Here is a 57,671-nt window from a genome sequence, read left to right on the forward strand (position 1 = left end):
AAAACGGCTTGCTTCTTATGCCTACAGCAAAGGTAACTAAAAACGTTTCTGCCGCCATAGGCGGCGGAAACGTTCTGTGTTCCACTCTGATTTCAATCAAGACAAAGGCTTGGCTTTACTCTTTTGGCTGCAACTGTTAAACGGGTAGAAGCTACAAAAAATCAGTTTACTTTAGTCTATTAGCTCTATATATAAGCTAAACCAAAGTAAACTATATTTATATAGGCATATTTGCTTTTCAGTATGCCTATGACTTAAGGTAAGAGGAAGTTAGGCGAAAAATAAAGGTGGCCTACGAGAAATTGAGATCCTTTTTCTTTTTTGGCTGCAAGTATGTTTACCAATAAATATTTCTCGGAACAGAGAGAAGTACAACCCACTGTAAAGTTCGACTCCTTATGCAAACAAGTGAAGGGAATGAAACCTAATGAAAATAGAAAAGGTCTGAATTTGCTTTAATTGATGATTTTGTTTCTGTATTGTTCCTTAATTCGAGAAAAAAATAATAAACGATTTATTTATAAATATTTAAATATTTGCATATCAAAATTTACCAGATTCCACTTTTAGGACGTTCTGCGAACGTTATGTCTATATATCAAGAAAGAAGGAAAAATACCCCTTCTTTTCCCAAACTCATATTTTCGTTCCAAATATAGGAATTATTCTAAAAATCACGAAATATCCGCCCGGATAATCTTCCCGTCAAGGATTGGAAAGGGTATAGTGTTTCACGACGGGCTTTCAGGAAAGCATCTGACTATTAGTGACTATACATGACTATGCATGACACGGGAAAGTTACATTCCACTTTCCTCACTATCTTGCACCCGAAATCATTAAAAGAAATAAATATGGAACTGACAATTATCGAAACAAGCGCTTATCTGGAATTAAAGCGGCAGCTCAGCACGTTGTCCGTGCAAATGGAGGACCTCGTCCGGAAAATGGCTCCACCGGCTCCGGACAAATGAATGGATGCGCAGGAGGTATGCCTGGCGTTGGGAATCTCGAAAAGGTGTCTCCAGGCTTACCGTGACAGGGGACTGGTTCCCTGCTCACATATCGGCGGAAAATATTTCTACCGTGAGACGGACATACAGCAAATCCTGGAAGAAGGACTAATCAAAAACAGAAAATAACGGATGGCGGAAATCATTACCAGGGATTCGGAGGAGTTCAAGGAACTCACCGGATGGATCAGGAGATGCGGAAAGGCACTGGAAAACGCGACGGCACGAATCCGTCCGGGCATAGCCGACGAGCATTATCTCACGGGAGAGGAAGTCTGCGAGAAATTGCATGTATCCAGAAGGACGCTTCAGGCACTCAGGGACGAGAAGGCAATCCCGTATACTTCCATTACCGCTGCAGGAGGCAAGCTGCTATACCCGGAAAGCGGACTGTACGAGGTACTGAAAAAGAACTATAAGGACTTCAGGCGATACGCCAGATAAACAAACGGTGCGTATTCACACAAAAAAACTCCTTCGGCCGGATCCGAGGCTGAAGGAGTTTCTTTATATAAGTTTCGGGGCTTAGTTGGCCAGCCGGTACGTGTCACCGATCTTCATACACAGCCTGTCCGTATCTTCCCCGACTTTCGGATTGATCAGCTCGGCATAAATCTGGGTGGAAAGAATGGACTTATGTCCCAACACCTTCTGCAAGGTTTCCAACGGCATCCCCTTTAAAATGGCCAGAACGGCAAAGGTATGGCGCCCGATGTGCGGGGTTATCTCGGTCGAGCAGCCGCATTTTCTGGTCAGAACCCTCAGACTGGATACCATGGTCTGGTATTCGCCTACGGGAAACACCTTGTCAGGAGAACTTTTCTTTTCATTGTCCCCCCTGTACCTCTCGACCAGTTCGATGGCGATAGGAAGCAGCTTCACCACATAGGCCACGCCGGTTTTTATACGGTTGCCCATCAGCCATGTACCACCCTCGGAATCCGTATGGATATTCTTGTACGTGATCTCCTTCAGATCCGCGTACGCCAGACCTGTGAAGCACATGAACAGGAACATGTCACGGATAGCCCGCTGGCGCTTGTAATTCAACTTGACATGGATGACGCTTTGCAAGTCCTCCTCGGTGAGGAAAGAACGCCGCTTGTATTCGGGCAGGCAGTCGAAACCGATGAACGGGTGAAGCCTTATCCAGCCTCTTTCCTGGGCGGTATACATCAGCCATTTCAGGGTGTTGACCCGGCCGAAAGCCGTCGAGCTCGCCAGGGCGCATGTCCCGAGCATCCAGTTGTAATAGTCCTCGATGAACTTCTTGTCAAGCTCGGCGATGGCTATATCCTCGATACGTCTCTTCTCTTTGAGGAAAAGCTGCAGATTCTTGTAGTCGGCCACCAGCCCGCGATAGGTGCTTGCCGCCTTTTCCTTGCCTATCTTTTCCTTGTAGGAGGCAAGCTGCTCCCTGAACAGTCCCATAAGGGTGTGATAATCGTCCCCGAAACCAAGATAGCGGTTGTAGACACTTTTGGCTGTCACCAGGCTGTCATGGTCGCAGACATACTGGTAATGCCTTGTGATCTGGGCCTTGATATTGTCAAGCTCCTGGTTCAGCCGTCTGGCCTCGTCGGATTTCCCTTTCGCCCTCTTGGCCTTGGCATCCCATAATGCCAGTGAAACTTCCCGCTTGCAACTGAAGCAGGCGGTGGTCTTGTTGATGGTTATACGTCCCATAATGGGCACCTTGCCATCTTTCAACGATTGGTTCTTGGTGTAAAACAACACGGAAAATGTACTTCTCATAAACTCGCTTCTTTTAGTTACAAAATTAATAAATATCGAGCTTTTTGAAGTTATGAAAAACAACGCAATACATTGAAAAATAATCGTTTATATTCCTTGAAATATCCGTATTTGCAAGGTAACGGATAAGTAACGGAAGTCGCAGCAAAACATGCCCCATAATGCTCGCTTTCTCTACCAACAACCCAAAATAGAAATTAATAACTATTTGATTGTTAATTGGTTTTCGCTACCTTTGCAAACTGTGGAAAAACACTTAGTTTCTCTAGGAGAAACACAGGGTTTGAACTCTTTCGGACATCGTATCGGGGAGACTTTTAATGTTGGTCCGATTTCTATCAAGTTAACTCCGGCTTACCATACGTGGCAAAATGAGTATCCGGGATATACGCGTGAATTTAAGGTTGAAGATTATTGTGGTTTCCTCATGAAAACACCGGATGGCTTAATTTGGGCACCGGGAGATTCCCGCTTTCTTCCTGAGTTCTTGGAATTACCTGCCCCGGACGTGATTTTCTTTGATTTTTCGGATGATTCATGGCATATAGGATTGGAGGGAGCCATAAAGATCGCAAATGCTTATCCTAAAGCGCAGCTTCTCCTGTCTCATTGGGGAACGGTGGATGCTCCCGATATGAAACCATTCAATGCCGACCCTAAAATGCTAGAAGAGGGTATCTGCAATCCGGAACGTGTTCATGTCTTAGCCCCGGGAGAAGCTTTTGACCTTGTAGCTCTCAGCTCTAACGAGGGTGAACAAAGTGCCGAGACATTGATTTTCCCTGCTGACGCAAAGGCTTCGTCGGAGTATAATACGGGGGATGTCTATGTCTCCTTGTTGAAGGAGTCTGGTAATACGATGATCGCGCATTTTATATTCAAACCTTACAGTCGTAATTTCTGGCATTACCATCCGGATGCCGAACAAACCTTGTTAGTACTTGATGGAGAAGGATATTATCAAGAGGAAGGAGGAGAGAAACGTGTGATCCGGAAGGGTGATGTGATCGTGACACCTCCTAATGTACGCCATTGGAATGGGGCGACACCGGGTAGCTCTATCGTGTGTATGACCATTACGGAACATGCGATCGAGAATCATGCCGTACAGCTCCGGGCTGTGACGGATAAGGAGTATGACCGATGAAATTGGTATATCTATCTGTGGTTTTGATACATGTTTGGATGTAGGAACGTAGTATTTTTGCCGTGAATGGAATATTAATTAGAAAGGTCATAAGTTATGAGAAAGTACAATGAGATAAGCCGTCGGGGATTTTTGAGGTCGGCGGTATTGGCAGGAACAGGGATCTGTGCTTCTTCCGTATTCAATGGAATGGTTGCCTGTGAGGGCGTGAACAGGCAAGGACCCTCGGCCTTGGATTGTAAAACTAATGCCGTGGTCGGTGTAAAGCGGACATTGGGAAGTGGTACGGCTTCCATGGTTGTATCGGCTATGGGATTTGGTTGTATGGGATTGAATCATCATCGCGGCCAGCATCCCGGCAAGAAGCAAGTAATCGCTTTGGTACATGAGGCCATCGATCGTGGTGTTACTTTGTTCGACACGGCAGAGAGCTATGGTTATCAAACGAATGAACGATTAGTTGGCGAAGCGTTGAAAGGTTATTCGGACCGGGTATTTGTAACTACTAAATTTGGGCATAAGTTTGTGGATGGCGTACAAATCAAGACAGAGGAAGATAGTTCTCCCAACAATATACGTAAGGTGTGCGAGAATTCGCTTCGCAATCTTGGAGTAGAAACTCTCGGTATGTTTTACCAGCATCGTGCGGACCCGAACACTCCGATTGAGGTCGTCGCTGAGACCGTGAACGAATTGATCAGAGAAGGCAAGGTATTGCATTTCGGACTTTGCGAGGTGAATGCCGATACCATCCGCCGTGCCCATAGGATCTGCCCTGTTACGGCTATACAGAGTGAATATCATTTGATGCATCGTGCCGTGGAGGAGAGCGTATTGCCGTTGTGTGAGGAATTGGGTATTGGTTTTGTTCCTTATAGTCCGATAAATCGAGGCTTTTTGGGAGGCTTGATTAACGAGTATACTCGATTTGATCCGGAAAACGACAATCGTCAAGATTTACCTCGTTTTCAACCGGAAGCTATCCGTGCCAATATGCGGATCGTGGAAGTGCTGAATGCTTTTGGGAGGACACGGGGGATCACGCCCGCACAAGTTGCCTTGGCATGGTTAATGAATAAGAAACCTTGGATCGTAGCTATACCGGGGACTACGAAGCTGTCTCATCTGGAAGAGAATTTACGTGCTGCGGATATCATTTTCACCGCCGGTGAGATGAGGGAATTGGAGGATGCGGTTTCCGCTATCCCTGTAGTGGGAAGCCGTTATAATGCGCTACAGGAATCAAAAGTACAGAAATAGATTAAGCTATCGGAAATATGAGACCTGTTTTTATACTTGGTATCATTCTCTTGCTTGTTGGATGTAAACAGCGAGATGAGCGTGTTCTGATGGTGGATGAGCAAGGCAGCTTCGCTGTTGGAGGTACGGTCTTGGTTGATTCATTAGGGCATACTTTTCATGGCGACCATGCGTACGTATTTTATCAAAAGCCGGTCGGAGCGAGGAAATACCCATTGGTATTCGCCCATGGTGTAGGGCAGTTTTCTAAGACATGGGAAACCACACCCGACGGGCGTGAGGGCTTCCAGAATATTTTCTTACGTCGCCGGTTTAGTGTCTATCTTGTCGATCAGCCTCGTAGAGGGAACGCCGGTAGAGGTACGGAGAGCGTGACAATTTCTCCGGCGTTTGACGAGGAGGTTTGGTTTAACCGTTTTCGTGTAGGTATCTGGCCGGATTATTTTGAAGGAGTACAGTTTAAGCGGGATAAGGAAACCTTGGACCAATACTTTCGTCAAATGACGCCGACTATTGGCACGACGGATTTTGAGGTCTATTCGGATGCCTACGCCGCTTTGTTCGACAAGATAGGCCCGGGCGTATTTATTACCCATTCGCAAGGCGGGCCCGTTGGATGGAATACATTGCTTAAGACGAGAAACATTAAGGCTATCGCGTCATACGAACCGGGTGGAGCGGTTCCTTTTCCGGAAGGGCAATTGCCGGAGGAGGCTAAGTTTATTACGCTTTCCAAGAAAATGGAAGGCATTGAAGTACCTATGTCCGTATTCATGGAATATACCAAGGTCCCTATCGTCATTTATTATGGAGATAATTTACCCGAAACCGATGAGCGTCCGGAGTTATATGAATGGACACGCCGTTTGCGCTTGATGAAGATATGGGCAAAAATGCTGAATGATCAGGGTGGGGATGTCACCGTTATTCATTTACCGGAGGTAGGATTACATGGCAATACCCATTTCCCTATGTCGGATTTAAATAATATAGAGGTTGCGGATTTGCTTTCTGAATGGTTACATACAAAAGCTTTGGACTAGGTCTTTTGGGTAATGGAAATATATATAGTATCGTTTTCATTAGGAGGTATTGATCTTTTCACAGAGGTGAAAAGATCGTATCACCCCCGTGAAAAGATCGCTTCACAAGGGTGATACGATAAGAGTCTTAGGCCACGGCTGTTACTTCTTGCTGAGAAATCAGCCATAAGGGCCTTATAATCAGAATAATTTGCTTGGATACTCGCCTGCGTCTACCAAGGCTTGGATCTTATCCACAACGCCTTGACGATCCGCTGCGTAAGTTACGCCGAACCATTTGGAGGTTGTATCCAATACTTTCACACGGGCTGTTCCTTCCGTGATCAATTTATTTACCATCAACGGGATGAAATATTCACTCTTTAAATTACCCATATTGGCTTTTAGGAACTCCTTGAAATATTCCTCGGAATACTCGAAGTAATCGGGAGTGAAGCCCCACATATTCATGGATACCGGCGTATTTTCTTCCAATACGACCTTCTTTCCGTTCTCGTCTACAAACTGGATATCTCCGTCGATACGTTCGATAGCGGTACGCTCCACGACGCCTGTCAGATAACCTTCCTCGTTCGTGGCGCAAACACCACGTGCTACGGAACCGCTCTCGCTCAACGTATTACCTACACGGTAGCCTACCATGCAATAATCATTCTTCTTGCCATCCATCTCAGACAATTGCTTGCCTAATACGGCGAAGCTGTCACGTCCGTAGAAATCATCGGCGTTGATTACGGCGAAAGGCTCATTGATAACCTTCTTGCCCATCAATACGGCATGGTTGGTTCCCCACGGTTTCTCACGTCCCTCCGGGCAAGTGAAGCCCTCCGGAAGATCGTTCAAGTCTTGGAATACGACTTCAACCGGGATATGGTTCTCATATTTGGAGATGATTTTCTCACGGAAGTCTTTCTCGAAAGATTTGCGGATAACGAATACAAGTTTACCGAACCCGCCACGAATAGCATCGAAAATAGAATAGTCCATGATGGTCTCGCCATTGGGACCTAGGCCGTCCAATTGTTTTAATCCCCCATAACGACTACCCATTCCGGCTGCCAATACAAATAATGTAGGTTTCATAATGCGTTTCTTTAATGTGTTTTTTAATTCTTCGGGCAAAGTTAATAATTATAGAAACATTGCCATGTTATTGTCCGTCTTTTTATAAAACTTCTAATACGACGATCGACATGGGAGGAAGGCTGACGCTTAACTTTCCCTTTTCCACCTTGGCTCCCTTGAAAACTTCCGGCTTGACCTTCTCCGGCGAATCGAATGTGTTATAGTCGTTTATGGAGGACGCTGTCAGGATACGCCCGTTCACGCTCTTTATCGTTACGTTTTGCAGGTCGATATGGATGTTCTCGCTTTGCCGGGGATCTACGTTTGCCAACGAGATATGGATTTTACCCTGCGAGTCCCGGGATGCGGAGGCGCTTACGACCGGCACTTCCCGGTTGTCTCTTACTTTCTCCTTGTCGCAGATTAGATCCATCGGCAAAAAGGTAGCGTCTTGATGAACCTTGTACATCTCGAACACATGGTAAGTAGGCGTAAGCACCATGTCCTTGCCTTTCGTGAGGATCATGGACTGCAATACATTGACAATCTGTGCGATGTTGGTCATTTTCACTCGGTCCGTATATTTGTGGAAGACATGTAGGGTAAGAGCGGCTACGAAAGCGTCGCGCATCGTGTTTTGCTGGAACAGATGGCCGGGGATCGTACCGGGTTCCACATCCCACCAAGTACCCCATTCGTCTACCATGAGGGCTATATTTTTCTTCGGGTCGTATTTATCCATGATAGCGATATGCTTTTTAACGACATCCTCTATCTCAAGGCATTTTCCTAAGGTCCAGTAATAATCCTCCGTGTTGAAATCGGTAGCGGAGCCTTTATTGTTCCAATCTCCTACTGTATAATAATGTAAAGAGATACCATCCATGCGTCCGCCGATTTGTTTCATCAGCGTCTCGGTCCAGTTGTAATCATAATCGCTGGCACCGCTGGCGATCTTGAACAAGACATTGCTATCATAGTTACGGCAATACGTAGAGTAACGACGGTAAAGGTCGGAATAATATTCCGGTCGCATACTGCCCCCGCATCCCCAACTCTCGTTCCCAACGCCGAAAAACTTGACTTTCCATGCCTTATCCCGGCCATTTTTCCGGCGTAGGTTGGCCATTGGGCTGTCTCCTTCCGAGGTCATGTATTCCACCCATTTAGCCATTTCCTCAACCGTACCGCTTCCCACGTTTCCGCTGATGTAAGGCTCACAACCTAATAACTCACATAGATTCAAGAACTCATGGGTTCCGAAACTATTATCCTCAATCGTCCCTCCCCAGTTATTATTCACCATTTTCGGGCGATTTTCCTTGGGGCCGATTCCATCCATCCAATGATATTCGTCGGCGAAGCAACCGCCCGGTCAACGTAAGTTCGGGATCTGTAGTTTCTTCAACGCGTTTAAGACATCCGTACGGTATCCTTGGGTATTAGGGATGTCGGACTCCGGCCCCACCCATAAGCCACCGTAGATACAACTCCCTAGATGTTCGGCGAATTGCCCGTAAATATGTTTACTGATCTGTTGGTTACCTTGCTCCGGATAAATACGGATATTCGCGTCTCGCTGAGCGAATAAGGGAAGGGCGATAAATGCCCAAACGCTGATTATTAGTTTCTTCATGATATAAATGATTTGTTGGCAAAGATACACTTATTCTTGAATACATGAATCCTTTTATCGTCCGAAAAACACGTACGTGTTTTCGTAAAAAGTCGTACATGTTTTAAAAGAAACACGTACATGTTTTTCTTTTGCGTATTTATCGTATCTTTGTAAGGTTTTAAGGCAAAAGACTAAACAAAATGAGAAAGAGAAAAATGTTTCCGTTTTTAGCGGCTGGGATAGTCGCTTTAGCGAGTTGTAACACTCCTCAGAAAGAGGTAGTGAAGATCGCTGCTATTAATCCTGCGAATATGGATACCACGGTTGCCGCAGGTACGGATTTTTATGAATACGCTTGTGGTGGATGGATTAAGAATAATCCTTTGAAACCGGAATACGCTCGTTTCGGAACTTTCGACCAATTACTAGAGAATAACCAAGAGCAGCTCCGGGTATTGATCGAGGAACTTAGCGCTACGCCCCATGAGGCGGGTAGTGTCGCCGGGAAGATCGGCGCTTTGTATGCGATGGGATTGGATAGCACGAAGTTGAATGCCGATGGAGTGGCTCCTATCAAAGAGGAACTGGCCGCTATCAATGCGCTGGCGACGAAATCGGATGTCTCTAAGATGGTGGCTACGCTTCATAAGGAAGGCATGGCTCCGTTCTTCGCTTTGTTCGTGGACGCTGACGAGAAGAATAGTGCCATGAATATCGTCCAGCTGTATCAGGCTGGTATCGGAATGGGCGATCGGGATTATTATTTGTTGGAAGATGAAGGTTCCGCTAAGATGCGTGACGCTTACAGGGCTTATATAAATAAGTTATTTACGTTGGCCGGCTCAAGCCCGGAACAGGCGGATGCGGCGGTGGATGCCGTGATGAAAATAGAGAAGGCTATCGCTGATATCTCTTATGGCCGTGAGGATTTGCGTGACTCCCAGAAAAACTATAATAAATTGGCTTACGAGGATTTCAAGCAAATAGAATCCCCGTTGGATTGGGATGTATATTTTGAATCCATGGGATTAGCTGGGCTGAAAGAGTTGGATGCGAAGCAAATCAACTTCTATAAGGATATGAATAAGGCTTTGCAGAATACGACGGTCGATGAGCAAAAATATTATTTGGCGTTTAATTTATTGAGCGCGGCGGCTCCGTACCTAAGTGATGATTTTGTAGACGCTGATTTTGAGTTCTATGGAAAGGTAATGTCCGGAAAGCAGGAACAACAACCTCGTTGGAAGCGTTCGTTGAATACGGTAAACGGTGCGTTGGGCGAGGCTGTCGGCGAGATGTATGTAGAGAAATACTTCCCGGCTTCTTCTAAGGAAAAGATGTTGACGCTAGTGGGGAATTTGCAGACTGCTTTGAGCGAGCGGATCAATGGCTTGGAATGGATGAGCGATACGACTAAGGCGAAAGCGCAAGAGAAATTGGCCGCTTTTACGGTGAAAATAGGTTATCCGGACAAATGGCGTGATTATAGTGGCTTGGAGATCAAGGACGATTCTTATTGGGCGAATGTCCGCCGTTCTAACATCTTCGATATGGCCTATCAATTGGCGGACGTGGATAAGCCGGTCGATAAGTCTCGTTGGCATATGAATCCGCAGACCGTGAACGCTTATTACAATCCGACTACGAATGAGATCTGTTTCCCGGCTGCGATCCTTCAGCCTCCATTCTTTAATCCGGATGCCGACGATGCGGTGAACTATGGCGCTATCGGCGTGGTAATCGGCCATGAGATGACGCATGGATTCGATGATCAGGGACGTAACTACGATAAGGATGGTAATTTGATCGATTGGTGGACTGCCGAGGATGCTGTCCGTTTCACGGAGCGTGCTGATAAATTGGTTGATCAATATGACCAGATTATCGTAATAGATACGCTTCATGCCAACGGACGTTTTACGTTGGGTGAGAATATCGCCGACCACGGAGGTTTGTTGGTCGCTCACCAAGCTTATTTGAATAGCTTGAAGGGCAAAGAGACTCCGGCCCCGATCGATGGCTTCACGAATGAGCAACGTTTCTTCTTGGGGTATGCGACGTTGTGGGGACAAAATATCCGTCCCGAGGAGATCCGTCGTCGTACCAAGATCGACCCGCATTCATTGGGAAAATGGCGTGTGAACGCTGCCTTGCGTAATATCGCCCCGTTCTATGCCGCTTTTGACATTAAAGAGGGCGATCCGATGTTTATGGCTCCGGTTGATCGGGTGGTTATCTGGTAATCCAAATACAGAGTTTATATAAGTGAGGGAAGTATGTCACGTCAAAAAGGCATACTTCCCTTTTTTCGTTTATCCCGATTTGGCGGTCTGATACACTTTTCTTATTTTTGTTTGATTAAGAACGTTATACATGAAAATTTTATACCATGCGAAACTATATATCAATCGCCTTACTTCTCTTGGCATCTTCTGTTTTTGCGTATGATCCTCCCACGATGGGATGGAGCTCATGGAATACCTATCGAGTGAATATCAGCGACAAACTGATAATGAAACAAGCTGATGCGATGTCGCGGAATGGCTTGAAAGAGGTTGGATATAAATATATTAATATTGATGACGGGTATTTTGGGGGACGGGATGCGAGCGGGGAGTTAATCACTCATCCGGTCCGTTTTCCGAATGGCTTGAAGCAGACGGTAGATCATATCCATGCGTTAGGGTTTAAGGCGGGTATTTATTCCGATGCGGGCCGGAATACTTGCGGCTCCTTTTGGGATAAGGATTCTTTAGGGATCAATGTCGGCTTTTATGGGCACGATCGTCAGGATGCGGACTACTTCTTTAAGGAAATAGGATTCGATTTTATTAAGATCGACTTTTGTGGCGGCGACGCCAAACAGAATTTCGATCAATTAGGTCTGGATGAGCAAGAGCGATACACGGCGATCCATAATGCGATACTAGCTACCGGCCGTAAAGATGTGCGTATGAATGTATGTCGTTGGAATTTTCCCGGTACGTGGGTGCATGACGTTGCCTTCTCATGGCGTATCTCGCAAGATATAAATCCTAGCTGGGAGTCCGTGAAGAATATTATCCGGCAGAATCTATATTTGTCCGCTTATGCGAGCGAAGGAAAATATAATGATATGGATATGCTTGAGATCGGCCGTGGAATGAGTGAGGAAGAAGATAAAACTCATTTTGGAATGTGGTGTATTATGAGCTCCCCTTTATTGATTGGCTGTGATCTGACTACCATCTCTGAGAAATCTTTGCGGCTACTGAAAAACGAGGAACTGATAGCGTTAAATCAAGACGTACTAGGCTTGCAAGCTTATGTCGTTAAGCAAATGGATGGAGTGTATATCTTGACAAAGGATCTGGAAGAAGTGAATGGGAATACATGCGCTGTCGCCGTCTATAACTCTACGGATGAGGAACGGACTATTCATCTGGATTTTGCCGATTTCTATTTGCGGGGCGACGTGAGTGTACGGGACTTATTTGAAAGGAGAGATCTTGGAAAGTACAAGGATCGGGATTTTTCCGTAACCATACCTGCGCATGGGACACGTATTTTCCGTCTGGATGGACTGGAAAGGGGAGAACGGACGGTCTATGAGGCGGAATGTGCTTGGTTGCAAGACTATCAAGAAATAAAAAATCACAAAGCGTTTGGAACGGCGATTTATGAGGATGACGGGAATTGCTCTGGAGGTGCGAAGGTTACGGGATTAGGTAATCGTGATAGCAATTATCTGGAATGGCATAATGTATACAGTCGTGAGGGAGGTTTATACTTGATGTCCGTGGATTATCAGTGTGCGGAGAATCGAGAATTAATTTGTCAAGTTAATGGAGTTGTCGTAAAAAATGTAGAGGCTCATCCTGCGCATGAGGTCGCTAGCGAGCAAATAGAGATCCGTCTGAAACCCGGTATGAATCGCATACGCTTATCGAATGGAAACTCATGGATGCCCGATATCGATCGTATGGTTTTACAAAAGAAGTGATTGCCGGCTACGTGCTTGAGGGAATTTTCATTCTTCTATATTCTTGAGGTGTCATTCCCGTATGCTGCCTGAAATATTTGTTGAAAAAAGACAGGTTGTTAAAGCCTAAAGAGAAAGCGATCTCTTTTACGGTTAAGTCTGTCGATCTTAATTGTGCCTTGGCATCCATCGTGATAATGGAGGAAATGATTTCCAAGGGAGTAAGTCCGATCGCTTTCTTAATAGTCGTGCAGAAATGAGGTAACGACAAATTTAATTGAGCGGCGTAAAAAGAAACGCTGTGCTCGGTGGTATAATGCTCTACGACAAGTTGGATAAACTTACGGTAAATCTCATTGGTGCGCGTACGGATTCCATTTGTCCAATGGCTATGATTTTTATATAACTCAGCCGTTCCTTGCATGAATATCGTGAGATAAGCGATGACTAGGTTTTTATTTACCATAGAATAAGACGGGGATAAGGATTGCGCACGTATCAATAAACGGTATCCGTCAATATATAATTGAGCTACAGATTCTTCCAGCGGCATGATCGGATGTTCCGTGATAACGGGAAGAAAGCTCATGGTTGATTTAATAAAATTGATGTTTGTCATAAACTCCGAAGAGAATCCGGCGAAATAGAAACGAGCGTCGTCCGATATTTCATGGAACTGGATAAAATTGCTGGGCACTAAGGTCACGAAATCATATTTGTTAATCGTATACTTCGCTAGATTGATAGAAGCCTGCACGGAACCTTCTACACAAAGGAGAAACAAACCTGCCTTTATCTTATGAGGCAGCTTGCTGTATTTGTTTAGCGTCTCTTTTGTGATACGATCTCCGACGATAAAATCGTTCGTGATATCGAATGTGAGCATTTCCTTTTCCATATCTAATCGGTAATTCGTCTCAAATATAGGAATTAATAAATACTTATTATTCAAGATAATAAAAATAGAACATAGAAACGAAAGAATGGATATTGATTCCCTAAAATTTAAGGGCGAACTTTACAAATGACTACTAATCGTAGGAAAGAGGAAACAAAAAGAATATAGTTCGTTTACTAGAAAAGTATTTTGATTATGGAAAAAGGAAGAATTGGACTAAACGCAGGAAAAGTGTGGCATGCGCTAAACGAGGTAAATGAAATATCTACGCAAGAGTTAAGCCGTAAATTGTCTTTAAGTATTGAGGACCTAGCCTTGGCTATTGGCTGGTTGGCTAGAGAAAACAATATTTATATCACGAGAAAGAATGGTTTGTTGTATGTCAGCAATGGCATCAAATCCAATATGTACTATTAGAAGGAAACAAAAAAAGGCTATCCATCACGGACAGCCAATCTCAATTGTTAACCTTAAATCTAATACCATGAAAAACACAGTGCAAATATAGAGATTTTATGTTATGTAGCATAATGAATAGTTTGGAAATCTCATTTGCTTAACTTGATTTAACAAAATCATGTTCTAAAACATATCTTTTGAGGCATAATTCATAAACACAAGCGTTACTTTTATCTATTACCACCTTTACTTGACTTTTAAATCAAGTAAAGGATGGTAATTTAAGTAATGCCTTATTCGGCTAGTAGAATGATATGTTTCGTTAAGTCATTAAACTTGATAAAATAGGTACCGGCGGAAACCTTTACATTATCACCTCCGTCAAATTTGGCGAATTGTCCTTGTTTATCGTTCCATAAACTATTGCTGCCACCGAAACTTACGGCCCAGTCATGATCCGCACGTAATTTCAAACCGCCATCGGACGGAATCTCTATTTTCTCGCCGATCCAGATGTGCTTGTCGTAACTAGCCTGTTGTAAATCTAGATCACCACCCCAATCATTGAAGTCTCCAATCAGGGAGATTTGTTTGTATTCGGTTGTCGCTCCGGTATAAGGTTCGATGCTGTATTTGTTACCAGCCAAGTCTAACGTGATCGTATAATAGCCATCCTGCGTGAAGCCTTCGATATTACCGCTACCGCCGTCATTGCTTAATGCTCCGTCGCTGTCGTAACCCCATTGAATGCCCCAATCACCCGGGGTTTGAATGATCTTGAATGCGCTACCGGCTTTTACGAAACCTGTGTAAGTGAATAACATATTATTGACATCGTCATCAGCGAATATACGCATCGATGGGTCGTTATTGTTCCATCCGTTGTCGAATATGTCACCCACAAAATAAACTTGGGTACGGGCGCCACTATATGGAGTGATCGCCATGTTTACCGTGTTCGAATAAAGTTCGGGAACACTGTCGTTAATAAATGCTTTAAGACGGAAGTCCACATTATAAGCTACGGTAGGATTAACCATTCCCAAATTGTTCATGGCATCATTCAGCTCGAATGTCTTGATCAAGACTTTTTCGCCGGAACCGGTAGTTGGCAGCGACTCGAATTTCTCGAATTCAGTTCCTCCTTCACAGACTTGTACGGTATACGTTACACCTGCCGCAAAACCGTAATCCGGTTGTTCACAGGTAAAAATATCGATGATACTACTGGCATTTTCCGGCATTAAAGTATATGAACTGTTATTCGGAGCATTGAGGGTAAAAGATATATTATTACCTTCTGAGTCCTTTAGGTCATTGATAACCGGATCTTTATCGTCCGTGCAGGCAGAAAAAGCACAGATGCCCGCAAACACGATGGATAATATATTGACTTTATTCATAATTGTTACTTATTAATAGGTTTTACGATTAATAACCCGGATTTTGTTTCAAGTTACTGTTTGCCACGAGTTGGGTCGAAGGAATCGGTAACAATGAGAAGTGACTGGAGATTGAAGTACCTCCCGCTGTCTCGCCTTTCCAATCCCAAGTATAATTGGAGGTGAACTTATTGTAGCGGATCAAATCCGTACGGCGTTGCGCCTCAAAATAGAACTCACGGGCCTTCTCATCAAGCACAAAATCCAAAGTAAGATCGGTTGCCGTAATTTCCGTGGCTTTCGCTCTTTTCCGTAGCTGGTTAATAGCGCTTAAAGCGGCTTGTTTATCGCCTCCCGCCCGTATTGTGGCTTCGGCAAAGGTCAGATTAGCCTCGGCTAAACGGAACAATGGGAAATCCATATCCGGGAACTGCTGATTCGGATCGTGACCGATTTGTCCGGATTTCGTGATATTCTTGAATTTAGTTACAGAATAACCTTCTGTAAACTCGGTCGGCTTATTGATCTCGAATGTACGGTCTGTAGTCCAGAAAGAGGCACGTGTATCAGTTGTTTTCGATAAGTCTCCGTCAGAAGCGAACTTTTTCACCAATGCCATGCGGGCACGGTTACCACCCCATGCTTCTTTAGTCCCGAAATCAACCAGTGCGTTCATGTCACCACTGATAAAGCTGGCGATAAAGAACAATCCGGACCAAGAGCGGGTCTGTACGCCATCATAACAAATCGGCAGGATCATCTCGGGAGAGGTGTTGTTATCTGCAAGGAAATTATCTCCATAATTAGGAGCCAGAGAGAAACCGGCGTCCATGACTTTCTTTGAGTATTCAGCGGCGGCAGACCATTGAGGGGTACCTGTATATACTTCTGCGTTCAGATATAAGCGAGAAAGTAGCATCCATACGGCGGCTTGATCGGCACGTCCATATACATTTGCACGGGGAGCCTTCATTTGTGGCTCGATTTCTTTCAACTCTTTCTCTATATAGGTATAGAGATTCGCCCGGGTAATCCGTTCGGGAACATAGGTACCGATACCCGTGTTCTCATCAACGAACGGGACATTGCCATATAAATCAATCAAATAATAATAATCCAAGGCACGGATAAAACGAACTTCAGCACGCTGTGTAAGACTTTCCTCGTCATCCTTGCCCTCTGTCTGTATTAAGAAGTTATTACACTGAGCGATTTGGATGTACAGACGGTTGAACATATTCAATACCACACCGTTCGAGGCGGTAAACTTAGCGAAGTTCAAGGGATATACATCCACGTCGCCAGACCAAGCGCAAATCGCCTCGTCCGTAGGAAGCTCATTCAGGTTGAATAGCATACGCATCAAACCCGACGCTCCCTCATCCGTGTCGGCGATATCTCCTTGTCCGTCGGGACCTTTATTTCCTGTGATGGCTAATCCCGCATAGATCTTGGCGAAATTGGCGTTCTGATCGAACTCTACGTTTAGGTTCGGATCGATAGGCGTAACATCGAGATCACCTAGGCAAGAGGTGAAGTTTACGCTGAAAACCAGCGATAAAGCCGGTATTATATATTTAAAGAATTTCGTATTCATATAGATATCCTGATTTAAAATTAGAAGTTAAGACTTACACCGAGTATACCTACCAATGGGCGAGGATATACGTTCTTATCGATACCGAAGGTCTTATCAGCTGCGTTCGCTACCTCCGGATCCAATCCTTTATATTTCGTGATAACAAAAGGATTCTGTACGGTTCCGTAGATACGTCCGCCCAATACGCCGAATAATTTGTTGAAAGAGTAACCCAACGTGATATTATCGCAGCGTAAGAAGGATGCGTTTTGTACATAATAATCGGACAATACGTTCATGTTCTGGAAATTCGTATCGAAAGCGGATAGCGGACGGTTGGATAGATAGCCTTTATTGTTAATACTACCTTCACTTAATGCCGCATTGGATGAGGCTACATTATTATATACATAGTTCCCGAGGTTGGAACGAAGTGAGAAACTGAAATCCCATGCTTTCCATACCAATTTAGAAGTAAAGCCCATCGTTACATCGGCTGCCGGTTTATGGCAGAAATAACGGTCCTCGTCATTGATCACACCATCTCCGTTGCGGTCCACGTATAATCCTTCGATCGGATTACCCTGTTGATCATATACCTGCTCGTATACATAGAATGAGTTCGCCGGGTGATTCACACCTTGTGCCTGTATCATGGTCCCGGTACCACCTTCTACGGTTCCTGCCAATACGATGGATGAGGCGTCATCCTGTGCGGTTAGCTTCGTAATCTCGTTGTTGTTCCAAGCGACATTAAAGCCTAGGTCCCATTTCCAATCAGAGGTTGAGATCGCTTTAGCGTTGATGGAGAACTCAACACCTTGATTTCTCAAAGAACCGATATTGCTGACGATACGGTTCTTGAAGTTTGTTCCGGCCGGTACGTCGATCACATTGATCAAGTCCTTAGTTTCTCTGTAATAATAATCCAAGGATGAAGTGATACGGTTATCTAAGAATCCGAAGTCGAATCCGGCGTTCCAAGTAGTAGTCTCCTCCCATTTCAAGTTCGGGTTGTAACCGTCGGGACGGGCGATAGGAACAAATTGGTCGCCAAATTGATAGTAGGCTCCGTCTTGTCCCGCGAAATAAGTCGCCATATACGGGTAGTCTCCTTGCGAGATATCCTGTTGACCGGTAATACCATAACCCAAGCGTAGTTTTAAATCCGATACAGCGTCCACCTCTTTCATAAAGCCCTCTTCCTTGATCTTCCATCCTAAAGCCACGGAAGGGAACAATCCCCAACGGTTGTCTTTAGAGAAGCGGGAAGTGCCATCGTTACGTAAGGTCGCGGTGATAAGATAGCGATTCATGAATGAATAATTGACACGTCCGAAGAAAGAGATCAAATAACTTTCTGTCTTGAAAATATAAGAAGTCGGGTTATCTCCGTTCAAGTTATTGTATGCGTTCTCTGTGGAACGATGGAAATGTTGCCAAGAGTAACCAGCCATGATATCAAAATGATGCTTTTCATTGAAATCCTTAGCGTATTGCAAATAAAAATCCAATAGGTGATTGTATTTGTCGATTGTCTCATAACCTGTTTTGCCGTTATCCACGTAACCTAATGGAGATTCTTTCGGATAGTAAATGTCTTGCGTACCGGTAGCCATATCCATACCTAAATTCAAGTTCGCACGTAATTCGGGAAGGAAATGGAATTTATAATCAACTTGGATATTACCGACCAAGTTTTTAGAATTAGCCTCTTCTTTTTTCTGTTGAAGCATCGCTACCGGGTTTTTTGTAGCGATTGAGATAAATTCACCGGCATTTTCCCAAGCAAAATAACCTCCGTATTTACTGTTGCCGTTCATGACTGGTTGAGTCGGGTCGAATGCGATTGCCGCTCCGATAGCTCCCGTATCGGCGAAACGATTATTTGAGATCATTCCCTTGGCGTTGAAGTTAATATTTAAATGATCTTCGAAGAAACTGGGAGCTAGGTTTACAGATCCAGTATAACGTTCGAACTTAGAGGTTTTCAATATACCATTTTGGTTTGTATATCCGGCGGATACACGATAAGGCATATTATTCAAGCCTCCGGATACCGTGATATTATGATCGGTTCCCACGGCTGTACGGAAGATCTCTTTCTGCCAATCCGTATTTTCTTTTCCTAATAACTTAACGGCGCTTGATTCCGCCCCAAAACGATCCGTTACGAAATTACGATATTCGTCAGCTCCCATAACATCGATTGATTTGGTCTTCGTGCTGATAGAAACGTTTCCATCGTACGTAACCCGTGGGCGGGAGCCTTTTTCACCTTTCTTAGTGGTGATAAGAATCACACCGTTAGAGGCACGCGAACCATAGATCGCTGTGGCGGATGCGTCTTTTAATACGGTGAATGTTGCGATATCGTTCGGGTTGATCGTACTCAACGGGTTGGATACCCCTTTGATACCGTCATTGTCGATCGGAAGTCCATCGATAACGATCAGCGGGTTGTTGCTGGCCGATAAGGAAGAACCACCACGGATGCGGATACTGGCTCCCGAACCCGGAGCTCCACCGTCAGTCGTGATATTTACGCCGGCGATTTTACCGTTGATCATATCGGTTGCGGTGGTGGTCAAACCCCGGTTCATCTTATCTGGCTTAATGGCCGTCACGGAACCGGTAGCGTCATCTTTCTTCACCGTACCATAACCGATTACGACAATCTCGTCCAATACTTCCGTATCTTCTTGTAATACGACAATTAAATTACTTTGTCCTTGGTTGATAATGTCTTGTGATTTGTAGCCTATGTAAGAAATACCGATCGTACTTCCTTTAGGCGCCGAAAGCATAAAGTTACCGTCGAAATCGGTAACAGTTCCATTCGTAGTTCCTTTTTCAAGGATACTAGCCCCAATGATGGGTTCACCTTTCGCATCTTTCACGTTGCCTTTGATCGTGACGTCTTGTGCGAAAACATTGCAGGAGAGAAACAATCCTATCAAGATAGATAAGATTACTCTTGCGTCGCAAGAATACATTTTTTGTTTCATGCATTAGACAGTTTAAGATTAATACTCTATTATATTTATTGAATTTTAGCCATAGTATGTGAATGCAAATGTATGTTTATCAAACCTCTCATGTTGTTAAAATGTTTGTCGATACCCCTATAAATTTACGCAAACGTTCTCGCAAACGTTTGCATTGTATGACCTAAATACATATCTTTGATTTTATAAAAAAGAGAACCATGAAAAAGCGTCAAATCACGATAAAGGATATAGCGAAAGCCTTGCATATTTCCCCGTCAACAGTCTCTCGTTCCTTGGCTGATCATCCGGATATCAGCCAAGAAACCAAGAATATAGTGAATGCTTACGCTCGTGAACATAAATATAAGCCCAATGCCTTAGCCTTGAGTTTACGGACAAATAATACGAAAACAATCGGTGTTATTTTACCGCAGATCGTACATTATTTCTTTTCTTCTGTTTTATCCGGTATAGAGGATGAGGCGGAAAAGGGAGGGTATCGTGTTATTATTTGTCAAAGTAATGAGAATTATGAGAAAGAAGTAAAAGGTGCGCAAGCTTTATTGGAAGCACGTGTTTGCGGTGTCTTGGCTTCTGTCGCTAAAACAACGACGATCTACAATCATTTCCAAGAACTAATCGATAGCGATATACCTATGGTGTTTTTTGATCGTATATGCACGGGGATCTTGACAGACCGGGTGGTCGTTGATGATTATGCCGGGGTTTGTTCCGCTGTTGAATACTTGATTCGTAGCGGTTGCCGGCGAATCGCCTTTTTCGGATCTCCTTCTCATTTAGCGATCTCTAATAATCGTAGGATGGGATATGAGGATGCTTTGCGTAAAAATGGATTACCGGTAGATAAAGAGTTAATTAAGATTTGTGATAATTATACCGAGGCGCTTCGGTTGACCCCGGAATTATTGTCGTTGCCCAATCGTCCGGATGCGTTCTTCGCCGTAAATGATGAGACTGCTATAGGGGTGCTGAATGTTGTCAAGGCCAAGGGATTGAGGATACCCGATGAGGTTTCGATTTGTGGGTTTACGAATAATAGCTTAGCGGAAGTTAGTGATCCCCTGCTGACCTCCGTGGATCAACATGGTTATGAGTTGGGAGCTATCGCTATGCGTTTACTGATAGAACGTTTGAATGGCGTGCGTGACGGGGATCGTATCGTGAGCAAGATTATCAAGACAAATCTGGTGGTGAGACAGTCTACCCGTTAAAAAAGTAGCTTCCGAAAACGTTTGCTCTACTTCTTTGCATGAATTTGAATAGGGACGACGTCCTGTTTCGGAATAATTCCGTATGTTTGTCACCAAACAAATAAATACCTTAAAAAACATAATTCTCATGAAAACAAAACCATTTTTGAGTTTTTGGCAAATTTGGAATCTAACTTTCGGTTTCTTGGGCATTCAATTCGGTTTCGCCCTTCAGAACGCAAATTCAAGTAGAATACTTCAAACCTATGGAGCGGATGTAGAGCAACTATCCTTATTTTGGTTAGCGGCTCCGCTGACAGGTATGATCATACAACCTATCATTGGTCATTATTCCGACCAAACATGGTGCCGTTTAGGACGTCGGCGTCCGTTTTTTCTGGTAGGAGCTATCTTTACGACGATTGCCTTGATATTGATGCCGAATGCGGGATTGTTCTTGTCACCCGGTACAGAGACGGCTATTTTATCTCCCGTATTGATTGGTGCGGGTATGTTGATGATCATGGATGCTTCCATCAATGTAACGATGGAGCCTTTCCGTGCCTTGGTAGGGGATATGCTACCCGATGAGCAGCATACGACTGGCTTCTCGATCCAGACTTTCTTGATCGGCATCGGTGCTGTCGTTGGTTCCTTGTTGCCGAGTATTATGAATAAGGTGTTTGGTTTATCTAATACGGCGGTTGCTGGTGAGGTTGCCGATAATGTTAAATTCGCCTTTTATGCCGGTGCGGCGATTTTATTAGCGAGCGTATTATGGACAATTTTTAAGACAAAGGAATATTCCCCAGAAGAGATGGCTGAGTTTCGGCTTTCCGGTGGTGAGGTCATTGAAAAAAGGCGGGATAGCAATGGTTTTATGGAGATCATGCATGATATCTTTCATATGCCTAAAATAATGTTACAGTTAGGTTTATGCCAGTTTTTCGCTTGGTTTGCCTTGTATTCCATGTGGGTTTATTCTACGCCTGCTATCGCTGAACATGTATATGGGGCAACAGATCCTGCTTCCGCCGAATATGCGATGGCTGGCGATAAGGTAGGTGAGTTATTCAGTATCTATAATTTTGTGGCGATGTTATTCGCTTTATTATTGATCCCGATTGCCCGTCATTTAGGTCGGAAAATGACTCATGCCCTCTGTTTATGCCTAGGAGGGGCAGGGTTGGTTTCTCTCTATTTGTTGAATAACACAGGAATGATGGTCTTTTCTATGATTGGCATCGGTATAGCGTGGGCAAGTATATTGGCGATGCCTTATGCTATTCTTTCCGATAGTCTTCCCGCTGATAAGATGGGTACTTATATGGGTATATTTAATTTCTTTATAACGATACCTCAGATCACGAATGGAATCATTCATGGATGGATTGTACGTAATGTTTATCATGGGCATGCTGTGTTCGCTTTGTTAACGGGAGGTGTTTTCTTGTTTTTCGCCGCCGCCGCAGTTAGTCTTGTCAAAGAGAAAAAGTTCAGTAGAAAAGTGTAAGGTATATAAGTCCGGTTTCCTGTTGTCAAGCGTAAAAACGCTATACCCAAGTCAAACAGCAAGTTATTATAATGTAGGTAGAAAAACGTATCTCAGATAATCCCGGGTCACCCCGGGACAACAACAGGAAACCAATGGACTAACTACTAAAAGGCTTCTTCCTCTTCCTTTTGGCGTGATCCTATGACGCGAAGAACTAACATCGCTACCGTAATTACACCGAGGGATCCCATGGTTACGTTTTTAGTAACCTCATTGTCAAATGTTGTAGTTCCGACTAATACCAATACGATAAATGAAACCATCATGATTGCATCAGCCAAATCCTTATTTATTCTCATGATCTTCTTATTTTTTTAGGATTCGATAATTGTTGTATTTTATTATTCTTTTTCCAAGACTTCCTCTTCCGATGACGTCCCGGTACTACTCAGTCCTTTCATTATGCCATATAGACCAACACATAGAGTACCCATAACTACTACTAATTTAATATAGTCGTTAGGGATGATAGAACTGCATGCGAATACACAACCTGCGATTGTTAGAAGAACATAAAGATATATACGTATTTTACCTGATTTATTAGTTGTCATAATTGTAATTTTTAATTGTTTATAATAATGTAAATGGGCAATAACTCCCCGGAAATATTGATTTAATAAATGCAATATTCCTACCGATAAGACATATCAATGACTTACCGAAAGATACAAATATGAAACAATTAAAAACTAAATAATGAGTTTTCGTAGGGCAAAGACATGCTCTCCCATACGACACAGAAGTGTGGATAAATTTATGATCTGATAAGTGGATATATGTTGAGATACTCTATGAAGTTGATTTACTCCTCTCAAACGCATGTCTTGAAGGGATTTCTCCATATTTTTCCATATCCGTATTTCGATAGTGTTGTTTGCCGTTTGTGAAATCCTGCGGGGAGTTAAGCAGTTACTGCTTTTCAGCTCGTTACTTAATACTTCGAAACGACGTTGGGCATCTGCCGTGTTTTTTTCTTTCATAACGGCCTCTTTAGTCGCAGACATAACCTCATCCATACTCTTTGTTCCTTCTTCGGGAGCAAACAGCATGAAGCTAATCAACAGACCTAATATGAATAGAAAATTCTTCATGGCGCAAATATACAAGTATTTCTTTAGATAATAACAACAGTATATGTTATTTGTTTTTTATTTTTGTAGTTATTTTAAGAATAAAACAATAGAATGGAGAATAACAGATCGAGAATTCAAGCTTGGTTAGAGGCGGCACGTCCGAAAACGTTGCCGGCATCATTTAGTCCGGTATTAGTTGGGTGTGCGCTGGCTTACAGGGATGGAGTATTTAAATTGGCTCCGGCGATCCTTTGTGTTTTGGTGGCTTTACTTGCCCAGATAGCCAGTAATTTTGCCAATGATTATTTTGATTTTAAGAAGGGGGCGGATAAGGAGGACCGGTTAGGCCCGGAGCGAGCGGTGGCTTCCGGTTGGATAACTCCTAAGGCAATGCTATGGGGGACTTTTATCACGTTGGGGCTTTCTTGTCTATGTGGCTGTTTCTTGTTGTTCTTTGCCGGCTGGGAGCTCATCGGTGTAGGAATTGCTATTGCGATTTGTGTCTTGGCTTATTCAGCAGGGCCATTTCCTTTGGCTTATAACGGGCTGGGGGATGTGTGTGTCGTATTGTTTTATGGGATTATTCCGGTTTGTTTTACGTATTATGTACAAGCATTATCGTTTTCCTTATTGTCATTCTTGCTTTCGTTGTCATTGGGGCTGTTGTCCGCTAATATTTTGATCGTGAATAATTACCGGGATTATGAGCAAGATAAGGCGGCTCGTAAACGGACTACGATTGTGCTATTCGGGCGTACGTTCGGGTTGGTAACTTATTTGCTGAACGGTATATTGGCTTTTTTGATCACGCTGCCTTTATTGATGGATGCCTCACCTTGGCTTGTTTGTTTATTCGCGGCTTTTAGCGTGCTGTTTGCCGCCACATGGCTGGAGATGAAACAGTATCAAGGCCGTGAGCTTAATAGAACTTTAGGGCATACGGCACGGAATGTATTTATCTATGCCGTGTTGCTTTCAGTTGTATTGTTATTTGGTTCTTAAGATGTGCCGTGCTTTGAACAATCGCTTGGCCTCATGGAGATTTTTCTGTATGTATTTGGACAGGATAATCAATGTAACCGCTACGATAATCAGTAAGATTCCTAAAGCGAGGTGAGGGGTGAAAGGCTCTCCAAAGACTAAAACACCTACGCAGACGGCTGTCACGGGTTCTGTTGCTCCCAGTACGGAAGTTAGGGTGGAACCGATATGGTGTACGGCTTGTACCAATGTAATGTTAGATACTACGGTTGGCAAGAAGGCTAATAAGACGAGGTTAATAAAAGAGGGCAGGTCTGGAATGGGTTGGATTCCTGTTCCTGCCTGTGCTTTTATGAAAAATAAAGAGGTACTGACGATAAATACATAGAACGTAAGTTTTCGTCCCGGCATATCATGTACCCTCGATTTATTGACGGTGACGATATAGAGGGCATAAGCGACGGCGGAAAGTAATACGATGATTACGCCTAGCCCGTTTAATCGCATCTCTCCTCCATCAATGGATAGACGGGCTACTCCACAAATAGCGAGCCCGATCGCCAAGAGCGTAATCCATGATGTTTTTTCTTTGAATACAAACAGCATGAATAGGGTTACGAATATCGGATAGGTGAAATGTAGAGTCGTGGCGATTCCCGCCGCCATAAAATTATAGCCCCAAAACAGGAACATTGCCGAGCCTGTATAAAAAGCACCCAATAAAATCAATATCGGTAGGTTTCGCATCTCTGTTCTGAAAGATTCCTTTTTTGCTAGAAGCATACCCGATAAGGCGATGGCCGCGAATAAGAAACGATAGAACAATATCGAATCAAACCGCATACCCTTCTCCATAAGAGGCAATGTAAACAAAGGGATTAAACCGAATGTAACAGAAGTCGCTATTCCATAAGCGAAACCTTTTAGATTATTATTCATATTATACTTTTTGATAAAATGACCGCAAACATACAAAAAAGTCTTGAAATAACATGGGGTTAAAATGCCCCTGCTACTTTTGTGGCATTATATGCTAAATGTATAAAGAGAAGGAATCGCTCTCTTACTAATAATGTAAATAAGAACTTTCATCAATGTGAAATATCCTCTATCGTCGGATTATGGCAAGTCATACCTCCATCAGAGATGATAGTCTGTCCGGAAATGTAACGGGTTAAATTGATGACGCCAGCTTTGCTCATACCATAAAGAGTTCCCCGGAAATCTCCTGTCAATCCTCCAATGGAGGCTACGTTTACGATGCTTCCTTTTCCTTTTACGGTCATTGAAGGGGTCGCTAGCATGTCCAATGCCGCTTGCTCCGCCGGTAATAAGTGCTGTTTGTCTATCTAAAATTTCTTTTCTTGAAAACATCCTTTTCCTGTCGCTTGTTTTTATCAAAAATGATACTTATGAGACATTTCTTTATTTTATTTGCGATTGCCGGCTTGCTTATTAATCCTTCCGCTGCAGAGGCTTGCACCGGTATTACCTTAAAAAGCAAGGACGGTACGACTATTGTAGCACGTACGATAGAATGGGGTGGAAGTAATTTGAACAGCCAGTATGTCGTGGTTCCAAGAGGATACACCGAACGATCGTATACTCCGAATGGGGTTGATGGAATGACTTTCACGGCACGTTATGGATATGTGGGCTTGGCAGTGGAGCAAAAGGAATTTATCGCCGAAGGACTCAATGAGGTTGGGTTATCGGCTGGATTGTTTTATTTTCCAAAGTACGGTGAATATGAGAAATATAATGCCGCAGTTCGGGATAAAAGTATCTCTGATCTGCAATTAGTGTCTTGGTTGTTGGGGGAATGTTCAAATGTAGAGGAGGTGAAAGAGGCTGTTAAGAAAGTGCATGTTATCAATATAGATCCCCGTGCGTCTACCGTTCATTGGCGGTTTGCCGAGCCGTCGGGACGTCAACTGGTTCTTGAGATTATTAAGGGTGAGCTACACTTCTATGAGAATACGTTAGGAGTTCTGACTAATTCTCCCAGTTTCGAGTGGCATCTGACGAACCTGAATAATTATGTTAATCTTTTCCCGGGTACGGCCCCCAATCAACAATTAGGAAATATCGAGTTGTCTTCATTTGGTGCGGGAAGCGGTTTCCTTGGGATTCCGGGCGACGTAACTCCACCGTCACGTTTCGTTCGTGCGGCTTTTTACCAAGCTTCGGCCCCACAACAAGAAACCGCATTGGAAACGGTCTTCCAGTGTTTCCAGATATTGAATAATTTTGATATTCCCGTAGGGATCGAATTCACATTAGGGCAAGTACCTTGCGATATACCGAGCGCTACTCAATGGACTTCGGTTACGGATATGCGAAACCATGTGATTTATTACCGTACGATGTACAATAGCATTATTCGGAATATAGATTTACGTTCCATTGATTTCTCCACGGTTCGTTATCGTGCGGTATCCATGGATGGGACGAAGCGACAAGCGGTTGAAACGATCAAAATAGAATAGGGCAGTGAGCTCTTTGGGGGGATATCTCGTAAGTCAATAGGATAGGTGATAAAACTCAATGGAATAGGAAACATAACTCAATGGATTACGTTCCCTATTCTATTGGGTTTCGACTGATGATCTAAATCTTATAATAGTAATCCGGCCGCAACTTCCTCCGCAACTGCGTCACCTTTTAGTACAGATACTAAAGCTAGGCCAAAATTGAATACCAAGCCCGGTCCTCTACCGGTTACCACATTTCCATCTACCTCGACAGCCTCGCCTGTTACGGTGGCACCAATCAATTTCGGTTCGAACCCGGGGTAGCAAGTGGCTTTGCGACCTTTTAACAAACCTAGACCGCCTAATACCATCGGAGCTGCGCAGATAGCCGCTACGATACGTCCTTCACGGTATTGTTGTAATAAGACTTCTTTCACCGGTTCCGAATTGTTCAAGTTGGATGCTCCGGGCATGCCTCCGGGTAAGATCAAGGCATCAGCATCCGAAAGATCGATTTCGGTAAATGTGGCGTCAGCCGTATATTCCATATTGTGAGCGCCAATCACTTTACGGTCGTCTGTGATGGAGACTGTTTTCGTGTCTATACCTCCACGACGCAAAATGTCTACGGTTCCCGTGGCTTCCATTTCCTCGAAGCCATTCGCTAAGAATACGATCGCTTTCTTCATAAGATTCAATTATTTAAATTTGTACACGTAAGTAATAGTACCACTCTGGTTATTAGCGCCGCTGATACTGTTGAACTTCGCCTTTCGAGCTGCGTCCAAAGCGCTTTTACGCATGGAGGCGTTGTCGATATTAGTTCCCCGGCCTACCTCGGCAAATATAACGTTGCCTTTCGGATCTACGGTTATATTGATAACAATACGACCTTCTTCTTGGATCGTGTAAGCGGGACGAGGGAGACCTCCGGCACCAATGGAACGGCCGTTCAAATTAAATGATCCGTAACCGCCTACGCCTTCATTCGCCCCGTGATCAGAGTTACCGAACGGACTTCCTTGGTTACCGGTTCCGCTTTCAGCGTCACCTTGGCTGTTACCCTCGGCGTTTCCCATGCCAAAAGCTCCGGCCACCTTGTTGCTAATGGCTTGTTCCTTCTTGCGGCGTTCCTCGGCCAGACGTTTCTTCTCGGCTTCTTCCCGGCGGATACGTTCTTTCTCCTCCTCTTCTTTCCGTTTCTTCTCAGCCTCTTGTTTCTTGCGTTTCTCTTCCTCTTTCTTCTTTTTAGCGTCCTCAAGGGCTACGCTTTCCTCGATATCTTGAGTGATGAGTTCCTGCTTGGGCGTTTCCACTTGCGGCTCCGGTACGGGAGGAGGGGGAGTGGTCGTTTCCTGAGGCGGTTCTTGCCCGGTATACTTAGGCTCGAACATTCCGGCGGCGGCATCTACATTCCCGAAATTAACGAGTACACCCCCGTCTTCATCCGGTACCTCGGTTTTCAATACGGTAAACCAAAGTATCAGTAGAATGACACCGTGAAAAGCAACGGTACCGATCAAACTGTATATGTCATCCTTATTCAGTCTCATATCTGTTATTTCTGCGGACGGGTGGCAAGCACCATCTTGAATTTATTCTCGTTCGCTATATTCAGTATCTTTACAATCTCTTTGTAAGGCACGGTCTCGTCGGCATATAAGGCGACGAACATCTCCGGTTCCTTCGCGTAACTATCTTGCAAGAAAGGAGTGATCTCATCAAATGAGACCTGTACCTCTTTTTGCTTTCCAAATGCCACGTAGTAATTCAAGTTCGCGTCTATCGTTACCCTCATAAGAGGTTTCGCCGCTGTCTGCTTTTGCGCTTGCGGCAAGGTAACCTTGATGGCGTTCGGGATTACTACGGTAGAGGTAACCATGAAGAAGATCAGCAAGAGGAATATGACGTCGGTCATAGAGGCCATGCTGAACGCTTCGTTTACCTTTGTTCTTCTTTTTAGAGCCATAATTTTTTATAATTGAAAATTGAAAATGGAGAATTGAAAATTAAATAGAGGAGAGTTGGCTCATCTTCAATTTTCAATTCTCCATTATCAATTAATTAGCCGGTTCATTTAATAAATCCATGAATTCCATCGTACGAGCCTCCATCTTGTTCACGACGTTATCTACTTGAGATACCAGATAGTTGTACGCGAACAATGTAATGATACCAACTACCAGACCGCCAACGGTTGTTACCAAGGCCTCATAGATACCGCCGGATAATAGGGAGACATCAACATTGGTGCCTGCGTTTGCCATATCGAAGAAAGCACGTACCATACCGGTTACTGTCCCAAGGAAACCAAGCATGGGAGCGCCGGCGGCGGTCGTTGCGATCAAGGGGAAACCTTTTTCCAGTTTAGCGATCTCCAAATTTCCGACATTCTCGATCGCTACGAGCACATCGTTCATCGGACGGCCCAAACGGGTAATGCCTTTCTCGATCATACGGGCGGAAGGTGTGTTGGTGCTCCGGCATAAATTGAGAGCCGAGTCCACTTTTCCCTCGTGAATATAGTCTTTGATACGATTCATGAACGTCTCGTCTTCTTTTCCCGCACGGCGAATGATGATCAGACGTTGAACAAAAATATAAATAGCCATCAGAGAGAGCAGTAACAATACCACCATAATCCAACCTCCCTTAAAGGCAAGGTCTATCACATTGATTTCCGCTTCCGTAGGAAGGGTTACAGCCGTTAAATCCGGCATTTGATCTGCCGCCTGAGAGCCCACGGCCTGTAGTGAAAGTAAAATACTCATCGTTTCGAATTATGAATTATAATTTATGATTTATAACTATAAACTGTCACTTGTCAACTATTCAAGCATGCCTTGTATAAAGCGATCGTCTCTTGCAAACCATGGTAGAGCGCATCACAAATCAAGGCATGGCCGATAGAAACCTCCTCCAGCCAAGGGATATTCTTGTTGAAGAAAGCCAGATTTTCTAAGTTCAAATCGTGTCCGGCATTTACGCCTAATCCTAAGTTTTTAGCTAATTGTGCGGCCTCGACAAAAGGAGCGATCGCTTTGTCACGATCTTCCGGATAATAGGTCGCATAAGGTTCCGTATATAATTCAATACGGTCCGTACCTGTTTTCGCCGCTAGTTCGATATTCGCCAAGTCTGTTCCGACGAAGATGGATGTACGGATTCCTTGTGAGGTAAAGGTGTCTACCAATTCGCTTAAGTAATCGAAATTGTCCTTTACGTTCCAACCTGAGTTCGACGTGATGGCATCCGGAGCGTCCGGAACCAGTGTGACTTGGGTCGGTTTTACCTTCAATACCAAGTCGATGAATTTATCACAAGGATAGCCTTCTATGTTAAATTCTGTCCGGATAAGAGGTTTTAGTCCATAAACATCGCTATAGCGTATGTGTCGTTCATCCGGACGGGGATGAACCGTAATTCCTTGTGCCCCGAATAATTCACAGTCTTGCGCCACTTTCAGCACGTTTGGCATATTGCCACCTCTCGCATTACGAATAGTAGCAACCTTGTTAATGTTTACACTTAAATTTGTCATTGTATATCGTATATCTTTTTTCTTTCATTACATTTGCACAAAAGTATCGGCAAATTTAGCAGGATTTAGGGAATTAACAGAATAATGTTGGTGAAAGATTTCATAACAAAGGAAATTCCGGTGTTAAAAAGTTTTGACACAGCGGAATATGCGTTGGCGTTAATGGAGGATTTTAAACTCAAGCATCTTCCGTTATTGAGTGATAACGCATACCAGTGTTTAGTGTCGGAAAAAGACTTATTGGCGCTGCCGGATCCTTCGGCTACGATCGGTGAGCCGGTTTTATTCGCTCCGGCGATTTCGGAAAATGGACATTTACATGAAGCGTTGGCAATGATAACCCGATATGGATTGAGCCTGTTGCCTGTGGTTTCCGTGGACGGAACTTATTTGGGGGCGATTACCCGGGATCGTTTGGTGGATGCTTTATCCGAGCTATGTAATGCGGAGGCGGCTGGAAGCGTGATCGTATTGGAAATGATGCCACAGGATTATTCATTAACGGATATCGCCCGTTTGGTAGAGGCGAATAATGCCCATGTCCTTAATTTGCTATCCCATCAAGATAAAGATACGGGCCGTCTGCTTATAACCCTTAAGATTGATTTGGAAGATGCCTCTCCCGTGATCCGTAGTTTCGAGCGTTTCAATTATACGGTGCTTTATCATTTTATGGAGAAGGGGATGGTGGATGATATGTTGCAGCAGCGGATGAATGAGTTATTACATTATATGAATATGTAAAGTAAGGAGCGTAGAATGAAAGTTGGAATATTTGGAAGTGAATATCAGATCGAGAGACAGAATCTGATTAAACGCTTGTTTGAGAAGCTTCGTGAACAAGAGGCTGATATTTATGTGGACAGCCCTTTTTATACATTCCTTACCGATGCTTTTGGTTTTGAGCCAGTGGTGAGCGGGCTATTAGTGGGTGATGAGTTTGATCTGGATATAGCGCTTAGCGTGGGAGGAGATGGTACGTTCCTTCGTACGGCGGCCCGGGTAAATAAACAGGATATTCCTATTTTAGGCATTAATACCGGACGGCTGGGTTTCCTTGCGGATGTCAGCAGTAATGAGGTTGAGGATACGCTGGATGAGATTTTTAAGAATTACTATAAGGTAGAGGAACGAACCCTCTTGCGTTTATATACGGAAGACCGTGCGTTTCGCGGATATAATTATGCCTTGAACGAGATCGCCGTGCTGAAGCGTGATAGTTCCTCGATGATTACGATTCATACATTCTTGAATGGGGAATATCTGACTTCTTATCAGGCGGATGGTTTGGTAGTGGCTACACCTACTGGTTCCACGGCCTATTCGATGAGCGTAAATGGGCCGATTATCGTTCCGCAAAGTAATAGCATTGTCTTGAGTCCGGTCGCTCCGCATTCTTTGAACGTGCGTCCGTTGGTGATTCCGGATTCAGATATAATAACGCTTCGGGTAGAGAGCCGGAATAAATATTTTCTGATCTCTTTGGATGGACGTTCGGAAATATTCCCGGCAGGTATCGAATTAAAGATGAGCAAGGCCGATTATACGACGAAAGTCATCAAGCGCTATAACCATACATTTTATCAGACGCTTCGGGAAAAATTAATGTGGGGGGCAGATGTGCGAATGAAATAATATTGTGTGCGTCCAGTCTTTGTCCAAATAGTAGCGGATAGTATTGTATTTTGTAAGCTATTGATAAATAGACTATTCTGCATGAATGAACTGAACGTATCTTATGTCTTTTGTCCAGTTTTTCTATTATGGGGTAAAAAATAGGCGGTATTCGATGTCCAGCTATGTCCTCTATTTGTCCAGTGCCCTTTTTTGATACACGCTTTTTAACTCTTTACTTTTGTCGGCAGATTAAATCTAGCTTAATGGAAGTATTTTCAATTATTATTCCTGTCTACAATCGTCCGGAGGAGATAGACGATTTATTAAACAGCCTTACCCGGCAGACATATGTACATTTTGAGGTTATCGTAGTGGACGACGGTTCTTCTATACCTTGTGAGCCCGTAGTCAATGCCTATAATGACCGCTTGAGGATTCGCTATTTCTATATAGAGAATTCAGGCCCGGGCTTGGCTCGCAACCATGGGGTACGTTATGCGGAAGGAGAGATCGTGATTGTCTTGGATTCGGATTGTATCGTTCCGGCCAGCTATCTGGAACAAGTACACGAGTCCTTGATGCGTTATAAGGTGGATGCCTTTGGTGGTGCCGACAGGGCGCATTCTTCTTTTTCCGCTATACAAAAAGCGGTCAATTACTCGATGACTTCTTTCTTTACGACAGGAGGAATCCGAGGAAGCCGGAGACATTTGGATACATTCTATCCTCGGAGTTTTAATATGGGAATGCGGAAAGAGGTGTATGAAGCCTTGGGTGGTTTCTCTGATATGCGTTATGGAGAGGATATAGATTTTAGTATCCGGATTTTTGCGGCAGGCTATAAATGCCGTTATTTTCCGGGCGCTTGGGTCTATCATAAGCGAAGAACAAATTTCGTCCAGTTTTTCCGGCAAGTATGGCATTCGGGGTACGCTAGGATTATCTTGTACCAGAAGTACCCGGAATCATTGAAATGGGTACATTGCCTGCCGGCCTTATTTGTGGTAGGTCTGCTGGGGGTATGTATTTCCGCTTTTTTCGTTCCAAAGGTATGGGGGCTATTGTTATTTTATATTTCGCTGATCTTTTTTGACGCTTTAGTGAGAAATAAGAACGGAATCGTTGCGTTGTTATCTATCATAGCGGCTTTTGTCCAATTGATCGGATATGGGACAGGCTTTTTGGAAGCGATTTGGAGAGAGGGAATTCTAAGAAAGAAGTATTAAGATAATAAATACTATTTATATGAAGTTTGCGCTGCACACATGTACTGCTCTAAGCCCGATTCTAACGGAACCGAAGCATTTCTATGTAGATATTTATTATCTGATCATTTTAATCATCGTTACTTTTGCCCTACTTTTATTATCTTTTTTGCGTTATCACCTTTATAAGACAAAAAAGGAGAAAGAACTGAAAGAAATAGCGAGCCTTGTGGATAAAAATGAAATCTTGATACAACGTTATAGTCGTGAGATGTCGCACATCAAGGAGCAATTGGAAGCGAAGGAGAAATGCTTGAGGGAATACCAGCATGCGGCTCAGTGGAAAGCGCATCGTGACGTGGAATCCTTGATCAAGGAAAAGGAACGTTTGGCGAAGTGTTTGCTGGAACAGTTGGATACGTTCAAGAAGTTGAAGATACTTTCTAAATCGGAAACGATATTGCCGGATTCGGATTGGAGAAACTTGATCGAGATCGTAAATACTCTTTATGATGATTTTATAAGTCGTTTACGTGTCGCTTATCCGGATTTGACGGAGGATGCCATTCGTTTTTGTTGCTTGATCAAATTGCGGCTAACCTCGGCGGAGCTGATGTCAGTCTTGAATGTGACGAAGGACGCTATCTATAAACGCAAATTTCGTTTGAAAAAAGAATTGATGCCAGATGATGATACTCGTTCCCTCGACGATTTCTTGGGAAGCTATTAGATCTGAACGAATAGTTTTCTTGTTAATAACTATGTTTTAGGGCATGATTTTGTTAAATCGAGTTAAGTAAATGAATTTTGCAAATAATTTAGTATGCTACATAACATAAAACCGCCTATATTTGCACTGTGTTTTTCATGGTATTAGATTTAAGGTTAACAATTGAGATTGGCTGTCCGTGATGGATAGCCTTTTTTTGTATAGAGGCATGAATACACGAATTTTTGAGAACACTGCTTAAGCGCCCCTTTCCGAGGGTAACATCCATACTTTCAAAGTAAGCTAATTTCATCGGCAAAGTAAGTTAACTTGCTTTGGTATTTCAGCTAACTTACTTTGTCAATGAAGCTAATTGTATTTTTATGATCTTTTTCGGTTATTCTTTGTCTGTTTCGATTTTGTATACAATTGATGTGTTTTTGTACGCTTTTAGTTTAGTTATGCATTTAATAGTCAATTTTTTATTATATAATTTTGTCTTGTGTTTTTTTATGATTTCCTTGGTTAGCTGTTAGCATCAATTGATATATAAGGTTTGATGGCTAATAGAAGAGGGGGTAAGGAAAGAAAAATATCAAACGAATATACTTGGGACCTTAACGGACAGAACAAAATATAATATTATTTTGTTGATTGTTGTTGGAGGTAAGATTTCGTATTCCCTTAATTTATAAGAGTATATGCAAGAGAATAGGTATAATACATGTGATCGTTTTTTAGGCGGATTAGAAAAAGACTTTATTATTACGGAACAGATTGAAGATAGTCCATTGACTTCAGAACCTTCTTTTTTGGATTACGGGATAATAGCAGTATGTAATAGAGGTAGTGCGATCATTCATTTGCTTGATAATAAGCATGTATGGAATAAGAATGAATTGATTTTCTTATTTCCGAGACAGTTATGCTCAATGCGGAACGTGAGTGAGGACTTCTCGGCGAAGTTTATCATCATACCACATGTACTACATGGGGATGTATTAAGTTCCTTACGTCATTTTGATCCGGGATTTCATTTTTTCGTGAAGGATCATTTTTACTATAATATAGAGGATAATAATGGTATTGAGCGTTTTCAATCATTTTGCAAATTGATAGAGAATGAGCTTGAGCGGTATCGGGGTAATGGGCTTCTGAGGGAGCGGATTATATGTTACTTGGGGATTTTTTACATGGATGTTTACGACTATTATGTGAAAGTGCGTAAGAAAATCCCTTTCAGGACTAGTTTGAGAAAAGAGCAATTGATCTATGATTTCTGTAGTCTCGTGGCAGAGAATTTCAAGAATCACAAGAATGTCGGATTTTATGCGGATAAATTGAATATAACGACAACTTATTTAAGTGCGATCATGAATGAAAGGTGTGGCATTTCAGCCAAGGAGTTTTTATCTATCTATATAGTGTTAGAGGTAAAGTCGTTGCTACGTGACTCTCGATTAAATATACAGGAGATCGCTATATTGACTAATTTTCCGTCTCAATCGACATTGAATCGCTTTTTTCGTCAACGGACGGGAATGACTCTTTCTCAATATCGAAAACATATATTTTCAACATGATTATGTTTGATTTTCATATTGTTTCTATAACTTTAAACTTCTGCTGCAATCGTTATTATCGTTCATTTGTTGTATAAATAACAGAGGAGATTGCTTGATTGATTTAAAGTAGGGAATTAGTGGTTATAATTTAATATGACGATGGGACAATGTAATAAAATGCTAGAGGAAATGAGCTTTAATGCCCTATTCCAGAAATTACCTGTTGGAATTGAAGTTTATGACGAGAGGGGGCAGCTAGTGGATCTCAATAGGACGGACGAGAATTTGTTCGCTATAAGCCGGAAGGATATTATGGGAATAAATCTTTTCGAGAATCCTAATTTTCCAGAGGACAAGATCGCTCGTCTGAAACAGGGAGAAATGGTTGTGTTCGATTGTAATTATGAATTTGATAATATACAAACGAATGAGTACTATAACATAGACCCAAAAAAGGAAGGTATAAATTTACGTCTGTCTATTAAATGTGTGCCGTTGAAAGGAGAGGCTGAAGATATCTGTGGATATGTACTAATGTTTACGGATGAGACGGAAGAATATCAAAAGTCGGAGAAAGTAGAGGAACTGTTCACGAAGTTGAAAACGGTTATGCGTTGCAGTGATTCCTTGCTGTGGGAATATGATGTTAAAACCGATAAGATGCATATCGATCTGGATTTACGTGTTTTAGGTAATAAATCCAGATTGAGAGCAAGTAACTTGACAACGAAAAAAGATTTTTGTGAGATCGTACATCCGGAAGATCGGGAAAGGGTACTTGTACAAGGCTTTGAAAAGATTGTTACGGGTGAGATCGGTGAATATAGTATTCAATACCGACTGCTTTTTGAGGGGCAATATGTTTGGGTGAGAGCGTATGCGTACCCTTATAAATATGATGAAGCGGGAAGACCTGCGAAAATCCTTTATTACTTGATGGACATAACGGATGAGATCGCCATGCAAGATAAATTGCGCTGGGCGGAACGAGAGCGTCAACGGAAAGAATATGAGTTAGTTAAGGCTAAAGAGGCGAATCGGCTTAAGTCTATGTTCTTGGCGAATATGAGTCATGAGATCCGCACGCCTTTAAATGCTATTGTTGGTTTTGCGAATATACTGGCAGAGACCAAGGAGATAGAGGAGGAGGAACGAGAGTTTTATGTGGATATCATTGACAAGAATAGTGAATTGCTTCTGCAATTGATTGAGGATATCCTTGATTTCTCAAAGATTGAGGCGGGAACCTTTGACATTACGAAGAGAAATTTCGATTTTAAGGAGATCTGTGAGGAAACCTATGCGGTACATGCCTTGAAGATTCCGAAAAACGTTCGATTTGTTTTCGATCGGGGCTCACAACCCGTGACTGTTTTCTCAGATCCGAAACGAGTCGTGCAGGTTATTTCTAATTTCTTGACAAATGCGATTAAGTTTACTTCGGAAGGTGAGATCAAATTAGCCTATAAGGTATCGAAAGATGAAATACGAGTTTCGGTCTCGGATACGGGAATGGGAATCTCGGAGGAAGATTGTAGAACTATATTCGATCGCTTTGTTAAGTTGAACGCTTGCAAACAAGGTACCGGATTAGGATTGGCGATTTGCAAAAATATTATCGAGAAACTAGGGGGACGAATCGGGGTAGAATCTACATTGGGAGTAGGTTCCACTTTTTGGTTTACCTTGCCTTTGAAGGAGATTAAAGAGAATGAACCTAAGTTCTAAGGGGATATATATTGTTTACGGATATGTTTTAAAGCATAGTTTTGTTAAATCTGGTTAAGTAAATGAGATTTGCAAATAAAATATTATGCTACATAACATAAAACCGCTATATTTGCACTGTGTTTTTCATGGTATTAGATTTAAGGTTAACAATTGAGATTGGCTGTCCGTGACGGATGGCCTTTTTTGTTTCAAAAAATCATAACCATGAGATTTTAGGAGTGTAGCTGAAGGTTTTTTCGTAAATTTGCGCTCCGTTTGTAATACTAGATCCTGTATTTAAGTGTATGAAAAGAGTATTCTGTCCAAAATGTGATAATCAGTTGTCTTTTGATGAGACCAAATATCCGGAAGGGAAGGTATTAGCCTTCGTCTGTCCGCAGTGTGGAGCGCAATTTAAGATTAAATTGGGCCGAAAGGTGGTGAAGACGGCTACCGGTGAGGAAAAAGAGGTGAAGGAACCGGATTTCTCTTGTGGTTATATTACCATTATCGAGAATGGTTTTGCTTTTAAGCAAGATCTACCATTAGTGATGGGAGATAATGTGATTGGTCGCCGTAATAAGGATACGGAAGGTGTAGATGTCCCTATTATCACGAGCGATCCAAGTATGGGGCGTAAGCATTGTGTGATTAATGTAAAGAAAGACGCTAATGGCAAGTTCGTTTATATGGTGCGTGACTTTCCTAGCTTGACCGGGACTTTTGTGAAAAATGTGTTGGTTGGTAAAAAAGAACAAGTACGTATCGGGGAAGGTACGATCGTAACGATTGGCGCTACTACTTTTATCTTACATTCGGCGAACGAGGGAGAAGAAGAGGAATAAATATAAAAAACTTCAGAGGCTGTTCCCGTTAATGATCTCGATCTTTAACTTCGGGTCGGAATGATGGCAGATAAGGGATTTTGGCGTTTGTTTTGGGAGTGAGTTATAAGATATATGCTCATTCCGGGATACAGCTCTGAAGTATCACTGAGAAAACAAGGCTCATAGGTATTAAGATTAAGCCGATTAACATAAAGAAATGAAAAGAACCGAAAGAATAGTTGTATTAACTATAGTTAAAATAGGCTCTTAGGGTTTGTTTTTCTAGAAATTAGCTAACTTTTTGTGCGGTTTTTGAAATGTTAATGAGCACGAGGTGAAATAGAAATATAGATAGTTATGGAGCAGGTTTCTAAACAACAGCCGGTAAATAAAACAGCATTTCGGGTATTGGTGGCGTTAAGCGTTACGCATTGTTTGAATGATTCGTTGCAATCCGTTATCTCGGCGGTTTATCCACTTTTCAAGGATGATTTAGCGTTGAGCTTCGCCCAAATCGGGTTGATTACGCTTGTTTATCAATTATCCGCTTCTGTTTTCCAGCCTATAACCGGTTTGGTTTTTGATAAGCGTCCCGTGGCTTGGTCGTTACCTATTGGTATGAGTTTTACGTTGGTCGGCTTGTTGAATCTCGCTTTTTCCTCTACGCTCCATTGGGTCTTGATCTCCGTATTCTTGATAGGTATCGGGTCTTCGGTTTTGCATCCGGAAGCGTCCCGGATCACCTCGCTAGCGTCGGGAGGGCGTAGGGGATTGGCGCAATCGCTTTTTCAAGTGGGTGGTAATTTGGGCGGATCGTTAGGTCCGCTACTGGTTGCTCTATTGGTGGCGCCTTATGGACGGACTCATATCGCTTTGTTTTCTATACTAGCATTCGTCGCTATTTTGGTGATGATTCCTATCTGCCGTTGGTATAAGGCGTATTTGAGTCGGGTGAAATGGCAGAAGAAGTCGGGTGAGACGCATGTGGAGATGCCTCTTTCTTTGGGAAAAACAGTCTTTTCGATCTCGATATTGCTGACCTTGATTTTCTCTAAATATATCTATATGGCTAGTTTGAATAGCTACTATACCTTTTACTTGATCCATAAATTCGGGGTGAGTGTACAGACTTCGCAGATCTGTTTGTTCGTCTTCCTGATCGCTACGGCCATAGGAACCTTGGCGGGTGGTCCTATCGGTGATAAGATAGGACGGAAATATGTGATTTGGGGATCGATTCTAGGGGCAGCCCCATTTAGCTTGTTGATGCCGCATGTGGGATTCGTTTGGACGATCGTGCTTAGTTTTTGCGTGGGGTTGGTCTTATCATCGGCGTTCCCGGCTATTTTGTTGTATGCGCAAGAGTTGCTTCCTTATAAATTAGGTCTTATCTCGGGACTTTTCTTTGGATTTGCTTTCGGTGTGGCGGGTATAGCCTCGGCCGTATTAGGAAATATGGCGGATCATTATGGAATAGAGGCTGTCTACAACGTATGTGGCTTCATGCCTCTTTTAGGACTGGTTACTTGGTTCCTTCCCAACTTGAAAAAGAAGTAAAAACAATCCTCCCTTTTTCGCTGTTATTACTCCAACTGAACGTCAATTACTAAATGAGTTTATGGTGAGTAATATAGTATCTTACAGTATTCTTTTGCTGTATCTTCTTCCATGTGCTTCATGGAGCCAAGGGAACGATGTGGATTTAAGCTTGGAACAATCTCTCGACCTGCTTCATAAGGAAAATAAAAGCTTGAAAATAGCAGGGAAAGAAGTGGAATGGGCTCGGAATGAGCATCAAAAGCTAAACGCTTTTTGGTATCCGTCGGTGAACGCCGCGGGTGCTTTCGTACATATGTCGAATCCGATAGAGGTACGGCAGTCGCTGAGTAAATATACGGAACCGGCGAAGGAGTTTGTCCATAATTATATCCCGGATAATGAGCTGATCATGTCGGTATTGGATAAGATCGGGCAAGGTACTTTCTCGCTTCCGCTGATCTCCCAAAACATCACTTCTATAGACGCTACGGTGACGTGGCCTGTTTTCACGGGAGGAAAACGTATCTACGCGAACAAGATCGGAAAGACGATGGTCTCTATAGCGGAGGTGAATAGGAATCAAGTGGATGCCAACCAACAATCCTTATTGATCGAGGCTTATTTCGGGCTTCGTCTGGGACAAAGTGTGGTGGACGTAAAAACGGAAGTGTACAATTCTTTGAAAACCCATTATGACCAAGCCCTTAAATTAGAGCAAAACGGGATGATCAATCGGGCCGAGCGTCTGTTCGCTCAGGTAAGTATGGACGAGGCGAAACGAGAACTGGAATCGGCCCGTAAGGATTTAACGGTCGCTCAACAGGCGTTTAAAAGCTTGATTAATATGGAGGAGGGGAGTGACGTACGTACCACGACTCCTTTATTCATTAATGAGGCGCTTCCTCCGGCTCAATACTTCAAGGATCTGGTTCCGATGAATAATTATATAGTCAATCAATTGAAATTGCAGCAGGTTGTAGCCGATAATCAACTAAAGATCGGCCGGTCCGCTTATGTCCCGAATATCGCTTTATTCGGCAAACAGACTTTGTACGCTGATGGACTGGATAAATATTTGTTGCCTCGTACGATGGTGGGAGTTGGTTTTACGTGGAATATTTTTGATGGCTTGAACCGGGAGAAAACCATCCGGCAGGCAAAGATCGCTAGTCAGTCGCTTCGTTTGGGTAAGGAGAAGGCGATTACGGATCTGGAGGTCGGTATCGATAAATTCTACAGCCAGCTACAAAATGCCTTGGATAACGTAAAGGCTTTGGATACGACGATCGAGATGAGCCGGGAACTGGTCCGGGTGCGGAAGAAATCCTTCCAAGAGGGAATGGCTACTTCTACGGAGGTAGTCGATGCCGAGGTTATGCTGGCGAAGGTGAAGACCGCTTTTCTTTTGGCTTATTATCAGTATGATGTAGCCTTGATTAATCTGCTGTCTGTCTGCGGTACGCCGGAGCAGTTCCACCAATACAAGATGGAGGGAAAGACCGAGGAGCTTTTGGGGAATTGAAAATTGAGAATTGAAAATTTAGGAGTTATGGATAAAACTAAGAGATATTTGAGTGTGGCCTTCGTCGCAGTCTTGGCGATTGTTATAGTTGTCTCGTTGATCGGGATGATCTTGTTGAAAAAGAAGCCGGTGATCTTGCAAGGGCAGATCGAGGCAACGGAAATACGTATCTCCGGCAAGTTACCGGGGCGTATCGATACCTTTCTGGTAAAAGAGGGACAGAATGTACGCCAAGGCGATACCTTGGTAGTCATCAATAGTCCGGAGGCATTGGCTAAATATCAACAGGTGAACGCCATGGAGAACATAGCGAAGTATCAGCACCAGAAAGTGGATGAGGGTACACGAAAGCAAATCATCGCTTCCTTGCAACAATTGTGGAATAAATCCAAATCGGATTTACAATTGGCGAAGATTACCTATGATCGGGTCAATGCCTTGTATAAAGATAGCGTGGTAACCTCACAGCGTAAAGATGAGGTGGAGGCCATGTATAAAGCGGCTGAGGCCGCCGAACGTGCCGCTTATAGCCAATATCAAATGGCGGTAGACGGGGCGCAGATACAAGATAAGGAGAGCGCCCGCTCGTTGGTGACGGCGGCGCAAGGAACCGTGGAGGAGGTGGCGGCTCTCTTACAGGACGCTCGGTTGACGGCTCCGGAATCCGGACAAATCTCAGCTATTTTCCCGAAACGGGGAGAGTTGGTTGGGGCCGGGATGCCAATCATGAACTTAGTCGTATTAGATGACGTGCATGTGGTATTGAACGTACGTGAGGATCGTTTGCCTTTATTTAAGATGGGAGGAACGTTTGTCGCCGATGTACCGGCGATCGATAAGAAGGATATTGAATTCAAGATCAATTATATCAGTCCGTTGGGCAGTTTCGCTACTTGGAAATCTACCAAGCAGACAGGTAGCTATGACTTGCGGACCTTCGAGATACATGCCTTACCGGTGGAGAAGGTGGAGGGATTACGTCCCGGTATGTCCGTACTCTATCAACTCCCTTGATACTATCCGGTTGTAGAGACGGGGCGTGCCCCGTCTCATCCCCTCGAAATAGTATTTAAAGTTACTGTCGGACGGTGGGAGACGGGGCACGCCCCGTCTCTACAACTAAATAATTTATTGTCGCTATGCTAAAGAAGAGTCCTTTCTATATGGTTTTACGTCGGGAACTGGATCGCATGGTTTCCCGGAGGCTATACTTCGGGGTGTGTATCGTGTTGCCTTTGTTCTGTATATTCTTCATGTCTACGATTTTCGGAAGCGGGCAGATGGAGAACATACCGATAGCGGTAGTGGACCAAGACAACACCTCCATGTCCCGGGAGATCATCCGGCAGGTAGAGGCGGTACCGACTTTCCGGGTAACCCGGCATTATACGGACCAAGAGACCGCTCGCCGTGCTACCCAAGCAAAAGAAATCTACGGTTATCTAGTGATCCCCAATCAGTTTGAGGCGGATGCCACGGCGGGGCGTGACGCTACTTTATCGTATTATTACCACTATGCCTTGTTGAGCGTGGGCGGTGAGGTACGTGGGGCCTTCGAGACCCTGCTGCGTACGCTTTCCCTCGCCCCGGTGGTTGTGCAAGCTACGGCGATGGGGCTGGGGGAGAATCAGATAACCACCTTCCTATTACCGGTACGATCCAGTAGCCACCCGCTGTTCAACCCGGATCTGGATTATTCCGTTTATCTGAGCAATCCTTTTTTCTTTGTCTTTTTCCAAGTGATCATTTTGCTGGTTACGGTGTACGCTATCGGTAGCGAGATCAAGTTCCGGACAGGCGATGAATGGCTGGAGGCGGCACGGATGAATATGTTCGTGGCGGTGGTGGGCAAACTGCTCCCTTATACGATTATCTTTTGTATCATGAGCGTCTTCGCTAACTACATCATGTTCGGGGTCATGCATATTCCTTTCGCTTGCGGTTTCTGGCCGTTGAACTTGACGGCGATCTTATTCGTGGTCGCTACGCAAGCGTTGGCGGTATTCCTGTTCTCGTTGTTTCCCGCTATAGCGATCGTGATTAGCGTGGTGTCGATGGTCGGTTCGCTGGGGGCTACTTTATGCGGCGTTACTTTCCCGGTCGATTCCATGTACGCTCCCGTACATTACGCCTCGTACCTGTTTCCGGTACGGCATTTCGTGGAGATCAACCAGAACTTATTGTATGGCGATTACGGATTCCCTTATACATGGGTAAACGTAAGTTCGTTGTTTGCGTTTATGTTATTGGCATTGGTGCTGTTGCCACATTTGAAAACCGCTATTTTAAGTCATAAATATGAGAACATCCGATAATATGAAAGGAACCTTGGCGGATATCGCTTCCTTGGTCAAGGACGAGTTTAAGACGATCTCCACGAGCTATGCTATCTTGCTCGTCTTGGTAGGAGGTATATTTCTCTATGGCCTGCTGTATAATTATATGTATGCCCCGGATCTGGTGCGTAACGCCCCGGTAGTAGTCGTCGATGACTCAAAGACCGACTTGAGCCGGGAGTACATCCGTTTGCTGAACGCCACTCCGCAAGTCTCGGTAATCGCCGATGGTTTGGATTACGCTGAGGCGCAGGAGTGGATGAAGGAGGGGGATGCCGTAGGTATCTTGTATCTTCCCTCTGATTTCGAGACCCGGGTGGCACGAGGGAATGAATCCCTGTTTATCATGTACCAGACGACAAGCGCCTTCCTATATTATATGGCGATGCAGGAGGCGTCCAGCGGTGCCATGTTGGCGTTGAACGATCGGTATCGTCCGGAGATGTTGGTGTTCTTGCCCCAGCAAGACGCTTCCAAGATCGTTTCGGCGCAACCCATATCAGTGGTCGGGACGGCGTTGTATAATTTTACGGAAGGATATGGAACCTATTTGATCCCGGCGGTATTGATCGTCATTATGTTCCAGACCTTGTTGATGGTGATCGGTATGATAAGCGGGGAAGAGCGGGATTCGGGTACCATCGTTCGTTTCGCCTCCGAGGGATTATCCTTTGGCCGGATCGCTAGGGTGATAATCAGCAAGACCTTTGTGTATTGCGTATTGTATACGATTTTCGCTTTGTTCTTGTTGGGCTTGATACCGCTATTGTTTGGCCTGCCGGATATCGGTAATTATCTGAACACCTTGATCCTGCTGATACCTTTCTTGCTGGCTACCAGCTTCTTTGGGCTGGCCGCCTCTTATTTCTTTACGGACTCGGAGGCTCCGTTATTGATGATCGCTTTCTTCTCGGTAGGCTTGATCTTCCTTTCCGGAGTCTCTTATCCCTTGGAATTGATGCCTTGGTATTGGCAAATGGCCCATTATATCATTCCGGCGGCTCCCGCTACGCTGGCCTATGTACAGCTCAACTCGATGGGAGCGTCGATTGAGCAAGTCGGTGTGGAGTACGTGACGTTGTGGGTGCAATGCGTCGTTTATTTCCTCTTGGCTTGCTGGGTGTACCGGCGGAATATCTTAAAGGCGAGCCGTGCCTTGTCGTCATTGTAGCTCCCGTATCCTCACGTCGATGCCGCTACCTTTCAAGGCATCTTTCAACTCGCCGATCTTCGTATCCCCGTAATGGTAAGGGTATAGGATTTTAGGCGAGAACATCTTGGCCGCTTTCGCCGCTTGCGGGACGGTCATGGTATAAGGCTGGTTGACGGGAAGGAAAGCGATATCGATGTCTTTCAGGTCTTTCATCTCCGGGATGTCTTCCGTATCGCCGGCTATATAGACTCTTAGTCCGTCGAACGTGAGGATATAGCCATTATCCCGGTGGCGGGGATGATATTTATCCCGGCCGGGCGTGGTGTTATAGGCGGGGACGGCCTCTATCTTCATATAGCTGATGGAGGTATCCGTATCGCCGTTTTTTAGGACCTTCCCTTTTCCCAGCTTCTTTTGGCTGTTCTCGTTGGCGATGATTTCCGTACCGCTTTTCTCGACGGCTTGTATCGCTTTCGGGTCCAGATGGTCGCCATGCTCGTGGGTAATCAAGATGATATCGGCTTTCGGGAAAGTCGTATAATCGGCGTATTCGGAGACAGGATCTACCTGTATCGAATGATTGTCGTACGTAAGCATCAGGCTGCCGTGCTTGATGAACGTGATGATCAGTTCTTTTCCGCTCTTGGTCTTGAAAGAATCCGAGGCGAAGTTACTAGCGGAGGCTAAGCTCGCCATGAATAAACTACACATAAGCATACATGATTTTAGTCTCATAATCTTGCGGTTTTTTATAAGTGTTTCCGCGAATATACTCATAATAGATTAATTCCCTAATTTGTTCGCCTATCCGGTATAAATATTTACATTTGCGACGTATATTCTGATAACATGAAAACGAAATGAGAAGAATTGTTCTGTTGATTACGATTTGTTGCCAAGTATTTTGGGTGGCGGCGCAAAAGAAAGCGCCCAAATGGATGGATAAGCAACGAAAGGCGGTGGTTACCGTTACTACTTATGGAAAAGATAACCAGAAGAAAGCGTCCGGTACGGGATTTTTCATTACCGAGACCGGTGAGGCGTTGTCCGGCTATTCCTTGTTTAAGGACGCGGCGAGGGCGACCGTGACCGACGCCGACGGAAAAGAATATCCGGTAAGCCGCATCTTGGGGGCTGATGAATTATATGACGTGATCAAGTTCAAGGTAGAGGTTCCGAAGAAAGCTGTGTTCTTGCCGATCGCCCGTGAGCCGATCTCGCAAGGAGTTATCGCTTATCTGATGCCTTACTCGACCGGTAAGATCACGAAGTTCGGGGAAGGACCGGTCTCGGAGGTCAGTAAGTTGAAGGAGCCGTTCAGCTATTATAAATTGTCGATGGCGCTGGAGAGCGGGCAGGTAAACGCTCCTGTATTGACGGCGGACGGCGAGGTGTTCGGCTTGGCGCAGGAAGATGCGTCGGGGAAGAAAGAAGATTCCTATGCGGTCTCGGCGGGATACGCGAATAGCCTGACGATCCAGTCGGCGGACGCCTTTAATTCCACCTATAGCCGGATTGGTATCCGGAAGGCGTGGCCGTCGGACGTGAGCCAAGCGCAGGTTTCCTTATATCTGATGGCAAGCTCGCAAGACCCAAAGACGTATCTGGCTACCTTGAATGATTTCATCGCCACTTTCCCGGATTCTCCCGACGGGTATTTGAACCGTGCCAATCATTACGCTTACCACCGTGCGGATCTGGCTCCTACGGAGGCCGAGCAGGGGGCTTATCTGGATAAGGCGTTGGAAGATATAAACACGGCTTCCCGCTTCAGCGAGCGGAAAGGGGATATCTGGTTCAACCGAGCCAAGCTGATCTACGGCGTGGCCGCCGCGGATACGACCTTGAATAAGGAGCAGTGGACCGTCGATGCCGCTACCGAGGCGATACAAAAGGCGATCGGGGAGGAGGACTTGCCGGTCTATCGCCAATTGGAAGGGGACATCCATTTTTATAAAGGAGATTTCGAGCAGGCGTTCGCTGATTATATGAAGGTGAACGATAGCGATATGGCTTCCTCTACCTCTTGGTATTGGGCGGCGAAGGCGAAGGCGAATATCCGTGGCGCTAACTTCGGGGATATCATCGCCTTGCTGGATAGCGCCATCGCCAAATGCGGGAACCCGCTAACGAACGAGGCCGCTCCCTATATCTTGGAACGGGTGGATCTCCGCTTGAAACTGATGCAATACAAGGAGGCCGTGGACGATTATGATTTATACTACGATCTCTTGAAAGGACAGGTTGGCGACCGCTTCTTCTATTACCGCGAGCAAGCGAAGTTCCGCATGAGCGATTTCCCCGGAGCCTTGGCCGATATCCAATCCGCGATCCGCTTGAATCCGGGCGACCCGACTTATCCGGCGGAGGAAGCGTCCGTATATATTCGTATGGAAAACTATGATCAGGCGTTGAGGAGCTTAGAGAATGCCTTGCGGATCGCTCCGGATTTCGCCTCTTGCTATCGTTTGCGAGGCATCTGCTACGTCCGTCAGGGTAAGAAGGCGGAAGCGTGCGAGGCTTTCAACAAGGCGAAGGAGTTGGGTGATCCTGTCGTGGACAAATTAATAAAGGAACATTGTAAGTAAAGATGCACCCGGGCGGGTACGTACGTGTATCTGCCCGGCTACAGGAATGTATCTGCCCGGATGTAAGGCACCGCTTATCTCCCTATGAACTTCTTGAACGCCTCTACCTTGTCGTTCAATATCAATTCCTCCGGAAATCGTGTCTCTTGCAATAACTCGTAGATATGATCGTACCGGGCTATATCGAAAGATATATGCGCGTCGCTACCTAAAATCACAGGAACCTCGTATTTCTTGCATAGGCGCAAGATCGTGAGGTTATTATCTCTGGCGGTGAGTTTCTTGCGGACCGGGTTGAGAGAGCTGTTGTTGATCTCCAGCAACGTGTGATGCTCTTTGGACGCTAATACGATAGGTTCGAAATCCACCTCGGCCGTACCGTCTCCCGGGTGACTGATGATGTGGACATGCGGGTTGCGGATCGCCCCGATCATCGCCTCCGTATTCTGCTCGACCGTTCCCGGTTTGTAGCAAAGCGAGTGGATGCCTGCTATCCGGATATCCAGCATCGGGAAGTACTCCTCGCCCATATCGATCGTACCCTTATAGTCGATGATGTTCAATTCCGCTCCGAGCAATAACTCGACACCGTATATCCGGCGGGGAACCACATGTAGGTTGCGGAAGTAAATCGGGGAGCATGTCCCCGGTATGCCGGGGGCATGCTCTGTTATACCTAGTAACTTCAATCCTTTCTCGGAGGCGGCCACTGCCATTTCTTGCAGGGTGCTAAAGGCATGCCCACTGGCTACCGTATGGGTATGCACGTCAAGTAACGTCTTCATAAATTCGTCTTTAACCTACCCGCGAAGGTAGTTATTATTTGGTGGATACCCAATTCCCGGATAAAATAAGCGTCGTGCGAGATCAGCAAGATCGTGCCCCTGTACGCACGGACCATGGAGGTGATAATCTCGATGCTTTGGATGTCGAGATTATTGGTCGGCTCATCTAGGATAAACAGGTCCGGAGTCTGGTTACTGATCATCAAGCAACAGAATGCCAACCTCATTTTCTCGCCTCCGCTCAGCTTCCCGCAGCTCTTCTCCCACGTGTCGTGCGGGAAGAGGAAACGGTTTAGCAATGTCTTGATCTCGTGCTCTTGGAAATGACGCTCGTTGAAGGCTTGCGCTTGCTCGTACACCGTCCGGTCGTTCCGGACGATCGAGTATTCTTGGTCGATATAGATAGAGGAGAAATCCGCACGGATCAAGGAACCGCTACGAGGCGGTAACTGGCCGGTAATCAACTTCAGCAAAGTCGTCTTGCCGGAACCGTTATCGCCTTGTATCAGCCACCGTTCCCCACTCTTGATCTGGAAGCTCATCGGGGAGGGCCATAGATCGCCGGCCTCGGCGTAACCGAAATTGATCTCCTTGGCGGTAACCAATATCTTGCCTTCGTGTAAGCCGGATGCGCTGAAATCCAGTTTCATGCCTTGAAGGTCGGGTAGGGAGGAGCGCATTCGCTTTAGCTCGTTGGCTAGGTTCTCCATCTTGTCCTCGTGAACCTCTTTTAGTTTGGAGGCGCTTTTCTCGGCGTTCTCCTTCAATCCGCCCATCATGATCCGGGGGATTCCTTTCCGGACGCTTTGCTTCTCTCCCCGGGATTCATGCTTTTGTTTTCGCTCGGCTACCTCACGGGCGGTTTTCCTGACCCTGCGAAGCTCTTTCTCCTTCGCTTCCAGTTTCTCTTGCATGGAAGCCTGTTCCTGTTCTTTTTGTTCCTTGTAGAAATCATAATTACCCCCGTAAAGGGTGATCCCCCCGACGGATAATTCCGCTATGGAAGCTAATAGGTTCAATAAGGTACGATCGTGGCTGACGACCAACAAGGTGATACGGCAAGACGTGATGAAATCGTATAACTTCTCCCGGCTACGCCTATCCAGATGGTTGGTCGGCTCATCCAATAGTAGGATCGAGGGTTGGTGGATCTCGATTCCGGAGAGGAAAACCTTGGTTTTCTCGCCGCCACTTAATGTGCGCATCGGTTGGGAGAGGAGGATATGCTCCAAACCCCAAGCGTGCAGGGCGGCGAGGCTCCGTTCCTCGATCGTCCAGTCATCCGCCAGCGTATTGAAATTAGAGAGGGAGGCGTCGCCCTCGGTAATCGCCCGCAAGGCTTCTAGTTTGCCGTCGATACGTAGGGCCTGGGCCACCGTCAGGTTATCATATTGCCCGAAATGCTGGGGTACGTAATAGGGTGGGGTCGGATAGATAATCTCCCCTTCCTGCGCTTGCAAGGTTCCAGCCAAGATACGGAGGAAGGTGGATTTTCCCGATCCGTTGTTCCCGACTAAGGCTACCTTTTGCCCCTTGTTGATCGTTAAGTCGATCCCCTTGAATAAGACTTGATTGTCCGGATGTATATACGTGATTTTTTGCGCTACGATACTCATAGTGTGAACTGATTTAAAATGTGAGATACTAAAATGGATAAGAAATACCGATGATGATCGGTTTCACGATAGCCTCGAATCTGTCGTCACGAAATTAGCCCTATACGGATAGAGGGCTTTCCGGATGGAAAGAACGACATCTTGAGATAAATTAAGCGGCTATTCTCATTGGAGTAATTATATAGTTATATAGGGACGCAAAGGTAGGAATAGTTTTGGGTTTAGGCAAATGAGTATATACTTTCATGTACAAAAGGGTATGCTTTTGCCCTTGAAAGTATATACTTATGGGGATAAAGCCTAGAATTTCTTTGTTTGCTTAAGGATATAGAACTTGGCTAAGTCGCCCGTGACGGGTTGCTTCTGCTGGTCCAGCATTTTCAGTTGGCCTTCCTCTACCTTATAATACGTGATGTCTCCCCCTTCTTGTCTCGCCGTCAAGACGTTACCATCCAGCGTGTAAGTTCCCTTATCATTAAAAATACCGTCTTTCTCGTCAATATATTCGGAGCGGAGGGTAAAGGTTTTATCCTTGTTCAATGTCAAGGTCGTTTTAATACCCGGCGAGCTGGCGGCTGGTAATGTCCCTTCGTAAACACCCCAGTAATCCAAGGAAGTCTCTGCGTTGTGCATATCCGGTACTTGGGCGGTTTCCTGCTTGTTCTTGTCTGTTTGCGTGGCGTCTGCCTTTGGGTTGCCGCTACAGCTGAATAGGGCTGCGGCTACCGCTACTACTAATACATATTTTTTCATGTCATTCAATTGAATTATAAGTTCTCGTTATTTAAAACCAGTTTGTAGGTTGTTTTGTTGCGAACCGATATTCAAATAATAAGGATCGTGTCTGGGTTCCATCTGGCGAAAAAGCATTATCTTTGTGTTGTAAAACATAGATAACATTTTTATTCGTAAGATTATGTCATTACCAAACGATCCGATGATGCTATTCAGCTTCATCAATATGAAACTTCGTGACAATTATTCTTCCCTCGACGATTTATGCGAGGATTTGCAAGTGAACAAGAAATCCCTTCTTACAAAGCTTAAAGACGCTGGTTTTGAATACAGCCCGGAGCATAATAAGTTCTGGTGATCGGGAGTGATCCTAGCCCGGTAAACCTATGAGATTCGAACCATAAGTCAATGACTTACGTATCGTAATCCATTGACTTACGATGCGTAATCCAATGGATCGCATACCCCGGTCGACAAGGTTGTCTCCATCAAGTCTCACTCGATATAGTTCTTGACGATCTCTTTCCGGTCCGTGTACTTCGGATACTTAAAAGCCGGTATGCCGAGCGCCATGATCGCTTGTATCTTGCCGTCGATCCCTAGCGTCTTGGCGAGCGTATCTTTTCCTTCGTGCCGGATGGCGGTGAGCACAAAGCCCATATAGATCTGGCTTACCCCAAGCGATTGCGCCATCAAGGAGGCGTTTTGATAAGCGAGGTTAGCGTCCTCACTTCCGAATCGGTTGGACTTCGGTGTATGGATCAGTAGCAGGGCGGTGGCTTTCCGGAGAATCGGATCTTTACCCGCCTTGTGTTCCTCTTTCAACCGATTGAATACCGGTACGTATTTATAGACATCCTTCATAAACGGCTTGACCACACATTTCACGACGGGATTCAATAATAGCTTCGCCAAGGAGTCGAACACACCTATCGTATAATCGCTCACCTGCCGTAGCTTTTGCGGATCGGTGACGACGGTAAACGAAAGGCTTTGGGAGTTTGTAGCCGTCGGCGCAGAATGAGCGGCCTCCACGATCTTGTCCAGCATCTCCTTGGGTACGGGCCTCGAGGTCAATGTCCGGTTGGAACGGCGTGACTTGATCAGCAACATCACCTGCTCCGGCGTAGGCATTTGGCTGTAATCGATCGTATGCGTTTTCTCCGGCGGGAATTCGCTGTGCGACACGGAACCCGTCGGACATACGTCCACGCAATGCCCGCAGACGATGCAGCTTTCCACACGTACCAGCCCGATCGTCTCTCCGGCCCTTTCTTGCGTGAATATATCCGAAGGGCATACCCGTACGCATTTCCCGCATTTGATACAACTCTCTTGGTCTATGTTTAGTGTCATCCTTTTTCTCCTTTTGATAAGTAAAATAAAAACTCCTGCAACCATCAAGATCACAGGAGTCTATATATAAACAATTATTTTATTGTTTAGTTGATTACTTCTTCATAGCTTCCTCGATAGCAACCGCTACAGCAACCGTAGCACCTACCATCGGGTTGTTACCCATACCCAAGAAGCCCATCATTTCTACGTGAGCAGGTACGGAAGAAGAACCGGCGAACTGAGCGTCACCGTGCATACGGCCCATCGTGTCGGTCATACCATAAGAAGCAGGACCAGCGGCCATGTTGTCCGGGTGCAAAGTACGGCCCGTACCACCACCAGAAGCAACAGAGAAATACGGGTGACCGTTCTCCATACATTCTTTCTTATAAGTACCGGCTACCGGGTGTTGGAAACGAGTCGGGTTCGTAGAGTTACCCGTGATAGATACGTCAACACCTTCCTTACGCATGATAGCCACACCCTCGCGAACGTCGTCAGCGCCGTAGCACTTAACTTTCGCACGAAGACCGTTAGAGTAAGCTTTCTCCTCGATAACGTTCACCTCACCTGTCATGTAGTCGAACTGAGTCTGTACATACGTGAAACCGTTGATACGAGAGATGATCTTAGCGGCATCCTTACCTAAACCGTTCAAGATAACACGCAAAGGCTCTTTACGAACCTTGTTTGCCATCTCGGCGATCTTGATAGCACCCTCAGCTGCGGCGAAAGACTCGTGGCCAGCCAAGAAAGCGAAACACTTAGTCTCCTCGCGAAGCAAACGAGCGGCCAAGTTACCGTGGCCGATACCCACCTTACGGTCGTCAGCAACAGAACCAGCGATACAGAATGCCTGCAAACCGATACCGATAGCCTCGGCAGCCTCGGCAGCGTTCGTACAACCTTTCTTGATAGCGATAGCGGCACCTACTACGTAAGCCCAGCAAGCGTTCTCGAAACAAATCGGTTGAGTTTCCTTACACATTGTATAAGGGTCGATACCCTTAGCATCGCAGATAGCCTTTGCGTCTTCGATACCGTTGATACCATATTCGTTTAATACCGCGTTGATATGATCAATACGACGGTCATAACTTTCAAATAAAGCCATATTATTTTTTTACTTTTTAAAATTCTTATTTACTAGGAATAAAGATATCAGAAAGTTGAAAACCAATACACCGCCACAACAAGCCACGTAAAACGCCAACCACGGTTTCTCCGGCTTCATCACGAAATACGTGATAAGCGTAGCCACAGCCGTGATAACGCTCAGCCCGATGAGGACACGTGTAAATGTTTTCTTATTCATTACGAGGATCGATATATTTTACAGCTTCTTTGAAACGACCGTAAGAGCCTTTCGCCTTTTCCAGTGCCTCGTTAGCGTCCATACCCTTCTTAACCATATCCATGAATTTACCCAAGTGGATGAATTCATAACCGATTACTTCGTCATCAGCGTCTAATGCCATGCGTGTGCAATATCCCTCGGCCATCTCCAAGTAGCGGGGACCTTTAGCCAATGTACCGAACATCGTACCCACTTGGCTACGCAAACCTTTACCAAGGTCTTCCAAGCCAGCGCCTACAGGCAGACCTCCCTCAGAGAAAGCGGACTGTGTACGACCGTAAACGATCTGCAAGAACAACTCGCGCATAGCGGTGTTGATAGCGTCACAAACAAGGTCTGTGTTCAATGCTTCCAAAAGGGTTTTACCCGGAAGGATCTCAGAAGCCATAGCCGCTGAGTGAGTCATACCGGAACAACCGATTGTCTCTACAAGAGCCTCTTGGATGATTCCTTCTTTAACGTTTAATGTCAGCTTACATCCACCTTGTTTCGGCGCGCACCAACCGATACCGTGAGTCAAACCAGAGATATCAGTGATCTGAGTTGCTCTAACCCACTTTCCTTCTTCAGGAATCGGAGCGCACTGGTGGTTAGCTCCCTTCTTTACAACACACATGTGTTGAACTTCATGTGAATAAATCATAATCGCTAATTTATTATATTAAAGTGTAATAAAACCTTATGCTAATTTTATAGTAATATCGCTTTCTCTAAAGATCGCACAAAGATAAATTTTTTAATCCAGCCATGCAAGAGGCGGGAAAGGTTTAAGGCTCGATGATATTAAAATAAGCGTCCGGAGCCTCAAAAGTGGAGAATAGCTCTTTTAGGCTTTCAAGTTTCCCGGTTACCGATAACTTATGGTTTTGCAGATTTGCCGCTATACTCTCCGGCTGCATGAGGCTTGCGTAGATGACTTGTTTGTCTCCTTCCAAAGTTACGGTAGGGGCCGGATGGAGCCGGCCGATGCGGTTCGATAAAGCGCCGTTCTTTAAGATCAAGGTGGCCTGTTCGTTTGTGTCGGTTAAGATAATATTTATTATTAAGTCTTTATCGGCCGCTTTTTCTCCATTTATTTGGATAGCGAGCAAATCGAATAGCATTTCGGGACTTAGGTTCTGGGACATACGTGCCCGGTTTGAGTTGGCCTTACCTTTACCAGCGATGCCTTCGGTCAGTTCCATAGCTCCGGTCAGGTAGAAATTACGCCACGGACCGCTTTCCGCTTGGTAGCCCAATTGAGCGTACGTGTCCGCAAGTAATTGGCGGGCGGGTTTATGCTTTGGATTAGCGAAAACGAGATGGTTCAGCAAAGTAGCCGTCCAACGGTATTCTCCTTGATTGTATGCCTCTCGTGCCTTTTTCATTATCTCGTCCTCTCCTCCGATAGCCTCTACGTATTTTTTACCTTCTTCTACCGGCGGGAGTGGGTTCAGATGGGCGGGGATGCCGTCGAACCAGCCGAAATACATTTGATATTGGGCTTTTACATTATGGCTAACGGTTCCATAATATCCCCGGTTGGCGAACTCGTTGGCGATAGAGCTTGGTAATTTAATCATCTCTGCTATTTCTCGAGGTGTATATCCTTGATTGGCGAGGTGAAGTGTCTGGTCGTGTAAGTAGCGATATAGATCCCGCTGCTTTTCCCAGTAAGCGACGATGTTCTTATTGCCCCAAGTCGGCCAATGGTGGGTAGAGAAGGATACCTCTACCTGATCGCCGCACTCCGTGATCGCCCGGTCGATATATTTGCTCCATAATTGGCCGTTCCGGACCTTCGCCCCTCGTAAGGTCAGCAGGTTGTGCAGGGTACGGTTGATTTCCTCGGCTACGCAGAAAGCTTTCATCCCAGGGAAGTACATCATGATTTCCGAGGGAGCCTCGGCGCCGGGTACGGACATGAATACGATCTCGACACCATCAATTCGTAAAGTCTCGCCCTCCTCGGATATCTCACGGGTAGGAGGGACCAAGCCCGTAGTTCCTGCCGCGGTAGTTTGTCCTAAACCAGTACCTATATTTCCTTTCTCATTTTTAGGTAGACTGCGGCCATACATATAGGTCGCTCTTCGCCCCATGGCTACACCCGCCATCAGGTTCTCGCTGACGGCATCTTCAAAGAAACCCTTGGGGCCAATGATCTCGATCGTTTCGGGCTTATTGGGGGCGTTCTCCAATATAGCGTCTATTCCCGCGAAATGGTCCACATGAGGATGCGTATAGATAACCGCCTTGACCGGAAGATCTTCTACATGTTTCTTCAGAAGATTATAACCTGCTAGGGCCGTCTCTTTCGAGAGCAATACATCTATGACGATCCAACCGTTATCGCTACGGATAAACGTCATATTCGCGAGGTCGAATCCTCGTATCTGGTATATTTTACCGGGTAATACCTCAAATAAGCCGTGTATGCGGTTGAGTTGCCCTTGTCGCCAAAGACTAGGGTTGGCGGATGCCGGAGCCTCTTGACGCAGGAAATCCCAGACAGTTAATCCATACACCTCTTTTCCTGTCTCGTCGATAATGGAAGGTTCGTCTATCGTGGCGATAAAGCCACGGGTAGCGTCTTCAAAATCTTGTTTGTTATCAAATGGGAGTGATTTCACCACTTGTTCGTTAGCCTCTTTCGTAAACATTGAAGGTTCCGTGTTTTGCGCATATACGAACAAGTGACTGGTAGAGATAAATAAAAGTAAGAACTGTTTTCTAATCTTCATGTTTTTGTGGTTTAAGCGGTTCGCCGTTCAGTAAGATATCGTAGGTAATCGGGCCTATCTTTTTCATCATAAGTCCTACGCCACAGTATTTTTCCTGTGAAAGGCGAATCGCTTTCTCTATTTTGGCGGCGTCCCCGATGTTCCCGTCGATATGGTATGTAGCGTGGAATGCGGTATATACCATCGGGATCGTATCCGAAGTCTCTGCGGTTACGTCGATAGAGATTTTGTCGAAACGTACTCTCATTTTAAGGAAAAGGGAGATTACGTCCATTGCGCTGCATCCGGCCAAGGCGACCAGCATTAAAGCCTTGGGACGGGGGCCTTCATTATTACCCCCGTTCTCGGCTGTTGTGTCGATCGTAACCTTATGGCCGTCCAGCAAGGTCTCGAAAGTCGAGTCCTTCGTCCAGTTTAACGTGATTTGGGCGGACATATCGTGTTATTGTTATTATTATTTCAATATTTCTTGAAGTTTAGCGTCGATCTCCTCGCCATGTAGGTTCTTGGCGATGATCGTTCCGTCCTTATCCACCAATACGGTGTGAGGGATGCTGTTTACCCCGTATAGTTGAGCACCGGAGTTTTTCCAGCCTTGCAAGTCGGAGAGTTGGGGCCATGTGATATTCAGGTCCTTTACGCCTTTCGCCCATGCGTCAGCCTTGCTATCCAAGGAGATACCGACGATCTCGAAACCTTTGTTCTTATATTTCTTGTAAGCGGCTACCAAATTCGGCATATCCCGGCGGCAAGGAGGGCACCAACTTGCCCAGAAATCGATCAATACGATGTTCTTGCCATTGCCTACGAACTCGGATAGCTTGTGCGTCTTACCGTTCGGGTCGGCCATCTCGAAGTCCACGAACTTCTTGCCTACGGCTACGGTTTTCAGTACATCTAGGTGAGCCATGAGCTTATCGATGTTCGGAACGGCCTTGAAAGCGGAGTCCGCCTTGGCGATGATCTCGTTCTGGGCCGCCTCGTCCAAGCTATAACGGAAATCGTATAATAACTTGGCGGCGGATTGCTTGGTCGTATTATTCAATATGTAAGTCTTGACGGCATCGGTTACCTTTTGGTCGATCTCGTCATATTTCTTCTCGGCGGCGCTTACGACTTCCTTATCCTCTGATTTCATGTCGGCGGAAAGCTTCTCCAGATTCGCACGCAAAGTCTTCATTTGTGCTTGCAGGGCTTTCAATCCGTCATTCTCCGGTGTTCCAGAAACGGCGGAAGCTGCCTCATCAAGAATAGCCTGTAATTTACCATTTTCCAATACGAATATGCTTGTGAAAGGGGCGTTCTCGCCGGAAGCGGCACGTTTGGGTTCCACGACATCCTCGGCGAAGGCAAGCTTGCGTAAGGCGGGGGCGTTCTGTGTTCCCTTGAACGTGAACG

General features: G+C 44.9%; 51 protein-coding genes and 2 pseudogenes (1 of these 53 running past the window's edge). 26 read left to right on the forward strand and 27 right to left on the reverse strand.

Annotation, left to right across the window (positions count from 1 at the left end; translation table 11 throughout):
* The first annotated feature begins 974 nt into the window (after window positions 1-974).
* The gene (locus tag NBH07_RS00005; protein ID WP_048928529.1) at window positions 975-1,142 is read left to right on the forward strand and encodes a helix-turn-helix domain-containing protein; all 168 of its coding nucleotides are present in this window, start codon (window positions 975-977) and stop codon (window positions 1,140-1,142) included.
* 3 nt (window positions 1,143-1,145) lie between these two features.
* Window positions 1,146-1,457 carry a helix-turn-helix domain-containing protein gene (locus tag NBH07_RS00010; RefSeq protein ID WP_250833435.1) on the forward strand — a complete coding sequence of 104 codons (312 nt, stop codon included), beginning with the start codon at window positions 1,146-1,148 and terminating at the stop codon, window positions 1,455-1,457.
* A gap of 81 nt (window positions 1,458-1,538) precedes the next feature.
* Here NBH07_RS00010 and NBH07_RS00015 read toward each other — a convergent pair whose 3' ends face one another.
* A complete protein-coding gene (locus NBH07_RS00015; protein WP_250833436.1) occupies window positions 1,539-2,768 on the reverse strand; it encodes a site-specific integrase in 1,230 nt (409 codons plus the stop codon).
* Window positions 2,769-3,012: 244 nt separating this feature from the next.
* On the opposite strand from NBH07_RS00015, the gene NBH07_RS00020 reads away from it, so the two are divergent.
* The 3 genes from NBH07_RS00020 to NBH07_RS00030 all read left to right on the forward strand — a co-directional run bounded on the left by NBH07_RS00020 (window position 3,013) and on the right by NBH07_RS00030 (window position 6,218).
* On the forward strand, window positions 3,013-3,915 hold the full coding sequence (locus NBH07_RS00020; RefSeq protein WP_250833437.1) for a cupin domain-containing protein: 903 nt from the start codon (window positions 3,013-3,015) through the stop codon (window positions 3,913-3,915).
* Between the two features lie 96 nt (window positions 3,916-4,011).
* Window positions 4,012-5,175: an aldo/keto reductase gene (locus NBH07_RS00025; protein ID WP_005855806.1), complete on the forward strand. Its 1,164-nt coding sequence runs from the start codon at window positions 4,012-4,014 to the stop codon at window positions 5,173-5,175.
* 17 nt (window positions 5,176-5,192) lie between these two features.
* Complete coding sequence (locus NBH07_RS00030; protein WP_005855807.1) at window positions 5,193-6,218, forward strand: alpha/beta hydrolase; 1,026 nt, start codon at window positions 5,193-5,195, stop codon at window positions 6,216-6,218.
* Window positions 6,219-6,398: 180 nt separating this feature from the next.
* Here the strand turns inward: NBH07_RS00030 and NBH07_RS00035 are convergent, their stop codons facing one another.
* The gene (locus NBH07_RS00035; protein ID WP_005855808.1) at window positions 6,399-7,301 is read right to left on the reverse strand and encodes a glycosyltransferase family protein; all 903 of its coding nucleotides are present in this window, start codon (window positions 7,299-7,301) and stop codon (window positions 6,399-6,401) included.
* 82 nt (window positions 7,302-7,383) lie between these two features.
* Window positions 7,384-8,919 (reverse strand): annotated as a pseudogene (locus NBH07_RS00040) (alpha-N-arabinofuranosidase).
* A gap of 182 nt (window positions 8,920-9,101) precedes the next feature.
* Between NBH07_RS00040 and NBH07_RS00045 the strand changes: the two are divergent.
* Both NBH07_RS00045 and NBH07_RS00050 read left to right on the forward strand, forming a co-directional pair.
* Window positions 9,102-11,144, forward strand: coding sequence for a M13 family metallopeptidase (locus NBH07_RS00045; protein ID WP_009017775.1), 2,043 nt, complete (start codon window positions 9,102-9,104; stop codon window positions 11,142-11,144).
* A gap of 146 nt (window positions 11,145-11,290) precedes the next feature.
* A complete protein-coding gene (locus NBH07_RS00050; RefSeq protein ID WP_005855812.1) occupies window positions 11,291-12,883 on the forward strand; it encodes an alpha-galactosidase D in 1,593 nt (530 codons plus the stop codon).
* Window positions 12,884-12,890: 7 nt separating this feature from the next.
* Here the strand turns inward: NBH07_RS00050 and NBH07_RS00055 are convergent, their stop codons facing one another.
* Window positions 12,891-13,760: a helix-turn-helix domain-containing protein gene (locus NBH07_RS00055; protein ID WP_008778253.1), complete on the reverse strand. Its 870-nt coding sequence runs from the start codon at window positions 13,758-13,760 to the stop codon at window positions 12,891-12,893.
* A 195-nt stretch (window positions 13,761-13,955) separates the two neighbouring features.
* On the opposite strand from NBH07_RS00055, the gene NBH07_RS00060 reads away from it, so the two are divergent.
* The gene (locus tag NBH07_RS00060; protein ID WP_005855817.1) at window positions 13,956-14,177 is read left to right on the forward strand and encodes a winged helix-turn-helix domain-containing protein; all 222 of its coding nucleotides are present in this window, start codon (window positions 13,956-13,958) and stop codon (window positions 14,175-14,177) included.
* 275 nt (window positions 14,178-14,452) lie between these two features.
* Here the strand turns inward: NBH07_RS00060 and NBH07_RS00065 are convergent, their stop codons facing one another.
* Genes NBH07_RS00065 through NBH07_RS00075 form a run of 3 tightly spaced genes read right to left on the reverse strand, consistent with a single transcriptional unit; the run spans window position 14,453 to window position 20,128 of the window.
* The gene (locus tag NBH07_RS00065) at window positions 14,453-15,562 is read right to left on the reverse strand and encodes a SusE domain-containing protein (RefSeq protein ID WP_005855818.1); all 1,110 of its coding nucleotides are present in this window, start codon (window positions 15,560-15,562) and stop codon (window positions 14,453-14,455) included.
* A 28-nt stretch (window positions 15,563-15,590) separates the two neighbouring features.
* Entirely contained in the window at window positions 15,591-17,138 is a 1,548-nt protein-coding gene (locus tag NBH07_RS00070) for a RagB/SusD family nutrient uptake outer membrane protein (RefSeq protein ID WP_005855819.1), read from the reverse strand.
* Between the two features lie 20 nt (window positions 17,139-17,158).
* Window positions 17,159-20,128, reverse strand: coding sequence for a SusC/RagA family TonB-linked outer membrane protein (locus NBH07_RS00075; RefSeq protein ID WP_156682652.1), 2,970 nt, complete (start codon window positions 20,126-20,128; stop codon window positions 17,159-17,161).
* A gap of 200 nt (window positions 20,129-20,328) precedes the next feature.
* Here NBH07_RS00075 and NBH07_RS00080 point away from each other — a divergent pair, with 200 nt between their 5' ends.
* Together NBH07_RS00080 and NBH07_RS00085 are read left to right on the forward strand one after the other, a co-directional pair.
* Complete coding sequence (locus NBH07_RS00080) at window positions 20,329-21,342, forward strand: LacI family DNA-binding transcriptional regulator (protein ID WP_005855821.1); 1,014 nt, start codon at window positions 20,329-20,331, stop codon at window positions 21,340-21,342.
* Between the two features lie 127 nt (window positions 21,343-21,469).
* Window positions 21,470-22,834: an MFS transporter gene (locus NBH07_RS00085; RefSeq protein WP_005855828.1), complete on the forward strand. Its 1,365-nt coding sequence runs from the start codon at window positions 21,470-21,472 to the stop codon at window positions 22,832-22,834.
* Between the two features lie 146 nt (window positions 22,835-22,980).
* Here the strand turns inward: NBH07_RS00085 and NBH07_RS00090 are convergent, their stop codons facing one another.
* On the reverse strand, window positions 22,981-23,175 hold the full coding sequence (locus NBH07_RS00090) for a hypothetical protein (RefSeq protein ID WP_005855829.1): 195 nt from the start codon (window positions 23,173-23,175) through the stop codon (window positions 22,981-22,983).
* Window positions 23,176-23,568: 393 nt separating this feature from the next.
* On the reverse strand, window positions 23,569-23,970 hold the full coding sequence (locus NBH07_RS00095; protein ID WP_005855834.1) for a hypothetical protein: 402 nt from the start codon (window positions 23,968-23,970) through the stop codon (window positions 23,569-23,571).
* A 93-nt stretch (window positions 23,971-24,063) separates the two neighbouring features.
* On the opposite strand from NBH07_RS00095, the gene NBH07_RS00100 reads away from it, so the two are divergent.
* Window positions 24,064-24,954, forward strand: coding sequence for a 1,4-dihydroxy-2-naphthoate polyprenyltransferase (locus NBH07_RS00100; protein WP_008780291.1), 891 nt, complete (start codon window positions 24,064-24,066; stop codon window positions 24,952-24,954).
* Here NBH07_RS00100 and NBH07_RS00105 read toward each other — a convergent pair.
* Window positions 24,940-25,872 carry a DMT family transporter gene (locus NBH07_RS00105; protein WP_005855838.1) on the reverse strand — a complete coding sequence of 311 codons (933 nt, stop codon included), beginning with the start codon at window positions 25,870-25,872 and terminating at the stop codon, window positions 24,940-24,942. The two genes, NBH07_RS00100 and NBH07_RS00105, sit on opposite strands and share 15 nt — an antisense overlap.
* Before the next feature lie 152 nt (window positions 25,873-26,024).
* Window positions 26,025-26,225 (reverse strand): annotated as a pseudogene (locus NBH07_RS00110) (SDR family NAD(P)-dependent oxidoreductase); the annotation flags it as partial.
* A 120-nt stretch (window positions 26,226-26,345) separates the two neighbouring features.
* Between NBH07_RS00110 and NBH07_RS00115 the strand changes: the two are divergent.
* Window positions 26,346-27,422, forward strand: a complete 1,077-nt coding sequence (locus tag NBH07_RS00115) for a linear amide C-N hydrolase (RefSeq protein WP_156682651.1) — start codon at window positions 26,346-26,348, stop codon at window positions 27,420-27,422.
* A gap of 128 nt (window positions 27,423-27,550) precedes the next feature.
* On the opposite strand, the gene NBH07_RS00120 is transcribed toward NBH07_RS00115, so the two are convergent.
* The 5 genes from NBH07_RS00120 to NBH07_RS00140 form a co-directional block, all read right to left on the reverse strand.
* Complete coding sequence (locus NBH07_RS00120) at window positions 27,551-28,096, reverse strand: DJ-1 family glyoxalase III (protein WP_005868002.1); 546 nt, start codon at window positions 28,094-28,096, stop codon at window positions 27,551-27,553.
* A 9-nt stretch (window positions 28,097-28,105) separates the two neighbouring features.
* Window positions 28,106-28,960 carry an energy transducer TonB family protein gene (locus NBH07_RS00125; protein ID WP_008771765.1) on the reverse strand — a complete coding sequence of 285 codons (855 nt, stop codon included), beginning with the start codon at window positions 28,958-28,960 and terminating at the stop codon, window positions 28,106-28,108.
* Window positions 28,961-28,965: 5 nt separating this feature from the next.
* Window positions 28,966-29,376 carry an ExbD/TolR family protein gene (locus NBH07_RS00130; RefSeq protein ID WP_156682650.1) on the reverse strand — a complete coding sequence of 137 codons (411 nt, stop codon included), beginning with the start codon at window positions 29,374-29,376 and terminating at the stop codon, window positions 28,966-28,968.
* Between the two features lie 91 nt (window positions 29,377-29,467).
* Complete coding sequence (locus tag NBH07_RS00135) at window positions 29,468-30,178, reverse strand: MotA/TolQ/ExbB proton channel family protein (protein WP_005855862.1); 711 nt, start codon at window positions 30,176-30,178, stop codon at window positions 29,468-29,470.
* 53 nt (window positions 30,179-30,231) lie between these two features.
* Window positions 30,232-30,948, reverse strand: a complete 717-nt coding sequence (locus tag NBH07_RS00140) for a pyridoxine 5'-phosphate synthase (RefSeq protein ID WP_005855864.1) — start codon at window positions 30,946-30,948, stop codon at window positions 30,232-30,234.
* 84 nt (window positions 30,949-31,032) lie between these two features.
* Between NBH07_RS00140 and NBH07_RS00145 the strand changes: the two genes are divergently transcribed.
* The 12 genes from NBH07_RS00145 to NBH07_RS00200 all read left to right on the forward strand — a co-directional run bounded on the left by NBH07_RS00145 (window position 31,033) and on the right by NBH07_RS00200 (window position 45,149).
* Entirely contained in the window at window positions 31,033-31,692 is a 660-nt protein-coding gene (locus NBH07_RS00145) for a CBS domain-containing protein (RefSeq protein WP_008771767.1), read from the forward strand.
* A 15-nt stretch (window positions 31,693-31,707) separates the two neighbouring features.
* Window positions 31,708-32,583 (forward strand): NAD kinase, encoded by an 876-nt coding sequence (locus tag NBH07_RS00150; protein WP_005855867.1) that lies wholly within the window; start codon window positions 31,708-31,710, stop codon window positions 32,581-32,583.
* Between the two features lie 245 nt (window positions 32,584-32,828).
* On the forward strand, window positions 32,829-33,791 hold the full coding sequence (locus tag NBH07_RS00155) for a glycosyltransferase family 2 protein (RefSeq protein ID WP_195319026.1): 963 nt from the start codon (window positions 32,829-32,831) through the stop codon (window positions 33,789-33,791).
* Between the two features lie 19 nt (window positions 33,792-33,810).
* Window positions 33,811-34,500, forward strand: a complete 690-nt coding sequence (locus tag NBH07_RS00160) for a hypothetical protein (protein WP_156682648.1) — start codon at window positions 33,811-33,813, stop codon at window positions 34,498-34,500.
* Between the two features lie 911 nt (window positions 34,501-35,411).
* Window positions 35,412-36,062 carry an AraC family transcriptional regulator gene (locus NBH07_RS00165; protein WP_226769897.1) on the forward strand — a complete coding sequence of 217 codons (651 nt, stop codon included), beginning with the start codon at window positions 35,412-35,414 and terminating at the stop codon, window positions 36,060-36,062.
* Window positions 36,063-36,203: 141 nt separating this feature from the next.
* Window positions 36,204-37,772, forward strand: a complete 1,569-nt coding sequence (locus NBH07_RS00170) for a PAS domain-containing sensor histidine kinase (protein WP_039848710.1) — start codon at window positions 36,204-36,206, stop codon at window positions 37,770-37,772.
* Window positions 37,773-38,059: 287 nt separating this feature from the next.
* Window positions 38,060-38,599 (forward strand): FHA domain-containing protein, encoded by a 540-nt coding sequence (locus NBH07_RS00175; protein ID WP_008780297.1) that lies wholly within the window; start codon window positions 38,060-38,062, stop codon window positions 38,597-38,599.
* Window positions 38,600-38,938: 339 nt separating this feature from the next.
* The gene (locus NBH07_RS00180; RefSeq protein ID WP_008771772.1) at window positions 38,939-40,138 is read left to right on the forward strand and encodes an MFS transporter; all 1,200 of its coding nucleotides are present in this window, start codon (window positions 38,939-38,941) and stop codon (window positions 40,136-40,138) included.
* A gap of 61 nt (window positions 40,139-40,199) precedes the next feature.
* Window positions 40,200-41,642: a TolC family protein gene (locus tag NBH07_RS00185; protein WP_011966495.1), complete on the forward strand. Its 1,443-nt coding sequence runs from the start codon at window positions 40,200-40,202 to the stop codon at window positions 41,640-41,642.
* Window positions 41,643-41,669: 27 nt separating this feature from the next.
* Window positions 41,670-42,656: an HlyD family secretion protein gene (locus tag NBH07_RS00190; protein WP_005868022.1), complete on the forward strand. Its 987-nt coding sequence runs from the start codon at window positions 41,670-41,672 to the stop codon at window positions 42,654-42,656.
* 125 nt (window positions 42,657-42,781) lie between these two features.
* Window positions 42,782-43,957: an ABC transporter permease gene (locus NBH07_RS00195; protein ID WP_009017785.1), complete on the forward strand. Its 1,176-nt coding sequence runs from the start codon at window positions 42,782-42,784 to the stop codon at window positions 43,955-43,957.
* Complete coding sequence (locus NBH07_RS00200) at window positions 43,941-45,149, forward strand: ABC transporter permease (protein WP_005855888.1); 1,209 nt, start codon at window positions 43,941-43,943, stop codon at window positions 45,147-45,149. The genes NBH07_RS00195 and NBH07_RS00200 overlap by 17 nt, the downstream gene beginning before the upstream one ends.
* On the opposite strand, the gene NBH07_RS00205 is transcribed toward NBH07_RS00200, so the two are convergent.
* A complete protein-coding gene (locus NBH07_RS00205) occupies window positions 45,141-45,866 on the reverse strand; it encodes an MBL fold metallo-hydrolase (RefSeq protein WP_022191785.1) in 726 nt (241 codons plus the stop codon). The two genes, NBH07_RS00200 and NBH07_RS00205, sit on opposite strands and share 9 nt — an antisense overlap.
* A 125-nt stretch (window positions 45,867-45,991) precedes the next feature.
* Here NBH07_RS00205 and NBH07_RS00210 point away from each other — a divergent pair, with 125 nt between their 5' ends.
* Window positions 45,992-47,719, forward strand: coding sequence for a tetratricopeptide repeat-containing S1 family peptidase (locus NBH07_RS00210; protein WP_156682647.1), 1,728 nt, complete (start codon window positions 45,992-45,994; stop codon window positions 47,717-47,719).
* A gap of 74 nt (window positions 47,720-47,793) precedes the next feature.
* Here the strand turns inward: NBH07_RS00210 and NBH07_RS00215 are convergent, their stop codons facing one another.
* From NBH07_RS00215 to NBH07_RS00225, 3 genes are all read right to left on the reverse strand, one after another.
* Window positions 47,794-48,504 carry a phosphatase gene (locus NBH07_RS00215; protein WP_008780305.1) on the reverse strand — a complete coding sequence of 237 codons (711 nt, stop codon included), beginning with the start codon at window positions 48,502-48,504 and terminating at the stop codon, window positions 47,794-47,796.
* Window positions 48,501-50,120, reverse strand: a complete 1,620-nt coding sequence (abc-f, locus tag NBH07_RS00220; protein WP_156682646.1) for a ribosomal protection-like ABC-F family protein — start codon at window positions 50,118-50,120, stop codon at window positions 48,501-48,503. Before abc-f ends, NBH07_RS00215 begins: the two co-directional genes overlap by 4 nt.
* 300 nt (window positions 50,121-50,420) lie before the next feature.
* Complete coding sequence (locus NBH07_RS00225; protein WP_005855897.1) at window positions 50,421-50,873, reverse strand: copper resistance protein NlpE; 453 nt, start codon at window positions 50,871-50,873, stop codon at window positions 50,421-50,423.
* Window positions 50,874-51,036: 163 nt separating this feature from the next.
* Between NBH07_RS00225 and NBH07_RS00230 the strand changes: the two genes are divergently transcribed.
* Entirely contained in the window at window positions 51,037-51,213 is a 177-nt protein-coding gene (locus NBH07_RS00230; protein ID WP_005855899.1) for a DUF4250 domain-containing protein, read from the forward strand.
* A gap of 137 nt (window positions 51,214-51,350) precedes the next feature.
* Here the strand turns inward: NBH07_RS00230 and NBH07_RS00235 are convergent, their stop codons facing one another.
* The 7 genes from NBH07_RS00235 to NBH07_RS00265 all read right to left on the reverse strand — a co-directional run.
* Window positions 51,351-52,211, reverse strand: coding sequence for a nitroreductase family protein (locus tag NBH07_RS00235; RefSeq protein ID WP_005855901.1), 861 nt, complete (start codon window positions 52,209-52,211; stop codon window positions 51,351-51,353).
* Between the two features lie 94 nt (window positions 52,212-52,305).
* Window positions 52,306-53,307: a GGGtGRT protein gene (locus NBH07_RS00240; RefSeq protein ID WP_005855903.1), complete on the reverse strand. Its 1,002-nt coding sequence runs from the start codon at window positions 53,305-53,307 to the stop codon at window positions 52,306-52,308.
* 9 nt (window positions 53,308-53,316) lie between these two features.
* Window positions 53,317-53,508, reverse strand: a complete 192-nt coding sequence (locus NBH07_RS00245) for a hypothetical protein (protein ID WP_005855905.1) — start codon at window positions 53,506-53,508, stop codon at window positions 53,317-53,319.
* Window positions 53,501-54,193: an iron-sulfur cluster assembly scaffold protein gene (locus NBH07_RS00250; protein WP_005855907.1), complete on the reverse strand. Its 693-nt coding sequence runs from the start codon at window positions 54,191-54,193 to the stop codon at window positions 53,501-53,503. Before NBH07_RS00250 ends, NBH07_RS00245 begins: the two co-directional genes overlap by 8 nt.
* 124 nt (window positions 54,194-54,317) lie before the next feature.
* Window positions 54,318-56,273, reverse strand: a complete 1,956-nt coding sequence (locus NBH07_RS00255; protein ID WP_039848680.1) for an alkyl/aryl-sulfatase — start codon at window positions 56,271-56,273, stop codon at window positions 54,318-54,320.
* Window positions 56,263-56,709 carry an OsmC family protein gene (locus NBH07_RS00260; RefSeq protein ID WP_005855911.1) on the reverse strand — a complete coding sequence of 149 codons (447 nt, stop codon included), beginning with the start codon at window positions 56,707-56,709 and terminating at the stop codon, window positions 56,263-56,265. Before NBH07_RS00260 ends, NBH07_RS00255 begins: the two co-directional genes overlap by 11 nt.
* Before the next feature lie 18 nt (window positions 56,710-56,727).
* A protein-coding gene (locus tag NBH07_RS00265; RefSeq protein ID WP_009017794.1) for a redoxin domain-containing protein crosses the window boundary here: on the reverse strand, window positions 56,728-57,671 show its 3' portion. The gene runs 181 nt beyond the window's last position; only the last 944 of its 1,125 coding nucleotides appear in the window; the start codon falls outside the window, past its right edge; its stop codon occupies window positions 56,728-56,730.

Origin of the sequence: Parabacteroides sp. B2-S-102 (assembly GCF_023656665.1) — a bacterium.
Taxonomy (GTDB): Bacteria; Bacteroidota; Bacteroidia; order Bacteroidales; family Tannerellaceae; genus Parabacteroides; species Parabacteroides distasonis.

What these genes read in the sequence shown, in the direction of transcription:
- NBH07_RS00005 (WP_048928529.1), top strand. Translation starts at nt 975, where the DNA reads ATGGATGCGCAGGAGGTATGCCTGGCGTTGGGAATCTCGAAAAGGTGT.
- NBH07_RS00010 (WP_250833435.1), top strand. Translation starts at nt 1,146, where the DNA reads ATGGCGGAAATCATTACCAGGGATTCGGAGGAGTTCAAGGAACTCACC.
- NBH07_RS00015 (WP_250833436.1), bottom strand. Translation starts at nt 2,768, where the DNA reads ATGAGAAGTACATTTTCCGTGTTGTTTTACACCAAGAACCAATCGTTG.
- NBH07_RS00025 (WP_005855806.1), top strand. Translation starts at nt 4,012, where the DNA reads ATGAGAAAGTACAATGAGATAAGCCGTCGGGGATTTTTGAGGTCGGCG.
- NBH07_RS00030 (WP_005855807.1), top strand. Translation starts at nt 5,193, where the DNA reads ATGAGACCTGTTTTTATACTTGGTATCATTCTCTTGCTTGTTGGATGT.
- NBH07_RS00035 (WP_005855808.1), bottom strand. Translation starts at nt 7,301, where the DNA reads ATGAAACCTACATTATTTGTATTGGCAGCCGGAATGGGTAGTCGTTAT.
- NBH07_RS00045 (WP_009017775.1), top strand. Translation starts at nt 9,102, where the DNA reads ATGAGAAAGAGAAAAATGTTTCCGTTTTTAGCGGCTGGGATAGTCGCT.
- NBH07_RS00050 (WP_005855812.1), top strand. Translation starts at nt 11,291, where the DNA reads ATGCGAAACTATATATCAATCGCCTTACTTCTCTTGGCATCTTCTGTT.
- NBH07_RS00055 (WP_008778253.1), bottom strand. Translation starts at nt 13,760, where the DNA reads ATGGAAAAGGAAATGCTCACATTCGATATCACGAACGATTTTATCGTC.
- NBH07_RS00060 (WP_005855817.1), top strand. Translation starts at nt 13,956, where the DNA reads ATGGAAAAAGGAAGAATTGGACTAAACGCAGGAAAAGTGTGGCATGCG.
- NBH07_RS00065 (WP_005855818.1), bottom strand. Translation starts at nt 15,562, where the DNA reads ATGAATAAAGTCAATATATTATCCATCGTGTTTGCGGGCATCTGTGCT.
- NBH07_RS00070 (WP_005855819.1), bottom strand. Translation starts at nt 17,138, where the DNA reads ATGAATACGAAATTCTTTAAATATATAATACCGGCTTTATCGCTGGTT.
- NBH07_RS00075 (WP_156682652.1), bottom strand. Translation starts at nt 20,128, where the DNA reads ATGAAACAAAAAATGTATTCTTGCGACGCAAGAGTAATCTTATCTATC.
- NBH07_RS00080 (WP_005855821.1), top strand. Translation starts at nt 20,329, where the DNA reads ATGAAAAAGCGTCAAATCACGATAAAGGATATAGCGAAAGCCTTGCAT.
- NBH07_RS00085 (WP_005855828.1), top strand. Translation starts at nt 21,470, where the DNA reads ATGAAAACAAAACCATTTTTGAGTTTTTGGCAAATTTGGAATCTAACT.
- NBH07_RS00090 (WP_005855829.1), bottom strand. Translation starts at nt 23,175, where the DNA reads ATGAGAATAAATAAGGATTTGGCTGATGCAATCATGATGGTTTCATTT.
- NBH07_RS00095 (WP_005855834.1), bottom strand. Translation starts at nt 23,970, where the DNA reads ATGAAGAATTTTCTATTCATATTAGGTCTGTTGATTAGCTTCATGCTG.
- NBH07_RS00100 (WP_008780291.1), top strand. Translation starts at nt 24,064, where the DNA reads ATGGAGAATAACAGATCGAGAATTCAAGCTTGGTTAGAGGCGGCACGT.
- NBH07_RS00105 (WP_005855838.1), bottom strand. Translation starts at nt 25,872, where the DNA reads ATGAATAATAATCTAAAAGGTTTCGCTTATGGAATAGCGACTTCTGTT.
- NBH07_RS00115 (WP_156682651.1), top strand. Translation starts at nt 26,346, where the DNA reads ATGAGACATTTCTTTATTTTATTTGCGATTGCCGGCTTGCTTATTAAT.
- NBH07_RS00120 (WP_005868002.1), bottom strand. Translation starts at nt 28,096, where the DNA reads ATGAAGAAAGCGATCGTATTCTTAGCGAATGGCTTCGAGGAAATGGAA.
- NBH07_RS00125 (WP_008771765.1), bottom strand. Translation starts at nt 28,960, where the DNA reads ATGAGACTGAATAAGGATGACATATACAGTTTGATCGGTACCGTTGCT.
- NBH07_RS00130 (WP_156682650.1), bottom strand. Translation starts at nt 29,376, where the DNA reads ATGGCTCTAAAAAGAAGAACAAAGGTAAACGAAGCGTTCAGCATGGCC.
- NBH07_RS00135 (WP_005855862.1), bottom strand. Translation starts at nt 30,178, where the DNA reads ATGAGTATTTTACTTTCACTACAGGCCGTGGGCTCTCAGGCGGCAGAT.
- NBH07_RS00140 (WP_005855864.1), bottom strand. Translation starts at nt 30,948, where the DNA reads ATGACAAATTTAAGTGTAAACATTAACAAGGTTGCTACTATTCGTAAT.
- NBH07_RS00145 (WP_008771767.1), top strand. Translation starts at nt 31,033, where the DNA reads ATGTTGGTGAAAGATTTCATAACAAAGGAAATTCCGGTGTTAAAAAGT.
- NBH07_RS00150 (WP_005855867.1), top strand. Translation starts at nt 31,708, where the DNA reads ATGAAAGTTGGAATATTTGGAAGTGAATATCAGATCGAGAGACAGAAT.
- NBH07_RS00155 (WP_195319026.1), top strand. Translation starts at nt 32,829, where the DNA reads ATGGAAGTATTTTCAATTATTATTCCTGTCTACAATCGTCCGGAGGAG.
- NBH07_RS00160 (WP_156682648.1), top strand. Translation starts at nt 33,811, where the DNA reads ATGAAGTTTGCGCTGCACACATGTACTGCTCTAAGCCCGATTCTAACG.
- NBH07_RS00165 (WP_226769897.1), top strand. Translation starts at nt 35,412, where the DNA reads ATGCGGAACGTGAGTGAGGACTTCTCGGCGAAGTTTATCATCATACCA.
- NBH07_RS00170 (WP_039848710.1), top strand. Translation starts at nt 36,204, where the DNA reads ATGGGACAATGTAATAAAATGCTAGAGGAAATGAGCTTTAATGCCCTA.
- NBH07_RS00175 (WP_008780297.1), top strand. Translation starts at nt 38,060, where the DNA reads ATGAAAAGAGTATTCTGTCCAAAATGTGATAATCAGTTGTCTTTTGAT.
- NBH07_RS00180 (WP_008771772.1), top strand. Translation starts at nt 38,939, where the DNA reads ATGGAGCAGGTTTCTAAACAACAGCCGGTAAATAAAACAGCATTTCGG.
- NBH07_RS00185 (WP_011966495.1), top strand. Translation starts at nt 40,200, where the DNA reads ATGGTGAGTAATATAGTATCTTACAGTATTCTTTTGCTGTATCTTCTT.
- NBH07_RS00190 (WP_005868022.1), top strand. Translation starts at nt 41,670, where the DNA reads ATGGATAAAACTAAGAGATATTTGAGTGTGGCCTTCGTCGCAGTCTTG.
- NBH07_RS00195 (WP_009017785.1), top strand. Translation starts at nt 42,782, where the DNA reads ATGCTAAAGAAGAGTCCTTTCTATATGGTTTTACGTCGGGAACTGGAT.
- NBH07_RS00200 (WP_005855888.1), top strand. Translation starts at nt 43,941, where the DNA reads ATGAGAACATCCGATAATATGAAAGGAACCTTGGCGGATATCGCTTCC.
- NBH07_RS00205 (WP_022191785.1), bottom strand. Translation starts at nt 45,866, where the DNA reads ATGAGACTAAAATCATGTATGCTTATGTGTAGTTTATTCATGGCGAGC.
- NBH07_RS00210 (WP_156682647.1), top strand. Translation starts at nt 45,992, where the DNA reads ATGAGAAGAATTGTTCTGTTGATTACGATTTGTTGCCAAGTATTTTGG.
- NBH07_RS00215 (WP_008780305.1), bottom strand. Translation starts at nt 48,504, where the DNA reads ATGAAGACGTTACTTGACGTGCATACCCATACGGTAGCCAGTGGGCAT.
- abc-f (WP_156682646.1), bottom strand. Translation starts at nt 50,120, where the DNA reads ATGAGTATCGTAGCGCAAAAAATCACGTATATACATCCGGACAATCAA.
- NBH07_RS00225 (WP_005855897.1), bottom strand. Translation starts at nt 50,873, where the DNA reads ATGAAAAAATATGTATTAGTAGTAGCGGTAGCCGCAGCCCTATTCAGC.
- NBH07_RS00230 (WP_005855899.1), top strand. Translation starts at nt 51,037, where the DNA reads ATGTCATTACCAAACGATCCGATGATGCTATTCAGCTTCATCAATATG.
- NBH07_RS00235 (WP_005855901.1), bottom strand. Translation starts at nt 52,211, where the DNA reads ATGACACTAAACATAGACCAAGAGAGTTGTATCAAATGCGGGAAATGC.
- NBH07_RS00240 (WP_005855903.1), bottom strand. Translation starts at nt 53,307, where the DNA reads ATGGCTTTATTTGAAAGTTATGACCGTCGTATTGATCATATCAACGCG.
- NBH07_RS00245 (WP_005855905.1), bottom strand. Translation starts at nt 53,508, where the DNA reads ATGAATAAGAAAACATTTACACGTGTCCTCATCGGGCTGAGCGTTATC.
- NBH07_RS00250 (WP_005855907.1), bottom strand. Translation starts at nt 54,193, where the DNA reads ATGATTTATTCACATGAAGTTCAACACATGTGTGTTGTAAAGAAGGGA.
- NBH07_RS00255 (WP_039848680.1), bottom strand. Translation starts at nt 56,273, where the DNA reads ATGAAGATTAGAAAACAGTTCTTACTTTTATTTATCTCTACCAGTCAC.
- NBH07_RS00260 (WP_005855911.1), bottom strand. Translation starts at nt 56,709, where the DNA reads ATGTCCGCCCAAATCACGTTAAACTGGACGAAGGACTCGACTTTCGAG.